This is a genomic window from Bacillus siamensis KCTC 13613, from assembly GCF_000262045.1.
Taxonomy (GTDB): Bacteria; Bacillota; Bacilli; order Bacillales; family Bacillaceae; genus Bacillus; species Bacillus siamensis.
Genome location: NZ_AJVF01000013.1, coordinates 288358 through 345672, shown reverse-complemented (window position 1 = coordinate 345672; position 57315 = coordinate 288358). Strand labels below are relative to the sequence as shown.

Sequence of the window (57315 nt, the reverse complement as noted above, 5' to 3'; positions counted from 1 at the left end):
TTCAATATGTCTGCGCCTGATATAAGCGGGGGATTATGATAATATTGAGATACTTATACGATAAGGAGGATCTGGGATGTTCCTCAAACGTTTAGACGTTATAGGATTTAAATCATTTGCAGAACGGATATCCGTTGACTTTGTAAAAGGCGTCACTGCCGTTGTCGGTCCGAACGGCAGCGGAAAGAGCAACATAACCGAAGCCATCCGCTGGGTGCTCGGCGAACAATCAGCCCGCTCGCTTCGGGGCGGGAAAATGGAAGATATCATTTTTGCCGGAAGTGATTCACGCAAGCGGCTTAACCTTGCGGAAGTCACGTTAACGCTTGATAATGAAGATCATTTTCTCCCGATCGATTATCACGAAGTCAGCGTGACGAGACGGGTTTACCGTTCCGGAGAAAGTGAATTTCTCATCAATAATCAGCATTGCCGCCTGAAAGACATCATTGACTTATTTATGGACTCCGGGCTCGGGAAAGAAGCGTTTTCCATTATCAGCCAGGGGAAAGTCGAAGAGATTTTAAGCAGCAAAGCGGAAGACCGCCGCAGTATTTTTGAAGAAGCTGCCGGCGTGCTGAAATATAAAACACGAAAGAAAAAAGCGGAAAACAAACTGTTTGAGACGCAGGATAACTTAAACAGGGTGGAAGATATTCTTCACGAGCTCGAAGATCAGGTCGAACCGCTGAAAATCCAGGCATCAATCGCCAAAGACTACTTAGAAAAAAAGAAAGAGCTTGAGCACGTCGAAATCGCCCTTACCGCCTTTGATATCGAAGAACTGCATGGCAAATGGTCGGGTTTAAAAGACAAGGTGCAGGCTGCTAAAGAAGAAGAATTGGCGGAATCGTCGGCGATCTCCGCTAAAGAAGCGGCGATAGAAGAGACGAGAGATAAAATCCACGCGCTCGACGAATCCGTCAACGAGCTGCAGCAGGTTCTGCTCGTGACAAGTGAAGAGCTTGAAAAGCTGGAAGGCCGGAAAGAAGTGCTGAAAGAGCGCAAAAAAAACGCCGCGCAAAACCGGGAACAGCTTGAGGAATCGGTCACACATTACACAAAGAAGGAAGCAGAACTGAAATCGGCTATTGAAAAACAGTCTGCCGTCTTTGATAAGCTGCGTGCCGAAGTGAAGCGGTTAAATGCCCAGGTGAAAGAAAAGCAGCAGGCGCTCAGCCTTCATAATGAAAACGTCGAAGAGAAAATCGAACAATTAAAAAGCGATTACTTCGAATTGTTAAACAGTCAGGCGTCGATCCGCAACGAGCTGCAGCTTTTAGATGACCAGATGTCCCAATCTGCCGTCCAGCAGGCGAGACTGACCGCAAACAATGAAAAATATCTTCAGGAACGAAATGATATTTCCGTCCGCAAAGCGGCATGCGAAGAAGAACTGGCCGCAGTTGAAGCTGATATTGACAATCAGGTCGGCCGCTTTCGCGAAGTCCAGACCGCATATGAACAGAAAAAACGCCAGTATGAAAAGAAAGAATCAGCCCTGTATCAGGCGTATCAATTTGTACAGCAGGCCAGATCCAAAAAAGATATGCTTGAAACGATGCAAGGCGATTTTTCAGGGTTTTACCAAGGCGTAAAAGAAGTACTGAAGCAGAAGGAGCAGCTTGGCGGCATCCGCGGCGCTGTTCTCGAACTGATTTCCACTGAACAAAAATATGAAACGGCGATCGAGATTGCACTCGGCGCGGCGGCGCAGCACGTTGTCACAGACGATGAGCAGGCGGCGCGGAAAGCGATTCAATATTTAAAACAGAATTCCTTCGGCCGCGCAACGTTTCTGCCGCTTACGGTCATGAAACCGCGCCAGCTCCAAACCCGTGATGAACAGACGGCTTCGAAGCATCCGTCTTTTCTCGGCGCAGCGAGCGGGCTTGTCACGTATGATGCGGCGTATCGGAATGTCATTGAAAACCTTCTCGGCACAGTGCTGATCACTGAAGATTTAAAAGGTGCGAATGAACTTGCCAAGCTTGTCGGGCACCGCTACCGCATCGTGACGCTTGAAGGCGATGTCGTCAATCCAGGCGGATCAATGACAGGCGGCGCAGTCAAAAAGAAAAACAATTCTCTGCTCGGCAGAAGCCGTGAGCTTGAGACGGTGACTGCGCGGCTCGCCGAAATGGAAGAAAAAACAGCTGTGCTCGAAAAAGAAGTCAAATCGCTGAAACAAGCCATTCAAGAGCTTGAACATACGCTGAACGGTCTCCGTGAAGACGGTGAGGCTTTCAGAACAAAGCAGCAGGACGTAAAAGGCAGGCTGTATGAACTCGAAGTCGCCGAAAAGAACATCAATACCCATCTGGAGCTTTACGATCAGGAGAAAGCATCACTGACGGAAAGCAGCCGGGAAAAAGAGGCGCGAAAATCAGCATTGGAAGAACAGCTGAGTGAGGCATCCGGCCAGCTGAAAGAGCTTGAGGAAGAGATGGACAGGCTGACAAAACAAAAGCAGACCCTATCCTCAACAAAAGAAACGCTCTCTCATGAGCTGACGGAATGTAAAGTGGCCGCGGCGAAAAAAGAACAGGCGTGCTCGAGTGAGGAAGACAACCTCAAAAGGCTGAAAAAAGAGCTTGAAGAAACGCAGCTCGCCCTGAAAGAAACACGGGAAGATTTAAGCCTCCTGACCTCAGAGATGACGTCCAGCACAAGCGGTGAGGAGCAGCTTGAAGAAGCAGCCCATCATAAGCTTCACGATAAAACGAGAACGATCGAATTGATCGCCAGCCGGCGCGATCAGCGTGTGAAACTTCAGAGGGCGCTTGATACGAACGAGCTTGAGCTGAAAGAGATGAAGCGTCTGTACAGGCAAAAAACCGAAATTCTGAAAGATGAAGAGGTAAAACTCGGCCGGATGGAAGTTGAGCTTGATAACCTCTTGCAATATTTACGTGAGGAGTACAGCTTATCCTTTGAAGGGGCAAAAGAACAATATCAGCTCGAACTCGAGCCTGAAGAGGCGAGAAAACGGGTCAAACTGATCAAGCTTTCAATTGAAGAGCTCGGAACGGTCAATCTCGGCAGCATCGATGAATTTGAAAGAGTGAACGAACGGTATCAGTTTTTAACGGAGCAGAAAAATGATCTGACGGATGCGAAAAATACACTGTTCCAAGTCATTGAAGAAATGGATTCAGAAATGACGAAGCGGTTCCATGAAACGTTTATCCAGATCCGTTCTCAATTCAACGACGTGTTCCGTTCCTTGTTCGGAGGAGGGCGCGCTGAACTGAAGCTGACCGATCCGAATGACCTTCTCAACTCAGGGGTGGACATTATTGCCCAGCCTCCGGGCAAAAAACTGCAAAACTTAAATCTTTTGTCAGGGGGAGAACGGGCGCTGACCGCCATTGCCCTTTTATTCTCCATTTTGAAAGTAAGGCCCGTTCCGTTCTGCGTGCTTGATGAAGTGGAAGCCGCGCTTGATGAAGCCAATGTATTCAGGTTTGCTCAATACTTAAAAAAATACAGTGGCGACAGCCAGTTTATCGTCATCACCCACAGAAAAGGCACCATGGAAGAAGCGGATGTCCTCTACGGTGTTACGATGCAGGAATCCGGCGTTTCCCGAATGGTTTCGGTCAAACTGGAAGAAACAAAAGAATTCGTTCAGTAACGAGGAAAGAGGTTGAAAGATGAGCTTTTTTAAAAAATTAAAAGAGAAAATCACGAAACAGACAGATTCCGTCTCTGAAAAATTTAAAGACGGTCTCGAAAAAACAAGAAATTCCTTCTCAAATAAAGTGAACGAGCTCGTCTCCCGCTACCGGAAAGTCGACGAAGATTTCTTCGAAGAGCTTGAGGAAGTGCTGATTAGCGCTGACGTCGGTTTCACAACGGTGATGGAACTGATCGACGAGCTCAAAAAAGAAGTGAAGCTGAAAAACATCCAGGATCCTCAGGAAGTGCAGTCCGTCATTTCTGAAAAGCTCGTCGACATTTATAACAGCGGCGACGAAGAGATTTCTGAACTGAATATTCAGGACGGGCGCTTAAACGTTATTCTGCTTGTCGGCGTAAACGGCGTCGGAAAAACGACAACCATCGGAAAGCTGGCCCACAAGCTGAAGAATGAAGGCAAATCCGTTGTGCTTGCTGCCGGAGACACCTTCAGAGCCGGGGCGATTGAACAGCTTGAAGTGTGGGGGGAGCGTACTGGTGTGCCTGTCATTAAGCAGGCTGCCGGGAGCGACCCTGCGGCAGTTATTTACGATGCCGTACACGCGGCTAAAGCAAGAGGCGCGGATGTGCTGATTTGTGATACGGCCGGCCGCCTTCAGAATAAAGTAAACTTAATGAAAGAGCTTGAAAAAGTCAAACGCGTCATCGAACGCGAAGTGCCTGAGGCTCCGCATGAGGTTCTGCTTGCGCTTGACGCGACGACAGGTCAGAATGCGATGGCGCAGGCGAAAGAATTCTCCAAAGCGACGAATGTGACGGGTATCGCATTAACGAAGCTTGACGGCACCGCAAAAGGCGGTATCGTCCTGGCGATCCGCAATGAGCTTCACATCCCCGTGAAACTGGTCGGCCTCGGAGAAAAGGTTGACGACCTCCAGCGGTTTGATGCAGAATCTTACGTATACGGTCTCTTTTCTGATTTAGTTGAAAAAGCCGAGGATTAATGAATAAAAAACGAGTATAAAACCTTCCATTTTATACTCGTTTTTTTATACGCATTGATACTCGGAATGGAGGGAGCAGTTGTTGGACAAATGGCTGAAAGCTGAATTGGAAAGGAAGATCGGCGCGATAAACCATATGTCGCTGCTGGATGAACAGGGAGGCACTTCAACCGTTCGGAAAATAGTGACCGGCCAAGACGCATTTTTGCTGAAAAGTTCTTTTCAACAGAAGTATCGGGAATGGTTAATGAGAGAAGCCTTCGTTTTACAACAACTGACGGAAACTCGTCGTCTGCCTGTTCCTATTTATTATGGGATGATACAGGAACAGCATGCCAGCCATATCGTCATGTCATTTGAGGATGGAATCACCCTCACTTCTGCTTTAAGAAAAGCAAAAGGGGATACTGAAAAGAAAAAGCTGATCAAGCGTTTCGGCCAGTTTCTGCAACGGCTGCATGAAACCGAAATGGTCCCTGGTTTACAGCTGGAAACAGACTGGCTCGATCTGCAAATCAAACGAGCCGGGGAATATGTCAAAAAAGGACAGGCTGAAGGAAGTGCAGAGCTTTTGAAGGATTTGGACCGGTACAGACCTGTTCCTGTTCAGCAGACAATGATTCACGGTGACTGCACGACTGATAATGTGCTGGTGAAAGACGGAGAGGTCTGTCTGTTTATCGATGCTGCGGGAATATCGGCGGGAGATCCGCGATATGATGAATCATTAGCGATCCGTCATTTTGTCACAAATGAAGCATGGCTCAATGCTTTTTACGAAGGCTATTGCCGCTATCGTGTATCAAAACAAGAATTCGAGTATTTTAACGGCGGTCTATACGAATTTTTTTAAAAACTGATTATGTAAAAAGAGCCTCATGCTTTGACAAGATAAAAACTTGACACACGCTCTGAAACCATGTAAACTATGTTTTTGTAAAGGGATTTGACTTAACAAAGGGGAGAGCTCAAATGTCGCTCGAAAAAACGACGAGAATGAACTATTTGTTTGACTTCTATCAGTCGTTGCTGACGTCAAAACAAAAGAGCTATATGTCGCTTTATTATCTGGACGATTTCTCCCTTGGTGAAATAGCCGAAGAGTATGACGTTTCAAGGCAAGCCGTTTACGATAACATCAAACGGACTGAAGCGATGCTTGAACAATATGAAGAAAAACTGCTCCTTTTTAAAAAGTTTCAGGAGCGTAAAGAAATGTTTACAAAGCTGAAAGAGCTTGCTTCCGGCTTGCAGGAAGAGGAAAAAATGACGGCTCTGATTGAAGCGCTTGAGAAATTAGATTAGGAGGCGGCAAACAATGGCATTTGAAGGATTAGCCGACCGACTGCAAAAGACGATTTCAAAAATCCGCGGAAAAGGAAAAGTCAGCGAACAAGACGTAAAAGAGATGATGCGTGAAGTTCGTCTTGCGCTTCTTGAGGCTGACGTTAACTTTAAAGTCGTAAAGGATTTTGTGAAAAAAGTAAGTGAACGGGCTGTCGGACAGGACGTCATGCAGAGTCTGACACCCGGTCAGCAGGTTATTAAAGTCGTAAAAGAAGAGCTTACCGAGCTGATGGGCGGCGAAGAAAGCAAAATTGCCGTCGCCAAACGCCCGCCGACCGTTATTATGATGGTCGGGCTCCAAGGTGCCGGTAAAACGACAACCACGGGGAAGCTCGCCAACCTGCTGCGCAAAAAACATAACCGCAAACCGCTGCTCGTGGCTGCAGATATTTACCGTCCCGCTGCGATTAAGCAGCTGGAAACACTGGGGAAACAGCTTGATATGCCGGTCTTTTCGCTTGGCGATCAGGTCAGCCCGGTGGAAATTGCCAGACAGGCGATTGAAAAAGCGAAGGAAGAGCATCATGATTATGTGATTTTAGATACCGCCGGACGGCTGCACATCGATCACGAACTGATGGATGAGCTCTCCGGCGTAAAGGAAGTCGCAAACCCTGAAGAAATTTTCCTTGTCGTCGACTCAATGACCGGTCAGGATGCGGTGAACGTCGCCAAAAGCTTTAATGACCAGCTCGGTTTAACGGGCGTCGTTTTAACAAAGCTTGACGGGGATACCCGCGGAGGTGCGGCGCTTTCTATCCGTGCAGTCACTGAAACGCCGATTAAATTCGCCGGAATGGGAGAAAAACTCGACGCTTTAGAAGCGTTCCATCCCGAGCGTATGGCATCCCGGATTCTCGGAATGGGTGACGTGTTAACCCTGATTGAAAAAGCTCAGGCGACAGTTGATGAAGACAAAGCCAAAGAGCTTGAGCAGAAAATGAGAACGATGAGCTTCACATTGGATGATTTTCTTGAGCAGCTCGGCCAGGTCCGAAACATGGGGCCTCTTGACGAACTGCTGCAAATGATGCCCGGCGCAGGCAAAATGAAAGGCTTAAAAAACATCCAAGTCGATGAAAAACAGCTGAATCATGTGGAAGCGATCATTAAATCAATGACTGTTCTTGAAAAAGAACAGCCGGATATCATTAACGCCAGCCGGCGGAAGCGGATTGCCAAAGGAAGCGGAACATCCGTTCAGGAAGTCAACCGTCTTTTAAAGCAGTTTGAGGAAATGAAAAAAATGATGAAGCAGATGACCAACATGTCAAAAGGGAAGAAAAAAGGCTTTAAACTACCTTTTATGTAATCGGTTATACATGATAAAACCGTTGTTAAGAAAAAACACTTTACAAACACTTTTATCATTGTTAATATACTATCTTGTTGAAATATTTTCGGAGGTGCTAGTAAAATGGCAGTAAAAATTCGTTTAAAACGTATGGGAGCAAAAAAATCTCCTTTCTATCGTATTGTTGTAGCAGATTCTCGTTCACCGCGTGACGGCCGTTTCATCGAAACAGTCGGAACATACAACCCGGTTGCAAAGCCGGCTGAAGTGAAAATCAACGAAGAGCTTGCTCTTAAATGGCTGCAAACAGGAGCTAAACCTTCTGATACAGTCCGCAACTTGTTCTCAAGCCAAGGAATTATGGAAAAATTCCACAACGCTAAACAAGGCAAGTAATGACTGATCAGAACTTGGAAGATTTGATTGTCAGCATTGTGGCTCCGCTTGTCGACCATCCGGAAGACATAACGGTCACAAAAGAAGAGACCGATCAAAAGATTGCGCTGCGCTTATCTGTCAATAAGTCAGATACCGGTAAAATTATCGGAAAGCAAGGCCGGACTGCAAGAGCGATTCGAACCGTCGTTTTTGCAGCTGGCGCACAGTCTTCTAAGAAAGTTCAATTTGAAATATTTGACTGAAAGGGAGAGGGCCGGCACCTCCCCTTTTTTTACACGTAAAAAAGGCAAATGAACAGAAATATGTTGGAAGAGTGGGGAGTCTGGTCCTATGCAGATTATTCACAGGGTTACCGTTATGCAGGTTCTGACCGAGCAAAGCAAGGAAAAGCTTTTGGCCTCTTTTGCAGAAAAAAAGCAAACGCTTGAACGAGAATGCAGCCAGCTCTATTTTCAGCTTAGAAAACATGAAAAAGATCAGCAGAATCCCGATGTAGCGGAATCTTTTAAAAAAGCCATTGAGAAAAGACAAGACAAAATCAAAATGATCGATTTCCAAATAAGCCAGACACATTCGCTCCCGCTCGGAAGCGAAGTGAAGGAAAAGGAGATCGATGCGCTGCTTTCAATCAACGTCGGTGATAACTGGCATGAAAAAACAGCGGCAAATACCATCGTCATAAAAGACGGGGTAGTAATTGAAATTCGCCCGAGGTGATAATATGACAAACAGATGGTTTAATGTAGGCAAAATTGTAAATACCCACGGCATTAAAGGCGAAGTGCGGGTCATTTCTAAAACCGACTTTGCCGAAGAACGGTACAAGCCCGGCAATACGCTCTATTTGTTTGCGGAAGGGGCTGCGGAGCCAATCAAAGTAACGGTCAGCACCCACAGGCTTCACAAGCAGTTTCACCTGCTGCAATTCAAAGAAATGCCGAGTCTTAATGAAGTCGAACACCTAAGAAACATGGTGATCAAAGTCCCTGAAGAAGACTTGGGAGAGCTTGAAGAAGATGAATTTTATTTTCATGAAATCATCGGCTGTGAAGTGGTATCAGAGGACGGGGAACTGATCGGCACAGTGAAGGAAATCTTGACGCCCGGGGCTAATGACGTATGGGTAGTTGCAAGAAAAGGGAAAAAAGATGCGCTCATTCCGTATATCGCTTCTGTGGTCAAGGATATTAATATAAATGAGAAGAAAATTAAGATTCATGTAATGGAAGGGTTAATAGACGAATGAAAATCGACTTTTTAACACTGTTTCCCGAGATGTTTCAAGGGGTTCTCGGCTCATCCATCCTGCAAAAAGCACAGGAAAAAGAGGCTGTCCGTTTTGACGTCATCAATTTCCGGGCTTTTTCGGATAATAAACACCAAACGGTTGATGATTACCCGTACGGCGGGGGAGCCGGGATGGTGTTAAAGCCGCAGCCTGTGTTTGATGCCGTTGAAAAGCTGACAGCCGGTACGGATGCCAAGCCGCGCATTATTCTCGTCTGCCCGCAAGGTGAACGTTATACGCAGAAGAAAGCCGAGGAGCTGGCGGAAGAGGAACATCTGATGTTTATTTGCGGACATTATGAAGGGTATGATGAACGGATCCGGGAACACCTTGTCACGGATGAAATCTCCATCGGGGATTTTGTGCTGACAGGTGGAGAGCTCCCTGCCATGATGATTGCCGACAGTGTTGTCAGGCTTTTGCCGGGCGTCCTCGGAAAAGAAGCATCCCACGTGGAGGATTCCTTCAGCACGGGGCTTTTAGAGCATCCGCATTATACAAGGCCTGCAGATTATAAAGGCTTAAAAGTGCCTGAGATGCTTCTGTCCGGCAACCATGCCAAAATAAAAGAATGGCGCAATAAAGAATCAATCAGAAGAACCTTTTTAAGACGTCCGGATCTTCTTGAAAACTATCCTCTCACCGATGAGCAAAGAAAATGGATTTCCGAGTGGGAAAACGAATAGATTCTATTGCGCAGGCAATGAAGATATGATAAGATACTACTTGTGGCTTAAGAAGGCTTATCCTTCAAAAGCTTGAAAACGATGTTCCGCTGTGCCTTGCAGTTGTGGCTAAGAGCATCTGTTGGAAGGAGTTGAAAACGATGCAAAAACTAATTCAAGATATCACAAAAGAACAGCTTCGCACTGATCTTCCTGCGTTCCGTCCTGGTGACACTTTACGTGTACACGTAAAAGTTGTTGAGGGTAACCGTGAGCGTATCCAGATCTTCGAAGGTGTTGTGATCAAGCGTCGTGGTGGTGGAATCAGCGAAACGTTCACAGTTCGTAAGATTTCTTACGGTGTTGGCGTTGAACGTACATTCCCTGTACACACACCAAAAATCGCGAAAATCGAAGTTGTACGTTACGGTAAAGTACGTCGCGCTAAGCTTTACTACCTGCGTGAACTTCGCGGAAAAGCGGCTCGTATTAAAGAAATCAGACGATAATGATAACGAACGAAAAGAGCTTGTTACCCGTAACAGGCTCTTTTTTTATATGACATTTGTAAAAGCGGAACAAGCAACGTAAAATACATAAGAGATCACCGGGACATACAGTTCCGGCAAATAAGGCAGGTGTCGAAGTCACATGACCATTCAATGGTTCCCGGGCCATATGGCTAAAGCGAGACGGGAAGTAACAGAAAAACTGAAGTTAATTGATATCGTCTACGAATTGGTGGATGCGAGAATACCGATGTCATCGAGAAACCCGATGATTGAGGAAATTTTAAAAAATAAGCCGCGCATTATGCTTTTAAATAAAGCCGATAAGGCCGATGCGGCTGTAACGGCCCAATGGAAGGATCACTTTCAGGGACAGGGGATTCCCTCTCTTTCAATAAACTCCGTTAACGGACAGGGGCTGCATCAAATCGTGCCGTCCTCGAAAGAACTGCTGAAAGATAAGTTCGATAAAATGAAAGCAAAAGGCATTAAGCCAAGAGCGATCCGCGCATTAATCATCGGCATTCCGAACGTCGGGAAATCTACGCTCATCAACCGTCTGGCCAAAAAAAACATTGCCAAGACGGGAGACAGGCCCGGCATTACCACTTCCCAGCAGTGGGTAAAGGTAGGCAAGGAATTAGAGCTGCTCGATACACCGGGGATTTTATGGCCTAAATTTGAAGACGAGCTTGTCGGTTTGCGCCTGGCGATCACCGGGGCGATTAAAGATTCCATTATCAACCTGCAGGATGTGGCCATTTTCGGGCTGCGCTTTCTGGAAGAGCATTATCCAGACCGCCTAAAGGAGCGTTACGGACTTCAGGAAATCCCTGAGGATATTGCCGCTCTTTTTGACGCGATCGGTGAAAAACGCGGCTGTTTAATGGGCGGCGGACTGATTGACTACGATAAAACGACAGAAGTCATCATCCGGGACATCCGGACGGAAAAGTTCGGCAGGCTTTCATTTGAAACACCATCAGAATAAAGACGCGCAGCGATGCGGGTCTTTATTTTTTCCGCAGAATACCGATATACATAATGTAAGGGAGAAGAGAACGTGAATACATTAACCGTAAAAAGCGTAAAAGAACGCCTGCAAGAGGTCAAAGATGAAAGAGACCCCTTCATTGCCCAATGTGAAAAAGATCCGAGAAAAAGCGTACAGACGCTTTTAGAGCAATGGCTGAAAAAACACGCGAAGGAAAAAGCCCTTAAAGAGCAGTGGCTGAACATGACGGCATACGAAAGGCTGTCATACAAAAAGGGCTTCCGCCTGATTGCAGGCGTTGACGAAGCGGGAAGAGGGCCGCTTGCCGGACCGGTTGTCGCAGGTGCTGTCATTTTGCCGGCAGAATGCGAGATTCTCGGACTCACGGACTCGAAGAAACTGTCGGAAAAGAAGCTCGGGGAGTATTACGATCGGATTACGGAAGAAGCCACAGCGATAGGAGTAGGCATTGTCCATGCGGATGTCATTGACCGGATCAACATTTATGAGGCCGCGAGACTCGCGATGGTAAAAGCGGTCAATGCTTTATCGGAAACACCTGATTATCTGCTTGCAGATGCCATGACGCTACCGCTGGACATTCCGCAGTCATCTGTTATAAAAGGGGATGCCAAAAGCGTGTCAATTGCCGCCGGAGCCTGCATTGCTAAAGTAACGCGGGACCGTCTCATGGCGGAATACGCCAAAACCTATCCCATGTACGGCTTTGAAAAAAATAAGGGCTACGGAACGAAAGAACATCTTGAAGCTCTTCAGGCATACGGACCGACAACTATTCACCGAAAAACATTCGCTCCCGTTCAATCTTATTGTTAGAAAAGAGGCTTAAGACATGAACATAAGCGGCGAAATCCAAGCGGCTTTCAGACAGCTGACGGCGGAAATCTCTCAGGATCGGCAAGACGGCGGTAAAGACAGCGGCGAAAAAAGACTGCTGTTAGGGAAGGTTCTCCGTTTGCTGGACGATCAAAGCGCGCTTATCCAAATCGGCGGCCGGACGATGCAGGGAAAGCTTGAAACCGCCCTCCGTCCTCAGGCATATTACTGGTTTTCTTATGACAGACAGCCGGCGGAAAAAATAGGCCGGCTTCATGTTGTTGACCAATTTGATGGAAGCCCGAAAACCGTTCAGGAAGCGGCGGGAAGACTGTTAAATGCTCTTTCCGTCAAACCGAACCCGGTATCTCTGCAGATTGCCGAAACGTTTATGCAGCAGAAGCTGCCGATGACGGAAAACAGCCTCAAAGCCTGCATCCGCTGGGCTGAATCGCTTCCGGCCGCCGAGTCGAAAAAGGCGGCAGAAACAATCGTATTTGCGCTGAAACGGGAACTGCCCGCGCACCCTGAAGTCTTGTCAGCTATTCATGCTGTTAAATTTCCGGTTCCGACCCGCCGCCTTCTTTCCGGACTGCTTCAGGCAATCAATCAGGCTCCGCAATCGGCAAAAGAGCTGTCCGCGCTTCAAGAGGCGGTTTCTGACGTGTTAGACGCGGAAACGGATCTTCATGCAGAGCGCCTCTTGAAGAAGCTTGCCGAGACCGCACGCATGCCGATTTCAGAAACCGGGCCGATGGATAAAGGAGAACGGACGGAATTAAAACAATCACCAATTGTCCGAGAGACTAGTGAAAACGTAAAGGCAGCCACAAGCCGCCCTTCTCCTCCGCGTGCCCGGACAGATACGGAGCTGCCTGAAAAAGCGGCAAGACAGCTTATCGAAAAATTAATGACATCAGCCGAAAAGAATGAAAACCGTCCCGTAAAAGAAACGGCGGACATCATCAAGGCTTTCATTTCTCAAGATAAAACATCCAAAACAGCACCTGTTCTCCAAAACGTACATCTGACAGAACAGGAGGCGGCTGTTTTCGAAAAAGCCGTTCAGCTTACTGAACTGAAATATGCGGAAAAACATGACGTATTAAGCCTTTTGCAAAGAATCAAAAAAGGGCTGGGCACCCGTGATGAATTATCATTCATTACAGCGCTTGAAAAAGGCGCGGCTCCGCAGCCGGAGAAACAAGCGCTGAAAACGGCTCTCCAAGCCGTCCGGACGCTTCAAGACGCGCCCCAATCCGTTAAACAAGAGGCAGAACCGCTCATTCATAAATTAAACGGACAGCTGTTTATTGAGCAGCAGAATCCATCTTTTACGCAGATGGTGCTGTCATTTCCGTTGGGAGCGTCCGCGTATGAGAATGACATCACAGTTCTCTTTAAAGGACGGAAGAAGCCTGACGGAAAACTTGATCCGTCACATTGCAGGCTCCTGTTTTTGCTGCATCTTGAAACGCTGCAAGAAACCGTTGTGGACTGTATGATTCAGCAAAATGTAATGACCATTACGGTTGAGACCGATTTTGAGCTTCAGGCGGCCATCGACCCTCTCGTACCGGCTTTAAAAGAGGCTGTAAAAGAAACGGGCTTCAGTCTGTCGGGCGTTACGGCTAAAAAGCGGCGACCGAAAGACCAGAGCGCTCTTGTGGAAGAGTTTATAGAAAAAGACGGCGGACGAAAAGTGGATGTGAAAATATGAAAGAGCAAACGCCGTTAAGAAGAGCTGTCGCCCTGCATTACGACCGGCAGAAAGACCAAGCCCCAAAGGTTGTCGCAACAGGCAGGGGGCATGTCGCAGAAAATATCATAAAAGAAGCTGAGAAGGCGGGGGTTCCCATTCAGGAAGACAGAACCCTTGTCGAATTAATGCGCCATTTGACGGTCGACGATCAGATACCGGAAGCGCTTTATGAGACCGTTGCTGAAATTTTTTCATTTGTTTACCGACTGGATGAAAGCCTGAAAAACGAAAAATAAGGAACATTCATTTCCCGGACTCCGTATAAATTTATATTTTCAATAAAATAAAAGTTAGAATGTTCGGAAGGATATAAAGATTTTGTTTTGAACCCTAGACAATTCTTCCAGTATTATATAGAATGAAAGCGCAGTCTATTTTTAGTTTTGCTACATAAGTTAGGAGGATGGGAAATGAATATCCATGAGTACCAAGGAAAAGAAGTCCTCAGAAAATACGGGGTGTCTGTTCCTGAAGGTAAAGTGGCTTTTACAGCAGAGGAAGCAGTTGAAAAAGCAGAGAGCCTGTCAAGCTCGGTTTATGTCGTAAAGGCGCAAATCCATGCTGGCGGCCGAGGCAAAGCTGGTGGGGTAAAGATTGCAAAAACAATAGATGAAGTGAAGGGGTATGCTGAAGAACTGTTAGGCAAGACGCTCGTCACCCATCAAACGGGTCCGGACGGACAAGTAATAAAACGCTTACTTATTGAAGAAGGCTGCGATATTAAAAAGGAATACTATGTCGGGCTTGTACTTGACCGCGCCACTTCAAGAATCGTTTTAATGGCGTCTGAAGAAGGCGGAACGGAGATTGAAGAAGTAGCGGAAAAAACACCTGAAAAAATTAAAAAAGCGGTTATTGATCCGGCTGTCGGCCTTCAAGGCTATCAGGCAAGGGAAATTGCATTCGCAATTAACATCCCGAAAGAGCTTGTCGGCAAAGCCGCTAAATTTATGCTCGGTTTATATAAAGCATTTGTTGAGAAGGACTGCTCCATCGCCGAGATCAACCCTCTCGTCGTCACGGGAGACGGAAACGTCATGGCGCTCGATGCTAAGCTGAACTTTGACAGCAATGCGTTATACAGACAAAAAGATATTATGGAATACAGAGATTTAGATGAAGAAGACCCGAAAGAAATCGAAGCGTCAAAATACGATCTGAGCTACATTTCCCTTGATGGAAATATCGGCTGTATGGTAAACGGCGCGGGTCTTGCGATGTCTACAATGGATATTATTAAACACTACGGCGGAGAACCTGCAAACTTCCTGGATGTCGGGGGCGGCGCAACCGCAGAAAAAGTTACGGAAGCTTTTAAAATCATTCTTTCCGATCAAAACGTAAAAGGAATTTTCGTAAATATTTTCGGAGGCATCATGAAGTGCGATGTCATCGCCGAGGGCGTTGTTGAAGCGACGAGACAAGTCGGATTGACATTGCCGCTGGTCGTGCGCCTTGAAGGGACAAACGTAGATTTAGGAAAGAAAATCCTGAATGAATCAGGCTTAAACATTACATCTGCGGAATCAATGGCAGACGGCGCGCAGAAAATCGTATCCTTAGTTTAGGAAAGAATGAAAGGCAGGGGACCAGATAATGAGTGTTTTTATCAATAAAGATACGAGAGTTATTGTACAGGGGATTACAGGTTCTACCGCTTTATTTCATACAAAGCAGATGCTGGAATACGGCACGAATATCGTTGGCGGTGTAACACCTGGTAAAGGCGGAACGGAGGCGGAAGGCGTACCGGTATTCAATACGGTCGCAGAAGCGGTTCGTACAACAGGCGCTGATGCGTCAGTCATTTACGTGCCGGCTCCATTTGCGGCGGACGCAATTATGGAAGCGGTTGACGCGGAAATTGATCTTGTCATTTGTATCACTGAGCACATCCCGGTTTTGGACATGGTGAAAGTGAAGCGCTTTATGGAAGGCAAGAAAACGAGATTAATAGGGCCGAACTGCCCGGGTGTTATTACGCCTGAAGAATGCAAAATCGGCATTATGCCGGGATACATTCATAAGAAGGGGCATGTAGGCGTTGTATCCCGTTCGGGAACATTGACATACGAGGCCGTCCATCAGCTTTCAGAAGCCGGCGTAGGCCAATCTACTGCTGTAGGAATCGGCGGTGACCCGGTCAACGGCACGAACTTTATTGACGTGTTAAAAGCGTTCAATGAAGATCCTGAAACACATGCCGTCATCATGATCGGAGAAATCGGCGGCACAGCTGAAGAGGAAGCGGCTGAGTGGGTGAAAGCAAACATGACGAAGCCTGTTGTCGGCTTTATCGGCGGTAAAACCGCTCCTCCGGGAAAACGCATGGGCCATGCGGGCGCCATCATCTCCGGAGGAAAAGGCACGGCAGAAGAAAAAGTCAAAACAATGAACGCCTGCGGGATTGAAGTGGCGGAAACCCCTTCTGTAATGGGCGAAACGCTGATTAAGGTGTTAAAAGAAAAAGGCTTATTTGAAACGTGCAAAACTCACTGAACGAAGCAGGGGCAGCCGTAACGGCTGTTCCTGTTTTTACTGTGAAAAAAAGAGGAGGTTGCCAGATTTGGATCAAGCATCGCGCTGTTTAATGGTCTGCAGTATCAATCAAATTATTTCCCCGTCTCTTCTATTAAAATGGTGGAAAGCTGATCACTCCCTGTCTTTTTTACGGGATCCGCATCCATTAACCGTTTTGTCAGAAGGGAAAACAGCTCCGAAAGCCATTTTTCGAGAAATAGAGCGCAAGGATTCGGAACTCGATGAAGTTCTGTCCGAATACCGCCGCGAAGGCATTACTGTCATTCCGATTTCATCAAGCCGTTATCCTTCATGGCTTAAAACGATTTATGATCCGCCGGCCGTCTTGTTTGTAAAAGGGAATACGCAGCTTCTTGAAAAAGGCCGAAAAATTGGGATTGTGGGCACGCGGAAACCGACGGAAGACGGAATAAAAGCGGTTGGGCATCTTACCGCCGAACTCTCAAAAAAAGGCTGGGTCATCGTAAGCGGGCTTGCATCCGGCATAGACGGATTGTCTCATAAGGCGAGCATCAGGGCAAAAGGGCTTACGATCGGCGTGATAGCCGGCGGATTCCATCACATTTATCCCCGGGAAAATCTCCTGTTAGCAGAATACATGGCTGAACACCACCTCCTACTCTCAGAACATCCTCCTGAAACAAAGCCGAAAAAGTGGCACTTTCCGATGAGAAACCGTATAATCAGCGGATTAAGTGAAGGAATTGTAGTCGTGCAGGGAAAAGAAAAAAGCGGTTCATTAATCACAGCTTATCAGGCCCTCGATCAAGGGAGAGAGGTATTTGCCGTTCCCGGTTCCATATTTAATCCATATTCCGGAGGACCTATAAAACTCATTCAAGAAGGGGCAAAAGCTGTATTGTGCGCAGAGGATATTGACGGAGAGCTGACCGCCCGAGGCGTTCAGTATACGGAACCCTTTTGAAATATCGTTTGACAAACGGTATTGTAATATTTAATAATAGTGAGGATTTAAAGTTGCACATTATTTTCATGTATAAAATGACGTTCATCATAAAGAATGAAATGTTGAAAGCCATAAAAAGGCAGCTCTAAAATGAATTGATACTTGAAAAGAGAGAGAACACCTCTTGAGGGGGATGAAAATGTCTGATTATCTAGTCATCGTGGAATCGCCGGCAAAGGCGAAAACGATTGAACGTTATTTAGGAAAGAAATATAAAGTCAAAGCTTCAATGGGACATGTCCGGGATCTTCCAAAAAGTCAAATGGGAGTTGACATCGAACAGAACTTTGAACCGAAATATATTACGATCCGCGGAAAAGGCCCTGTTTTAAAAGAATTAAAAATAGCGGCAAAGAAAGCAAAAAAAGTCTATCTCGCGGCCGACCCCGACAGAGAAGGGGAAGCGATTGCATGGCATCTCGCGCACAGTCTTGATCTGGATCTCAACTCTGACTGCCGGGTCGTCTTTAATGAAATAACAAAAGACGCCATTAAAGAATCATTTAAACATCCGCGCATGATTAACATGGATCTTGTGGATGCGCAGCAGGCGCGCCGCATACTAGACAGACTCGTCGGATACAAAATCAGCCCGATTCTTTGGAAAAAAGTAAAAAAAGGCCTCAGTGCGGGCCGCGTGCAATCTGTTGCGCTCCGGATCATCATTGACCGGGAAAAGGAAATCAACGACTTTAAACCTGAAGAGTACTGGACGATTACCGGCTCATTTCTAAAAGGAAAAGAGACGTTTGAAGCCGGCTTTTTCGGAAAAAACGGCAAAAAGCTTCCTTTAAAAAGCGAAGAAGACGTAAAAGCCGTTCTTGCTGAGCTGAAAGGCAACAAGTATACAGTAGACAAGGTTACGAAAAAAGAGCGGAAACGAAACCCCGCTCTGCCGTTTACAACGTCCACCCTGCAGCAGGAGGCTGCAAGAAAGCTGAATTTCAGAGCGAAGAAAACGATGATGATCGCTCAGCAATTATATGAAGGAATTGATCTCGGTAAAGAAGGTACAGTCGGACTCATCACGTATATGAGAACGGACTCAACGAGGATTTCCAACACAGCCGTTGAAGAGGCGTCAGCTTTTATTGATCAGGCGTACGGAAAAGAGTACTTAGCGGGAAAACGGAAACCGGCAAAGAAAAATGAAAACGCTCAAGATGCTCACGAAGCGATCCGCCCGACTTCAGTACTCAGAAAACCTGCCGATTTAAAAGCGGTGCTTGGCAGAGACCAGCTCAGATTATACAAGCTGATTTGGGAGCGCTTTGTTGCAAGTCAGATGGCGCCAGCCGTTCTGGATACGATGAGTGTCGATCTCAGCAATAACGGATTGACATTCCGGGCAAACGGAAGTAAAGTCAAATTCGCCGGCTTCATGAAAGTCTATGTAGAGGGTAAAGACGATCAGCTGGAAGAAAAAGACCGTATGCTTCCGGACCTCAAAGAGGGAGACACGGTTTTGTCGAAAGATATTGAGCCCGAGCAGCACTTTACTCAGCCGCCGCCGCGTTACACAGAGGCGCGCTTGGTTAAAACGCTTGAAGAACTCGGTATCGGCCGTCCTTCCACATATGCGCCGACTCTTGACACGATCCAGCGGCGCGGTTACGTGGCATTAGACAATAAACGGTTTGTGCCGACTGAGCTCGGACAGATTGTACTGGATCTCATCATGGAGTTTTTCCCGGAAATCATTAACGTTGAATTCACGGCAAAAATGGAAAGAGACCTTGACCATGTTGAAGACGGTCAGACAGAATGGGTTCAAATCATTGACAGCTTCTATTCCGATTTCGAAAAGCGTGTGAAAAAAGCGGAAGCCGAAATGAAAGAAGTGGAAATTGAACCTGAATACGCCGACGAAGATTGTGAGTTATGCGGCTCTCGGATGGTTTATAAAATGGGCCGGTACGGCAAATTCATGGCGTGCTCCAACTTCCCTGACTGCCGGAATACAAAACCGATTGTTAAACAAATCGGCGTGAAATGTCCTAAGTGTCATGAAGGAAACATTGTCGAACGAAAATCAAAAAAGAAACGCGTCTTTTACGGCTGTGACCGTTATCCTGACTGTGACTTCGTATCTTGGGATAAACCGATTGAACGAAAATGCCCGAAATGTGAAAATATGCTCGTAGAGAAAAAGCTTAAAAAAGGCATACAAGTCCAATGTGTCGAATGCGATTATAAGGAAGAACCACAGAAGTAGCGGTGAGCAGAGCCTTGCTCACCTTCTTTGTGTGGAAGTAACAAACAACAGGAGATGAAAAGAAATGAACCAGCAAACAGTTAATGTAATCGGAGCAGGCCTTGCCGGAAGTGAAGCAGCATGGCAGCTTGCAAAACGAGGAATTCAAGTAAAACTATATGAAATGCGGCCCGTAAAGCAGACGGCAGCCCATCACACTGATAAATTTGCCGAACTGGTATGCAGCAACTCCCTCCGTTCAAATACGCTTGCCAATGCGGTAGGTGTATTAAAGGAAGAAATGCGGGCGCTTGACTCAGCAATCATTCAATCTGCTGATAAATGTTCGGTTCCGGCAGGGGGAGCGCTTGCCGTTGACCGTCATGAATTTGCGCAAAGCGTGACGGATCTCGTGAAAAACCATCCGAACGTAACGGTACTTACTGAGGAAGTAACAGAGATTCCGGAAGGCCCGACAGTTATTGCGACCGGACCGCTTACGTCAGAATCGCTTTCACAGCAGCTGAAAGAACTCACCGGAGAAGAGTACCTGTATTTTTATGACGCGGCGGCGCCGATTGTTGAAAAAGACAGCCTTGATATGGATAAAGTCTACTTAAAATCCCGTTATGACAAGGGAGAAGCGGCATACTTAAACTGCCCGATGACAGAAGAAGAGTTTGACCGTTTCTATGAAGCGCTGACGACGGCTGAGACGGTTCCGTTAAAAGAATTCGAGAAAGAAATTTTCTTTGAAGGCTGCATGCCGATTGAAGTCATGGCGAAAAGAGGCAAGAAAACGATGCTGTTCGGACCGATGAAACCGGTCGGGCTGGAAGATCCTAAAACAGGCAAGCGGCCTTATGCAGTCGTGCAGCTCAGACAGGATGACGCGGCAGGAACGCTATATAATATTGTAGGTTTTCAGACACATTTAAAATGGGGAGACCAAAAAGAAGTGCTTAAACTGATCCCCGGACTTGAAAATGTTGACATCGTCAGATACGGCGTCATGCACAGAAACACATTTATCAACTCGCCTAGCCTCTTGAATCCGACATATCAATTTAAACAGCGGAACGACCTGTTCTTCGCAGGCCAAATGACCGGCGTAGAAGGTTATGTTGAATCTGCTGCTTCAGGCCTTGTGGCGGGAATCAATGCGGCCAAACTTGTGCTCGGTCAGGACCTTGTGACATTCCCTCAGGAGACGGCGATCGGAAGCATGGCTCATTACATTACGACGACGAACCAGAAGAACTTCCAGCCGATGAACGCAAACTTTGGGCTGTTAAAAGAACTGCCCGTTAAAATTAAAAACAAAAAAGAACGAAATGAAGAATACGCTAAACGCGCAATTGAAACTATTCAAACTATTTCGAAAACGATATAGCTTTTCATTGCAACTTCAATGCATTATATGATACCATTTAAAAGCCCTTCGGAGAGGAAGGTCATAATAATGGCGGAGAATGTTAACTTTTTTTTAAAGTTATTCGTTGAATATTTACAAATTGAAAAAAATTATTCACAATATACTATTGTGAATTATGTTAATTCGATTGAAGAATTTGGGATGTTTCTGCATGCTCAAAATATAAATGGATTGAAAGAAGCTGCATATCATGATGTGAGAATATTTTTGACAGAAGCTTATGAAAAAGGCCTGTCAAGAAAAACAATCAGCAAGAAGATTTCAGCTTTGAGAAGCTTCTATAAATTTTTGATGAGGGAAAAGCTTGTTGAAGAGAATCCGTTTCAGCTTGTTCATCTGCCGAAACAAGAAAAACGGATTCCGAAGTTTCTTTATGAAAAAGAACTTGAGGAACTATTCGCTGTTTCAGACAGAAGCAAGCCGTCAGGGATGCGCGATCAGGCCTTGCTTGAGCTTCTATATGCGACCGGAATGAGGGTCAGTGAGTGCTGTACGCTCACTGTCGGCGATCTTGACTTATCTATGGATACGGTGCTCGTTCACGGGAAAGGCAGGAAGCAGCGCTACATCCCGTTCGGCTCATATGCCCGTGATGCGCTGGAGCTGTATATCAATAGCGGAAGGCAGTGCCTGCTTGAAAAAGCAAAAGAGCCTCATGATTTGCTGTTTGTCAATCAAAGAGGCGGTCCGCTTACCGCCAGAGGCATCCGGTATATTTTAAGCGGGCTTGTAAAAAAGGCATCCGGCACTTTACATATACACCCGCATATGCTTCGGCATACGTTTGCGACTCATCTGCTGAATGAAGGGGCTGACTTAAGAAGCGTCCAGGAGCTTTTGGGCCATTCTAATCTGTCTTCCACGCAGATATACACGCATGTATCGAAGGAAATGCTGAGAAACACATATATGTCCCACCATCCGAGAGCTTTTAAAGAAAATTAAAAGGAGGCCCTTCTCATGTCATCTTTTCATGCGACAACGATTTTTGCCGTCCAGCATAAAGGAAAAAGCGCTATGTCAGGAGACGGCCAGGTCACATTCGGTCAGGCTGTAGTCATGAAACATACTGCGAGAAAAGTGAGAAAGCTGTTTAACGGAAAGGTTCTGGCCGGCTTCGCGGGATCTGTTGCAGACGCTTTCACACTTTTTGAAATGTTTGAGGCGAAGCTTGAAGAATACAATGGCAATTTAAAACGTGCGTCGGTTGAGCTTGCGAAAGAATGGCGCAGCGATAAAGTGCTGCGCAAGCTGGAAGCGATGCTGATTGTCATGAACCAGGATACCTTGCTTCTCGTATCGGGAACAGGTGAAGTGATTGAGCCGGATGACGGCGTTTTGGCAATCGGCTCCGGAGGAAACTACGCCCTGTCAGCAGGAAGAGCGCTGAAAACTTATGCCGGAGAAAACCTGTCCGCCAAAGAAATTGCAAAAGCCGCTTTGAAAATCGCAGGCGAGATTTGTGTGTACACAAACGATCAGATCATTTTGGAAGAACTTGAATAGAAAGGACTTGAGGCGCATGGAAAACAAACCGTTAACACCGAGACAAATCGTAGATCGGTTGGATCAATACATTGTAGGACAGCAGGATGCGAAAAAAGCTGTCGCCGTGGCATTAAGAAACCGCTATCGCAGAAGTCTTCTTGATGAAAAACTGAGAGATGAGATCGTTCCCAAAAACATCCTGATGATGGGTCCGACAGGGGTGGGGAAAACAGAAATCGCCAGACGGATCGCCAAGCTTACCGGTGCGCCATTTATAAAAATTGAAGCGACAAAATTTACAGAAGTCGGCTATGTAGGCAGAGATGTCGAATCAATGGTCAGAGACCTTGTTGAGACATCCGTGCGGCTCATTAAAGAAGAAAAAATCAGCGAAGTGAAAGAACAGGCTGAAGAAAATGCAAACAAACGCATTGTGCGGCTTCTCGTTCCGGGAAAGAAAAAACAAGCGGGTGTGAAAAATCCATTTGAAATGCTTTTCGGAGGAAGCCAGCCGTCAAGCGATGATGAAAGCGATCAGCAGGAAGAAGCGAGCCTTGAAGAGAAAAGAAAGCGCATGGCGCATCAGCTCGCATTGGGAGAGCTCGAAGACCATTACGTCTCCGTAGAGGTGGAAGAGCAGCAGCCGTCGATGTTTGACATGCTGCAAGGCTCCGGCATGGAGCAGATGGGCATGAATATGCAGGATGCGCTGAGCAATCTGATGCCTAAAAAGAAGAAACGCCGCAAAATGACGGTCAGAGAGGCAAGAAAGGTTCTGACCAATGAAGAGGCAAGCAAATTAATCGATATGGATGAAGTCAGCCAGGAAGCCGTGTTAAGAGCTGAAGAGGGCGGCATCATCTTTATTGACGAAATAGATAAAATCGCAAAAAACGGAGGGGCTTCTTCCTCGGCCGATGTCTCGAGAGAGGGCGTCCAAAGGGATATCCTTCCGATTGTCGAAGGCTCGACCGTCGTCACGAAATACGGCTCCGTCAAAACCGACCACGTGCTGTTTATAGCCGCCGGGGCATTCCATATGGCCAAACCGTCTGATCTGATTCCGGAGCTGCAGGGGCGCTTTCCGATACGTGTAGAACTGAGCAAGCTGACGGTGGATGATTTTGTGAAAATTCTCGTCGAACCTGATAATGCGCTGTTAAAACAATATCAGGCTTTATTGCAGACAGAAGGTATATCTCTTGAATTTTCTGACGAAGCTATTCGTAAGATCGCCGAAGTGGCTTATCATGTGAATCAGGATACGGACAACATCGGAGCAAGAAGGCTTCACACGATATTGGAACGTCTCTTGGAGGACCTGTCGTTTGAAGCGCCGGACGTGACGATGGAAAAAGTCGCCATCACGCCGCAATACGTTGAAGAAAAGCTCGGATCGATTGCAAATAACAAAGATCTAAGTCAATTTATATTGTGAAAATTTAATAACAGGAATTCTAGGAGGATTATTTAACATGGCTTTACTACAAAAAACACGAATTATTAACAGCATGCTGCAGGCTGCGGCAGGCAAACCCGTAAACTTTAAAGAAATGGCAGAAACGCTTCGCGACGTCATCGATTCTAATATTTTCGTCGTCAGCCGCAGAGGAAAGCTTTTGGGCTACTCTATTAATCAGCAGATCGAAAATGACCGCATGAAAAAAATGCTTGAAGACCGCCAATTCCCGGAAGAGTACACGAAAAACCTTTTCAACGTTCCGGAGACATCTTCAAACCTTGATATCAACAGCGAATATACGGCTTTTCCTGTTGAAAACAGAGACCTGTTCCAAGCGGGCTTAACGACGATTGTGCCGATTATCGGCGGAGGAGAGCGCCTGGGCACATTGATTCTGTCCCGTCTGCAGGACCAATTTGAAGATGATGATCTCATTCTTGCTGAATACGGAGCAACTGTTGTAGGAATGGAGATTTTAAGAGAAAAAGCAGAAGAGATCGAAGAAGAAGCGCGAAGCAAAGCAGTTGTTCAAATGGCGATCAGTTCTTTGTCTTACAGTGAACTTGAAGCAATTGAGCATATCTTTGAAGAGCTTGACGGAAACGAAGGCTTGCTTGTGGCAAGTAAGATTGCCGACCGTGTAGGCATTACCCGTTCAGTCATCGTTAACGCGCTGAGAAAGCTCGAAAGCGCCGGCGTTATTGAATCCAGATCACTTGGAATGAAGGGGACTTACATTAAAGTTCTGAACAATAAATTCCTTATTGAATTGGAAAACCTAAAATCTCATTAATCCAAAAGCAGGATCCCTAAAAGTGGGGATCCTGCTTTTTTTTATGGACAATAGGTGAAAAGTTGGAGTTTAAAGTTGATTATTGGAATCTGATCTGAGATAATCCATCTTGCTGTGTGAGAAAAAGGGGAAGATACAGAAATTCAGCTATTTTCAGTCTTATATTAACCAAAAGCTTGTAGTCCAAATACTCTAGGACTTAATACCTATGTGCAAAATAGATACAAATGAGCACTTTTTTTTAGCCTAACTTCATAGACTTTAAGCCTGTTATTTCTTACAATAAGCATATGGTTTTACAATTCTCGACAAGGATTTTTAGGAGAAAAATATCTGAAATGGAGGTAAGTGGATTTGGACTTATTTTCTGGAACTATACAAAATCTTGAGAATGCCTTGGGGAGAGCGGACATTAAGCAAAAAGTCTTAACTAATAATATCGCCAATATAGATACACCGAACTATAAGGCAAAAAAAGTCTCTTTCCGAAATTTGTTAGATCAGGAAACATCCAATCTTGAGGCTGTAAAAACCGACTATCGACACGTTGACTTTACGGATTCGGGGGACGATTATTCCATCGTGTCCAGCGGTGACACATCGTACCAGCAAAACGGAAACAATGTCGATATCGACAAAGAAATGACAGATTTAGCCGAAAACCAAATTAATTATCAGGCTTTGGTTGAAAGAATGAGCGGCAAATTCAATTCCCTGAAAACAGTCTTGACAGGAGGAAAATAATGAGTGGCTTTCAAAGCTTAAATATTTCTGGGTCTGCTTTAACTGCACAGCGTGTCCGGATGGACGTCGTATCGTCCAACCTGGCCAATATGGACACAACGAGAGCGAAGCAGGTCAATGGCGAGTGGGTGCCTTACAGAAGAAAGCTGGTTTCTCTCCAATCCGGAGGCGAATCATTTTCGTCCCTTTTAAATTCCAAGATGAACGGAATCGGAAACGCCGGAAATGGCGTAAAGGTATCTTCGATTACGGAAGACCCATCCGCTTTTAATCTTGTTTACGATCCGGAAAATCCCGATGCGAATAAAGACGGATATGTACAAAAACCTAATGTAGATCCATTAAAGGAAATGGTGGATCTTGTCAGCAGCACGAGATCATATGAAGCAAACGTGACGGCATTGAACGCCTCCAAAGGCATGCTTTTAAAGGCTTTAGAAATCGGAAAGTAAGGTGATGTAAGTGGTTAACGCTATTACTCCTTTTCAGCTTCAACAAACCCAAAACACTCAAAACGTAACGAATCAATTAAATCAAGCTCAAAAAACTGATTCTTCAAATCAAACAAGCTTTTCGGAGCTTTTAAAAAACTCGATTGATTCGTTAAATGAGTCGCAAGTGCAATCTGACCAAATAACGAACAAACTGGCTGCAGGAAAGGATGTAAACCTTGACGAGGTCATGATCGCTGCTCAAAAAGCAAATATTTCTCTGACGGCCGCTACCGAATTCCGCAATAAAGCTGTGGAAGCCTATCAGGAAATCATGAGAATGCAGATGTAGTGGTCAGATGAAAGAGAATGACTGGAATGACCGGGGGTTAACATGAATCGTACTCTAACGCAAATGAAAACCAAAACGGCAGCGTTTTGGAATAACAGATCAAAAACACAGAAGATACTCATGGTAAGCGGCTTGGCCGCATTTATTATTTTACTCATCGTCGTTATTATTTTTACTTCGTCTGAAAAGATGGTGCCTCTTTATAAAGATTTGTCCGCGGAAGAAGCGGGGAAGATTAAAGAAGAGCTCGATACGAAAAAGGTGTCTTCTGAACTTGCTGACGGCGGCACGGTCATTAAGGTTCCTGAGAGCCAAGTGGATTCGCTTAAAGTGCAGCTTGCCGCGGAAGGCCTGCCGAAAACGGGTTCAATTGATTATTCATTTTTCGGACAGAATGCGGGCTTCGGCCTGACAGATAATGAGTTTGACGTTTTAAAGGTTGAGGCGACTCAGACTGAATTGTCAAACCTGATAAATGAAATGGACGGTATTAAAAGCTCGAAGGTCATGATCAATATGCCGAAAGAAGCCGTGTTTGTCGGTGAAGGTCAGCCGGAAGCATCCGCATCGATCGTTTTGCAGATTAAACCGGGCTACTCGCTTGATCAAAGCCAGATCAACGGGCTGTACCATCTCGTTTCTAAAAGCGTCCCGAACTTAAAAGAAGATAATATCGTCATAATGGATCAAAATTCTACATATTATGACAAAAGCGACAGCGGCGCAGGGTCCGTTTCTGACAGTTATGCTTCTCAGCAAGGGATTAAGTCGCAGGTCGAAAAGGATATTCAAAAACATGTCCAATCACTGCTCGGCACAATGATGGGGCAGGATAAAGTCGTGGTTTCGGTTACGGCAGATATTGACTTCACGAAAGAAAAACGCACTGAAGACATAGTCGAGCCTGTCGATAAAGATAACATGGAAGGCATAGCGGTAAGCGCCGAAAAAGTTGCGGAAACGTATAAAGGCGACGGCGCGGCCAACGGCGGAACAGCCGGAACGGGCAGCAATGACACCGCGAACACTAAATATGCAGGAGCAAATGACGGTTCAAACAGCGGAGACTACGAAAAAAGCAGCAATAAAATCAACTATGAAGTCAACCGCATTCATAAAGAAATCGCAGAAAGCCCGTATAAAGTGCGTGATTTAGGCATTCAGGTCATGGTGGAACCGCCGAATCCGAAAAATGCCGCCTCATTATCAGCGCAGAGACAGGCTGATATACAGAAGATTTTAGGAACGGTTGTCAGAACGTCCCTTGATAAAAATGAAACGCAAAATCAAAACCTGACGGCCAATGATATTAACAATAAAATCGTTGTCTCCGTACAGCCGTTTGACGGAAAAACAAGCCTGAACACAAATTCGGCACAATCTTCAGGTCTCCCGATCTGGGTATACATTACAGGCGGGGTGCTGCTTGCAGCCATTATTCTGCTTATTATTCTCCTCATCAGAAAGAAACGCTCTCAAGAGGATGAGTATGAAGAATACGAATATGAAACGGCGCCGGAGCCGGTTCGATTGCCTGATATCAACGAAGAGAAAAATGAAACGGAAGAAACAGTCAGACGAAAACAGCTTGAAAAAATGGCTAAAGAAAAACCGGAAGACTTTGCAAAATTGCTTCGAAGCTGGCTGGACGAGGATTAGGGGGAATGGAAAATGGCGAAACGTGATCAGAACAAGCTTACAGGAAAACAAAAAGCAGCCATCCTCATGATTTCCTTAGGTCTTGATGTATCAGCCTCTGTGTACAAGCATTTGTCTGAAGAAGAAATTGAAAGATTGACTCTCGAGATTTCGGGAGTCAGAAGCGTCGATCATCAGAGAAAAGATGAAATCATTGAAGAATTTCATAATATCGCAATCGCTCAGGATTATATTTCTCAAGGCGGTTTAAATTACGCCCGCCAAGTGCTTGAAAAAGCGCTCGGAGAAGACAAAGCGGTAAGCATTTTAAACAGGCTGACCTCTTCATTGCAGGTAAAGCCGTTTGACTTCGCAAGAAAAGCGGAGCCCGAACAGATTTTGAATTTCATTCAGCAAGAACATCCGCAAACGATGGCGCTGATTTTATCCTACCTTGACCCGGTGCAGGCCGGACAGATTTTGTCTGAGCTGAACCCGGACGTTCAGGCTGAGGTGGCGAGAAGGATTGCGGTTATGGACAGGACGTCTCCTGAAATCATAAATGAAGTGGAGCGGGTTCTTGAACAAAAGCTGTCCTCCTCCTTTACGCAGGATTATACGCAGACAGGCGGCATAGAAGCGGTTGTTGAAGTGTTAAATGGTGTAGACAGAGGAACGGAAAAAACGATCCTTGATTCATTAGAAATACAAGATCCTGAATTGGCGGATGAAATCAAAAAACGGATGTTTGTCTTTGAAGATATTGTCACCCTTGATAACCGTGCGATTCAGCGCGTGATCAGGGATGTTGAAAATGACGACCTCCTGCTGTCATTGAAGGTTGCGAGCGAGGAAGTCAAAGAGATCGTCTTCAGCAATATGTCACAGCGTATGGTTGAAACGTTTAAAGAAGAAATGGAAATTATGGGGCCTGTGCGTTTGCGTGATGTGGAAGAGGCGCAATCAAGAATCGTGGGCGTCGTCCGCAAGCTTGAAGAAGCCGGTGAAATTGTAATCGCGCGAGGCGGAGGAGACGATATTATTGTCTAATATCATTAAACAGCAATCATCATTTTCTCCTGAACAGAAACGGCGCAAGCTTTCCTTGCAAGAAGTCAGGAAAACGCATCCCCAGCTCGACCTGGAGGAAGAAAATCCTGAAGCTCTCATGGCTTTTGCCAAAGCAGAAGCCGACAGGGTATCTGAAGAAGCGAAAAAACAGCTGGATTACACCCTCCGGCAGATTGAGGAAGAGAAAAGCCGCTGGGCGGATGAAAAACAAAGACTGATGGAAGATGCAAAGGCAGAAGGATATAACGAAGGCATGGCATTGGGAAAAGCCGAGGCTCAGGCCGAATACGCAGACCTCATCAGCCGGGCCAATGCCGTTATGGAAATGGCCAGACAGTCAGTCGAGGAAAAGCTGGAAAGCGCTGAGGAAGAAATCATTGAGCTTTCCGTTGCACTCGCTAAAAAAGTTTGGCGGCAAAAAAGTGATGATAAAGAAGCTTTTCTTCTGTTAGTCAAACAGGTAATAGCCGAAGTGAAAGATTATGATGACATTTCCATTTATGTGGACCCGGAATATTATGAGACGGTTCATCAGCATATGGATGAAATTCAGCAGCTGTTATACAAAGAATGCAGGTTAAGCTTGTATGCCGATGAAAAAGCTGCAAAGGGAATGTGCTCCATAGAAACACCGTTCGGACGGGTTGATGCAGGAATAGACACCCAGCTGATGCAATTAAAGCAAAAGCTTTTAACGGCGCTTGAGGCGGGAGCGGAGCAATGAAGACACAGTATTTAATAGACTCGATTGAAACAGCGGATCCGTACAAACGCTACGGTAAGGTTAAACGTGTCATCGGGCTGATGATTGAATCAAAAGGGCCCGAAAGCTCGATCGGAGATGTTTGTCTCATTTATCCGAAAGGTCATTCAAAAAAAGCGATTAAAGCTGAGGTTGTAGGCTTCCAGGATGAAAACATACTGTTAATGCCTTATCTGGAAGCGGCAAGCATTGCGCCGGGCAGCATTGTGGAGGCTACCGGCGAGTCTCTCCGTATCAAAGTAGGCGCAGGTTTAATCGGACAGGTTGTTGATGCGTTCGGTGAGCCTCTTGACGGCAGGGCGCTTCCGAAAGGATTGTCTCCCGTTTCGACGGAACAGCCGCCGCCAAACCCGATGAAACGGCCGCCGATACGGGAAAAGATGGGTGTCGGTGTCAGGTCGATTGACAGTCTGCTGACAGTAGGAAAAGGGCAGAGAATCGGAATTTTTGCCGGAAGCGGAGTCGGAAAAAGCACTTTGATGGGAATGATCGCAAAGCAGACCGAAGCCGATCTAAACATCATCGCACTCGTCGGTGAACGGGGGCGCGAGGTGCGGGAATTCATTGAGAAGGATTTAGGCGAAGAAGGCTTGAAACGCTCGATTGTCGTAGTCGCGACTTCTGATCAGCCTGCATTAATGCGTTTGAAAGCGGCATATACAGCGACCGCCATTGCGGAATATTTCCGTGATAAAGGCCGGAATGTCATGTTCATGATGGACTCCGTCACGAGGGTTGCGATGGCTCAGCGTGAAATCGGGCTGGCAGCGGGGGAACCGCCGACGACAAAAGGATATACACCTTCCGTGTTCGCTATTCTGCCTCGTTTACTGGAAAGAACGGGTGCGAATGAACAAGGGACGATAACCGCTTTTTATACGGTTCTCGTTGACGGAGACGACATGAATGAACCGATTGCCGATACGGTGCGCGGAATATTAGACGGGCATATCGTTCTCGATCGGGCGCTTGCCAACAAAGGGCAGTTCCCGGCGGTGAATATCCTGAAGAGCATCAGCAGGGTTATGTCTAATATTTCAGACGCCGCGCATATAGAGGCGGCCAACAAATTCCGCGATCTTCTGTCAACTTATCAAAACTCTGAAGACCTCATTAATATCGGAGCTTACAAAAGAGGGTCATCGAGAGAAATTGATGAAGCGATTCAGTTTTATCCGCAGCTCATTCAATTTTTAAAACAAGGAACGGAAGAACCTGCTCAATTGGAAGACAGTATTGCGGTATTGACGAGTATGACAGGAAAAGAGGAATAAACATCGTGGCGTACCAATTCAGATTTCAAAAGCTGCTGGAATTAAAAGAGAATGAAAAAGACCAAACATTGTCTGAATACAGACAATCGGTTTCTGAATTTGAAACAGTGGCTGAAAAACTATATGAAAATATGAGCAAAAAAGAATCGCTCGAAAAAGACAAAGAATCAAAGCTGAAATGCGGGATGAGCGTTCAGGAAATGAGACATTATCAACAATTTGTCTCCAATCTTGAGAACACTATCTATCATTATCAAAAACTTGTCATTATGAAACGAAATGAAATGAATGAGAAGCAGGAACAGCTCACCGAAAAAAACATTGAAGTAAAGAAATTTGAAAAAATGCGGGAAAAACAATTTAATATGTTTGCTCTTGAAGACAAAGCTGCAGAAATGAGGGAAATGGACGATATTTCAATCAAGCAGTTTATGATTCAGGGGCATTAGGAGCGAATAAAATGGCCGATAAAGAAAAGGGATCTGGAAAGTTCGGTTCAATCCTGCTTTTTATCATTATCCCGCTGATTTTTCTGATCATCGTTGCAAGCATCGTCCTTTGGGCTGCCGGCGTAGATGTGATGAAGCCGATTCAGGAAACAGCCGCAAAAACGCCTGTTTTAAAAGAATTGGTTCCCGAAACGAAAGAAACGAAAAGCGCAGCGGAAAAGCAGAAGGAAGACCGAACGGCTTCTCTTGAAAAGACCATAAAGGAACAAAAAAGTGAAATCAACATTTTAAATAAAGATTTGGACACAAGCAAATCCGAAATCGACAATCTGAACCAGAAAATCCGTTCATTGAAACAGGAAGCTGAACAGCAGCAGAAAACGGAACAGCAGCAGAAAACGGATGAAACGAAAAAAGACGCTTCGGGTTCAGCGGGAAAAGATAAAATGATCAACATCTATAAAAGTATGGACAGCGGTAAAGCGGCAAGCATTATCGTAAAGCTGAAAGAAAAAGAAGCCCTCGATATTTTAAACGGACTAAGTAAAAAGCAGCTTGCTGAAATCTTGACGAAAATGACTCCTGAACAAGCGGCTAAATATACAGAAAAACTATCCGCTGACGGAAATAAGGAGTGATGTAAGTTGAAGCTGCTTGAAATAACGGGGAATCGCACGCAGACTGCGCAAAACAGCAATGTGAAGATGAATGTAAACAGCTTAGGCCTATTTCAGAACCGGCTTCTGTCGGAAATCACTTCTCAACAGAAGCCCGGAGATGAGGCGAAAACAAGTGATGCAGAGCTGAATGATGCTCTCTCGAAAATCGGTGATTGGCTGAAAGCCGGCCCGGAAGATAAAGAACTTCAGCTGAAACAGCTGCTTGAGGCGGTCAAAGCCCTTGAAGGAAAGCAAACGGCTGAAACAGCTCTTCCTTTATTGAAGCAGCTTGCTGAATCTGTTGAAGACATGTTAGCCGGCAAACGGCATGGGGTGAAGCCTGAAAAGATTGAGCCGGGTTCGCCCGCTAATGACGGGGATTCCGGGCGAGACGCGCTTGAAACAGGCCTCCTTTTCATTCAAGAAGCCGCAGCCCAGCTATTTGCGCATCAAGAGAATCAGCCGGACAGCGCACAGGCAAAGGCGGTTTATCAGGAAGGCGACCGTTTATTAGCAGCGTTGAAAAAACAAGGCGTACCGGACCGCGTAATTCAAGACCTGCGGCAGACGCTGTTTCCGAAAAATGAATCTGCATCTAAGCTTTATTCTATGTCGGCCGCTGAGCTGAAGAGCTTTCAAAGCGTCGCTGAGCAGCTTGCGGGCCTTTCTCAAAAAGGAACAAAGGAATGGAATATGGCTGAAACTGAGCTGAAAGCTTTTGTGTTATCTCAATCATCTGAATCATCTCAAGAGTCTGCCGGGAAAACGGAACAGCAAAACGGCGGCACGATTTCTCACGTGAAAGCATCTGACAGCAAATTGTCCGCGCATATACTGTTTTCGGGAACGAGAAGTCTTGCCGGCATTCAGCAAGCGTCCGCAGGAGCCGAACAGCCGCCGGCAGAAAATAAACCGTTAACAGACCAGGTCATCAGCGGCTGGAAACAGATGAAATACACGCCTTTCGGGAAAACGACCGGAAGCTTTACGATTCGTCTTAATCCTGAGAACCTCGGCTTTGTCACGATTAAGGTGACAAACGAAAACGGGATGTTTCAAAGCAAAATAATCGCATCAAGCCAGTCTGCGAAAGAGCTGCTGGAACAGCATCTTCCTCAGCTGAAACAGTCGCTTCCGAATATGTCGGTCCAAATCGACCGTTTTACCGTCCCGCTTCAAAGCGGGGATCAGCAGCCGGTTTACGGTCAGACAGCCGATCACAATAAACAGCAGCAGCAGGGACAGAGAGAGCAGAAAAACCAGCAGCAGTCAGGCGATTTCGGAGATATGCTGGAGGAGCTTTCTCTCAATGAAATGGAGGAAGAATAGTTGACATCAGTAAACTCGGATTATGTTGCAGCGGGCACTTCTAATACGAAGAGCACCGCCGCCGTAAACAGCAGCACGAATTTAGGGAAAGACGAATTTCTGAAGATCTTAATGACACAGGTTCAAAACCAGGATCCGCTCAATCCGGTTGATGACAAAGAGTTCATCAGCCAGATGGCGACATTTTCTTCATTGGAGCAAATGATGAATATGAATACGACGATGACTAAATTTGTCGAAAATCAAGATCCGTTTACGATGTATGTGAACTGGATCGGCAAAAATGTCACATTCAGCGACAGCGACGGGAAGGATCAGACAAGCCCAGTCAATTCAGTCAAGCATTCAAACGGCAATTACGTGCTCGTGCTTGAAAATGGCAAAGAGGTCAGTCCGTGGAATGTCACGGCAGTCAGCGAAACATCTAAATAAAAAGAAAACCCAGGGGGAATTTAACATGTTACGTTCATTATATTCCGGTATCAGCGGCATGAAAAACTTTCAGACAAAACTAGACGTAATCGGCAATAACATCGCCAACGTCAACACAGTGGGATTTAAGAAAAGCCGCGTTACGTTTAAAGATTTGATCAGCCAGACAGTCGCCGGCGGTTCAAACGTGACCAATTCAAAACAAATCGGCTTGGGTGCCGCGACTTCTTCCATTGATGTCGTTCATTCAACCGGCGCCCCGCAGGCTACACAGAATAAAACCGACCTAGCCATTGACGGTGACGGCTACTTTCAGATTAATACAGGTGCGGGAATCGTTTACACACGTGCGGGGAATTTCGGAAAGGACAATAAAGGCAACCTTGTTACGACTGACGGCTACTACCTTGAAAAAATCGGCGGGGGCAAAATCAATATTCCGACTGACGCGAAAGATTACAGTATCGGTGCAGACGGAACCGTTACATACACTGATGCAGGGGATGCGGTTCATGATGCCGGACAAATCGGTCTGGTCACGTTCCCTAACAGCGCCGGTCTGGAAAAAATCGGAGGAAACCTTTACAGACAATCATTAAGTTCAGGAGCTGCAAGTGCTGTCACCGCTCCGGGCGAAAACGGCTCAGGTAAGCTTTTGGCAGGCTATCTTGAAATGTCAAACGTTGATCTGACAGATGAATTTACCGAAATGATCGTTGCTCAGCGCGGTTTCCAATCAAACTCAAAAATCATTACGACTTCAGATGAAATCCTTCAGGAGCTGGTTAATCTGAAACGGTAAGGAGGGAGGGGAGGCGGTAAGGCCGCTTCTCCGGATTGAATGATTCAAGTCACCCGTTTAAATGGCCAGCCTTTTACGCTGAACGCGCTGTTTATCGAACAGATTGAGTGCTTCCCCGACACGACGATTACGCTGTCCAACGGCAAAAAGTTCGTAGTGAAAGAACCGGAAGAAGCAGTTCTTAAAAAAGTCATTTCGTTTTACCATAGCATACAAATATTTTCACTGGATCAGGGAATAGAGGAAGAAGAATGAAAAAAAAATTAGTCATTATTATGCTGATTATTTTAATTGTCGTTGCCGGCCTCGGAACGGCAGCATATTTTGTCGTCAGCGGACATTCAGACAAAGACAAAAAGCCTACAATCGATGAAGTCGTTGCAGCCACTGTGTCTGTCGACGATATCACGACGAACTTAAAGTCCGACAGCATCATCCGCATCGGCATCAAGCTTGAAACCGACTCGGAAAAAGCGAAGGAAGAACTTGAAAAACGCGATTTTCAGGTGAAAGACAACATCATTTCCATTTTAGCCGATACAAGCGCCGGAGAGATTGAGGGAGATAAAGGAAGAGAAGCGTTTAAACAATCCTTAAAAGAAAAAGTAAACAGCTATCTCCAAGAAGGAAAAGTTCAGAAAGTGTACATTACCTCCTTTAATCTGCAATAAAAACAAATTTGACAGAATACGGAGGTGAAGAAAATGTCTGGAGAAGTTCTCTCTCAAAATGAAATAGACGCACTGCTTTCAGCCATTTCGACGGGTGAGGCGGATGCGGAAGAGCTGAAAAAGGAAGTTAAAGAGAAAAAAGTAAAGGTATATGATTTTAAACGGGCGCTCAGGTTTTCGAAAGATCAGATACGGAGTTTAACCCGGATACATGATAACTTTGCGAGGCTTCTCACAACTCACTTTTCCGCCAAGCTCAGAACATATATCCATATATCTGTCAGCTCAGTTGACCAGGTGCCGTATGAAGAATTTATCCGTTCCATACCGAACATGACGATCCTGAATTTGTTCGATGTTCATCCGATGGAAGGAAGGATCATGATGGAGGTTAATCCCACCATCGCATACGCCATGCTAGACCGCGTCATGGGAGGCATCGGCATCACCCATAACAAAGCTGACAATCTTACGGAAATAGAAACGAACATTATTTCTAATTTATTTGAAAATGCACTGGGCAACTACAAAGAAGCTTGGCAATCCATTGCTGATATTGATCCTGAAATGACTGAATTTGAAGTGAATCCTCAGTTTGTACAGATGGTTTCGCCAAATGAAACCGTCGTGGTCATTTCTCTCAATACGCAGATCGGTGAAATCAGCGGTGTCATTAATCTTTGTATTCCCCATGTCGTACTTGAGCCGATAATCCCTAAGCTTTCCGTACATTATTGGATGCAATCAGATCGGAATGAAGCGAAGCCCGAAGAAACGAAGTCGCTTGAAAAGCGCATCATGACGGCACAAATTCCCGTAGTAGCTCTCTTGGGAGCTTCTGAACTGACAATAGAAGAATTTTTAAGTTTGGAAGCCGGGGACTGTATAACTCTGGACAAATCAGTGACTGATCCTCTTACTGTATTGGTCGGAAACAAACCGAAGTTTTTAGGGCAGGCCGGCCGGGTGAATCGAAGACAGGCAGTGCAAATTTTAGATCACGACATAAGAGGTGAACAAGATGAACAATAGATTATCTCAAGATGAAATCGATGCTCTTCTTAATGGCACAGGAAGTCAAGAGGATACAGAACAGCCTCAAAAGGCGACCTTGTCTGAACTTGAGCGCGATACGATCGGAGAAATCGGGAATATTTCATTCGGCAGCTCAGCTACGGCGCTGTCCACTCTTTTAAATCAAAAAGTGGACATTACGACACCGAGTGTGACCGTCATTTCAAAAAGCAAAATCAGTGATGAATTTCCTCATCCGTATGTTGCCATTGAAGTGAACTACACAGAAGGATTTGACGGCAGCAATTTGCTCGTCGTAGAACAAAGCGACGCAGCCATCATCGCGGATTTGATGATTGGCGGAGACGGCCAAGGCGCCGATCCGTCCCTCGGGGAAATCCACCTGAGCGCCGTGCAGGAAGCAATGAATCAAATGATGGGCTCGGCTGCTACATCAATGTCGACCGTATTCAGTAAAAAGATCGACATTTCTCCGCCGCGGGTTGAACTTCTGGATGTGACGGAAGAAAAAGGGACGGACAGAATACCCGAGGATGACCTGCTCGTAAAAGTTTCATTCCGCCTGAAAGTCGGTGAATTAATCGATTCGAGCATTATGCAGCTTTATCCGCTTACGTTTGCGAAAGATCTGATCGCGGAGCTGATGAATACAGATCAGCCTGTGGCAGAAGCCGCGGAAGCCGTATCACAGCCGCAGGAAACATACGAAACGCCGCAGCCGGAACCGGCCGTTCAGCAGGAACCTCAGGCAAAACCCGAGCTTCCGAAGAGACAGGGAACCGCTAAAAAAGCTGCTCCCGTTCAAGTCGCTCCGGTGGAATTCCAGGCGTTTGACCAAAATGCAGCGGCGGCGCACGGTTCAAGAAACAACCTTGATATGCTGATGGATATCCCGCTTTCCGTTACGGTCGAGCTCGGCAGAACGAAGAGAAGCGTCAAAGAAATCCTTGAACTTTCTGCGGGAAGCATTATTGAGCTTGACAAGCTGGCGGGTGAACCCGTTGACATCCTGGTCAATCAGCGGATCGTAGCAAAGGGCGAGGTCGTTGTTATAGAAGAAAACTTCGGCGTGAGAGTTACTGACATTTTAAGTCAGGCAGACCGCCTTAACAATTTAAAATAAGCGAACATAGAGGAGAGAAACAGATTATGGCACACAGAATTTTAATTGTAGACGATGCAGCATTTATGAGAATGATGATCAAGGATATTTTGGTGAAGAACGGTTTTGACGTTGTAGCAGAAGCTTCAGACGGAGCACAGGCAGTCGAAAAATTCAAAGAGCATTCGCCCGACCTTGTGACAATGGATATTACAATGCCTGAAATGGACGGGATTACCGCATTAAAGGAAATTAAACAAATCGATCCGCAGGCGAAAATCATCATGTGTTCGGCAATGGGCCAGCAGTCAATGGTCATTGACGCGATCCAAGCCGGTGCAAAAGACTTTATCGTGAAGCCGTTCCAAGCGGACCGCGTGCTTGAAGCCATTAATAAAACATTAAGCTAAAGGGTGTACGACTGTTGAAAAAGAGTCATGGTTTACTAGCTTTGATTTGTTGTTTCGTTTTACTCAATGTACATCCGTTTCCTGCTTTTGCGGCGGAGTCTGATAATTCCACCGTCAACGAATGGTTTGACAAACAATCAACAAACAAAACAGAGAAAAAAAACGATACATCGAAACAAACGGCTGATCAAGAGATAGGGGATGCTTCTGCATCTTCTGTCTCCGCTTTTGATTTTGTAAAGATGATTGGGGCGTTATTATTTGTCATTCTGCTGATCTATGGATTTGTCAAACTGATGAATAAAAGAAACCGTCTGCTGAAGCCGTTTCAATATGTAGAAAATATCGGCGGAACGTCAGTCGGCCAAAACCGTTCCGTGCAGCTGATTAAAGTGGGAAACAGCGTACTTGTAGTCGGTGTCGGCGAGACGATACAGCTTTTAAAAGAAATTGAAGATGAAAAAGAGCGAGAGGCGATTCTGAGCCAATACGAAGAGGCGATGTCCTCAAAAGTGGAATGGACCAAACTCGTAAATCCGCGTAAGGATGGAGAAAAAAAGCCGCAAACGATGCTTCCGTCGTTTTCAAAAGCGCTGAAAGAACAGCTGAGCGAGCTGAAACAAAGCCGTTCTGAAGGAAAAAAGAAAGGCCCGTATCATCATGAATGAATTTATTAATCTTTTTAATTCAAGCAGTCCGACCGAAGTCAGCTCTACTGTTAAGTTACTGCTGCTTTTGACCGTCTTTTCAGTGGCGCCGGGTATTTTGATTTTGATGACCTGCTTTACGAGAATCGTCATCGTCCTGTCTTTTGTGAGAACCTCACTGGCGACGCAGAACATGCCTCCGAATCAGGTATTAATCGGTCTTGCGCTGTTCTTGACGTTTTTTATTATGGCTCCTACTTTTTCAGAGATTAATAAGGATGCCTTAACGCCGCTGATGAACAACAAAATCAGTCTCGATGAAGCATATACAAAAGCCGAGAAGCCGATTAAAGAATACATGAGCAAGCATACAAGGCAAAAGGATCTGGCGCTGTTTATGAACTACGCCAAAATGAAAAAGCCCGAATCGATTCAGGATATTCCTTTGACGACGATGGTGCCCGCTTATGCGATCTCGGAACTCAAGACCGCTTTTCAAATGGGCTTTATGATCTTTATTCCGTTTTTAATTATCGATATGGTCGTGGCGAGCGTCTTAATGTCAATGGGAATGATGATGCTTCCGCCGGTTATGATCTCTCTGCCCTTTAAAATATTGCTTTTCGTTTTGGTCGATGGATGGTATTTAATCGTGAAATCTTTGCTTGACAGCTTTTAGGGTAGGTGCTAATTGTGAGTTCAGAATTTGTAATTTCCATGGCGGAAAAAGCCGTATACGTAACACTGATGATCTGCGGGCCGCTGCTTGCGATCGCGCTGATCGTCGGTTTGCTCGTCAGTATCTTTCAAGCGACAACTCAAATCCAGGAACAGACGCTTGCGTTCATTCCGAAAATCGTGGCGGTAATGCTCGGACTGATCTTTTTCGGTCCTTGGATGCTGTCGACGATTCTTTCGTTTACAACTGATCTGTTCTCTCATCTGAACCGATTTGCAGGGTAGAATCAAATGAATTCCATCATTGATTTATTTCCCGCTTTTTTATTGGTTTTTATTAGAATTTCTGCTTTTTTTGTAACGGTGCCGATATTCGGGCACCGGAACCTGCCGGCGGTTCACCGAATCGGGTTTGCTTTCTTTCTTTCGGTGATCTGCTTCAGTACGCTGAAACATGCGCCGTCAGTTGACATAGGGGAACAGTATATGCTGCTTGTCATAAAAGAGGCCGTTGTAGGCTTGAGCCTCGGGCTGATTGCTTTCATGATGCTGGCAGCCATTCAGATCGCGGGTTCCTTTATTGATTTTCAGATGGGTTTTTCCATCGCGAATGTCATTGATCCGCAATCAGGAACGCAAAGCCCGCTGATCGGCCAATTCGTTTATACACTGGCACTGTTATTTATGCTCAGCGTAAACGCCCATTATCTATTATTGGACGGGATTTATTACAGCTTTCAGTATATTCCGCTTGATCAGGCATTTCCGTCGTTTGGAAATGAGCACTTTGGACTTTTTATCGCAAAAAGCTTCAATGCCATGTTTATTATCGCTTTTCAAATGTCTGCGCCGGTTGTGGCCAGTCTGTTTTTAGTTGATTTGGCGCTTGGCATTGTGGCGAGAACGGTGCCGCAGCTGAACGTTTTCGTTGTCGGGCTTCCTCTGAAAATAGCCGTGAGTTTTATTATGCTGATCGTTTGTATGGCGGTGATGTTTGTCCTCGTCCGCAATATCTTCAGCCTTACCGTTGAAACAATGCGAAATTTATTGGCATTGGTCGGTGTGACGTGATGAGACTCAGACTGAATCTGCAATTCTTTGCCGGTGAAAAAACGGAGAAAGCCACCCCGAAAAAACGAAAAGATACAAGAAAGAAAGGTCAGGTCCCGAAAAGTACGGATGTGAATACAGCCGTTTCTTTACTGATTATCTTTCTTTCGCTGATCGCGCTCGGCCCTTACATGCGGGACAGGCTGCTGTCCTTTATTAAAACGTTTTATACGAAATCGATAGCGTTAGATCTGTCAGCGTCTAACGTGCATGAGCTTTTTGTGGATACAGTGAAAGATATCAGCCTCATCCTCGCGCCGATTATGCTGGTCGCGCTTGTGGCAGGTGTCGTGAGCAACTACATGCAGGTGGGTTTTCTGTTTTCTGCAGAAGTTCTCAAACCTGACCTGAACAAGCTCAGCCCGCTGAAAGGATTTAAGCGGATATACAGCATGAGGGCGATTGTTGAACTGGTTAAATCGATTTTGAAGATTGCCGTAGTCGGTTTTGCCGCCTTTATGGTGCTCTGGCTGCATTATGGCGATATTCTCCGCCTTCCGCTTTTAACGCCTGCGGAAGTGCTCACATTCGTATCTAAGCTCACTCTTTGGATGGGGCTTGCGGGCTCAGGGGCTTTAATGCTGCTGGCCGGGCTCGATTACTTATATCAGCGTTTTGACTATGAGAAAAACATCAGAATGTCAAAGCAGGATATAAAAGATGAATACAAAAAATCGGAGGGCGACCCGATTATCAAGTCCAAAATTAAGCAGAAGCAGCGGGAAATGGCGATGAGGCGAATGATGCAGGAAGTGCCGAAAGCTGACGTCATCATTACCAACCCGACCCACTATGCGATCGCTCTAAAATATGATGAAAAGAAAATGGATGCCCCTTATATTGTTGCCAAAGGGGTCGATCATCTCGCATTAAAAATCAGGCAGATCGCCAAAGAACATGATGTCATGACGATTGAAAACAGGCCGCTCGCGCGTGCGTTATATGATCAGGTTGACATCGACCAGGCCGTGCCGGAAGAGTTTTTCAAAGTCATTGCGGAAATTTTGGCTTATGTCTATAAAACAAAACAAAAAGTATAGTGAATTTCAGATTCAAAAGGAGAGAAAAACAGCATGTCAACAAGAGATTTATCGGTTTTAATAAGTGTTGTCCTCATTGTGGCAATGCTGGTGATTCCATTCCCTCCATGGTTGTTAAGTATATTGATCATCATTAATATCTCTCTTGCGTTGATCGTGCTTCTCACCACAATGAATATGCAAGAACCGCTGCAATTTTCGATATTCCCGTCATTGCTGCTGTTATTGACGCTGTTTCGGCTTGCGCTCAATGTGTCGACGACTCGTTCGATTCTTTCTCACGGAGAAGGGGGAAAGGTTGTTGAGACATTCGGGAATTTCGTTGTCGGCGGAAATGTGCTGGTAGGGCTTGTTGTCTTCATTATCTTGATTATTATTCAGTTTATCGTCATTACAAAAGGCGCCGAGCGGGTATCGGAAGTGGCGGCGAGATTTACGCTCGATGCGATGCCCGGAAAACAAATGAGTATTGACGCGGATTTAAACGCCGGCATGATTACGGAGCAGGACGCGAAACACAGACGTGAAAAAGTCGCCCGGGAAGCGGATTTTTACGGCGCGATGGATGGTGCGAGCAAATTTGTCAAAGGGGATGCGATCGCGGGTATCATCATCGTGATGATCAATATTATTTTCGGGATCGTAATCGGCATGCTGCAGCAGGGGATGAGCATACAAGAAGCTGCTTCTCACTTTACAATGCTGACGGTCGGTGACGGTATCGTTTCTCAAATGCCGGCTTTGCTTATTTCAACGGCTACGGGGATTGTCGTGACGAGAGCGGCATCTGAAGGGAACCTCGGTCATGATATTACAGGCCAGCTGTTCGCTTATCCGAAGCTCTTATATGTAGCCGCGGGAACTGTTCTTTTGCTTGGTCTTCTCACGCCGATCGGGATTCTGCTGACGGGGCCGATTGCCGGTCTGCTTGCATTCGGCGCTTATAAGCTGTCCAAAACGGATAAGCCGAGCGAAGAAGAGGAAGAAATTCTTGAAGAAGAGGCTCAGGCGGATGAACTGAAAAGCCCGGAAAGCGTTGTGCAGCTTTTACATATTGATCCGATTGAATTTGAGTTCGGATACGGATTGGTGCCGCTCGCAGACGCGGGGCAGGGCGGTGATCTTCTTGACCGCATCGTCATGATCAGACGCCAGCTGGCGCTTGAATTAGGGCTTGTCATTCCGGTTGTGCGCATCAGGGATAATATCGCGCTTCAGCCGAATGAATACAGATTGAAAATTAAAGGCAATGAAGTCGCTAAAGGAGAGCTCCTGCTTGATCATTACTTAGCGATGTCACCGACACCTGAAGATGACGTGATTGAAGGAATTGAAACGATTGAACCGTCATTCGGGCTTCCCGCAAAATGGATCAGCGAAGCTGCGAAAGATGAAGCGGACATGCTGGGGTATACAGTTGTTGATCCGGCGTCAGTCGTATCTACGCATATTACGGAAAAAATTAAGCAGTATGCCCATGAACTGGTCGGCAGACAGGAAACAAAGCAGCTGATCGATCATCTGAAGGAAAATTATCCCGTGCTTGTTGAGGAAGTCACGCCAAATCCTCTTTCTGTCGGCGATATTCAAAAGGTGCTTGCTAAATTGCTGAGAGAAAAAGTTTCAATCAGAAACTTGGTGACCATTTTTGAAACACTTGCCGATTACGGAAGATTAACGACCGATTCAGATCTTTTGACGGAATACGCGAGACAGTCGCTTGCCAAACAAATCACGGCCCAATATGCGAGAGAGCATGAAACGCTGAAAGTCATCACATGCTCAGGCCGGGTCGAAAAAGCAATTGCAGACGGCGTGCAGCAGACTGAACAGGGCAATTACCTGTCGCTTGATCCTGAGGTTTCAGACAGTATCATCCGTTCTGTCGCTAAAGAGGCCGAGCAGCTTTCCATCCGGCAGGAGACGGCGATTCTTCTCTGTTCGCCTGCTGTCAGAATGTATGTAAAACAGCTGTTAGAACGCTATTTCCCTGATCTTCCGGTTCTTTCTTATAATGAGCTGGAAGCAAACGTTGAAGTACAGAGCATTGGAGTGGTGGATATTTAATGAAAATAAAAAAATTTACAGCCGCTTCAATGCAGGATGCCGCGAAGCAAATTAAAAAGGAACTCGGCAACGATGCCGTCATTTTACATTCCAAACAAGTAAAGAAGCGAAAATGGCTGGGGCTGCGGTCGCAGCCGGCTGTTGAAGTGGTCGCCGTTTTAGATCGTGACGTCAGGGAAACGAGAAAAACGCCGCCGGCTCCCGGTGAAGATATGAAAAAGACGGAAACGGCGAAAAAAGCCGAGCCTGTTCAGCCGCCGCATCTTCCGGATCATGGTACATCCGGTGATCTGGCGCGTTATAAAGAAGTGCTCCCCGAACCAATAAAAAAAGCCGAGAGACTACTGAAGCAAGCAGGTCTTCCTGATCATACGCAAAACGCCGTTTTGAGTGAATTGCTACGTTCTTCGATTGCCGCCGGTGATTTAACTGAAGACAATGTCAGCCTGAAACTGCAGGATTTGTTAGTGAAAAAACTCCCCTCAGCAGACAGGTGGCAGGAAGGGATTCAATCAAAATACGTCGTGCTTTTCGGTTCAACCGGGGCCGGCAAAACGACCACACTTGCAAAACTTGCTGCCGCATCAACGCTGACAGAGCACAAAAAAATTGCATTTATGACGACGGATACTTACCGGATTGCCGCAGTCGAACAGCTGAAGACATATGCGGAACTGCTTCAGGCTCCTCTTGAAGTATGTTATTCAAAGGAAGACTGTCTGAAAGCGCAGGAAAAATTCGCTGAATATGACCATGTTTTCATTGATACAGCCGGAAGAAACTTTAAAGAAGAGCAGTATATTACGGAATTGCAAGAGATGATTCCGTTTGAAGCAGGCTTACAATCCTTTCTCGTATTATCTTCATCTGCAAAATATGAAGATATGAAACAGGTGCTGAAACAATTTTCCGGTGTGCCGGTCAATCAATTCATTTTTACGAAAACGGATGAAACCGCCTCACTTGGCTCCGTGTTTCAAGTGCTTTCTGAATCGAGAATCGGGGCCGCCTATTTGACAAATGGACAGGATGTGCCTGAAGACATCCTGTCGGCTTCACCAGAACAATTTGTCAGGATGCTTTTGACATGAAACCCGATCAGGCAGAGTCATTAAGAAGAAAAATGAGACAGCGGCAAATGGCCAAGCCGGAGTTTTATGAAAAAAAAGCGAAGACATTAGCCGTCATCAGCGGCAAAGGCGGCGTCGGAAAATCTAATTTAACATTAAACATGGCTGTTGCCCTGCAGGAAAAAGGAAAAAAAGCACTCATCATTGATCTTGACATCGGGATGGGCAACATTGATGTGCTGATCGGTGCGTCATCTCCCCGCACTATTATTGATGTGATGGAGAATCGGTACGCGTTGGCTCAATCACTGTCCTCTGGTCCGAAAGGCCTTCGGTACATATCCGGAGGAACGGGGCTTGAGGCGATCTATCAAGCTGACAGAGAGAAGTGGTCGGCTTTTATGAATGGTCTTTCCGCTGTATTAAGCGATTTTGATTACGTTCTGTTTGATATGGGAGCGGGACTTTCAAAAGAACAGCTGCCGTTTATTTTATCGGCTGAAGACATTCTCGCCGTGACAACGCCTGAGCCGACGGCAATTATGGATGCCTACAGCGCGATCAAACATCTCACCCTCGCGGATGAGCGGCTGACCGTAAACATTGCCGTCAATCGCGCCCGGGCCCAAAAACAGGCGCTGGACACATACAGCCGCCTTTCTTACGCGATTCACACGTTTTTAGGCGCGGAGGTGCGTTTCGCCGGCTCCATCCCGGATGATCCGCTGGTAAGTCAAGCTGTCATTGACCAGGTGCCTTTTTTAATAAAAAGTCCTCAAGCAAAAGCCAGCAGGTCCGTCCGTCTTCTGACGGATGTCTTGTTTCAAACGGAAGAAAACAAACCAAGAGAAGAGAAACCGGCATTTATTGAGAGATTATCTTCTTTTTTAATGAGGAGGACTTTACAGTGATTCGTGTGCTTGTCGTTGATGACTCAGCTTTTATGAGAAAAATGATTACCGATTTTCTGGCTGCGGAAGTGCAGATAGAAGTCATCGGGACAGCCAGAAACGGAGAAGAGGCGCTGAAAAAAATAGAGCTTCTCAAGCCGGATGTTGTCACGCTTGATATTGAAATGCCGGTCATGAACGGAACGGATACATTGCGGAAAATCATCAGCATATACAAACTTCCCGTAATCATGGTATCAAGTCAGACGCAGCAAGGAAAAGACCGAACGATCAACTGCCTGGAAATGGGTGCCTTTGATTTTATCACCAAGCCTTCCGGAGCGATTTCACTTGATCTTTATAAAATTAAAGAACAGCTGATTGAAAGGGTGATTGCCGCGGGACTGTCCTTCGCAAAAGAGACTGAGCCGGCGGTGAAAGAGCCCTTCACCCCGGAACGTCCGGCTGCTGTGGGATTTGAGAGGCCGAAAGCAAAATCTGCTAAGCAGGCCGTATTCATTGCGACCTCTACAGGCGGACCGCGGGCTTTGCAAAAGGTGATTCCGAAGCTTCCGAAGGATTTACAGGCGCCTGTATTTGTCGTGCAGCACATGCCTGAAGGCTTCACCGCTTCACTTGCAGACAGACTCAACCATTTGTCAGATATTCAGGTTAAAGAAGCGGAAAACGGTGAAGAGGCGAAAGACGGATGGGTGTACATCGCGCCCGGCGGAAAAAATATGACGGTTGCCGAGGAAGGCGGAAGGCTCCGCATCATTCTTGACGTTCATGATACGGAAAGCCGGCATAAACCGTCGGCCGATTATTTGTTTCGTTCGGCAAGCCGATTGTCCGATTATGAAAAGGTAGCCGTTATTATGACCGGTATGGGCAGCGACGGAACCGAAGGCGTGAAAGAAATGCTCAGAACAGGCGGCGTTAAAACGATTGCGGAATCCGACGAATCCTGTGTTGTGTTCGGGATGCCGAAGTCAGCAATAAAAGCGGGCCTCATTCATGAGATTAAACATGTGGAAGAAATCGCGGCATCCATCACCGGATGTGTGAAAAAAGAGAGGGTGTGAATCAATTGGATATGAATCAATATTTAGATGTCTTTATTGATGAAAGTAAAGAGCACTTACAGACATGTAACGAAAAGCTGCTGCTGTTGGAAAAAGATCCGTCAGACCTTCAGATTGTGCATGACATCTTCAGAGCTGCCCATACGCTGAAAGGCATGAGCGCAACGATGGGATATACTGATCTGGCGCATTTAACTCACTTGATGGAAAATGTGCTGGACGCCATCCGCAACGGAGAGATGCCGGTCACATCAGATTGGCTGGATGTGCTGTTTGAAGCGCTGGATCATCTTGAAGAGATGGTGCAGTCCATTATTGACGGAGGAGACGGCAAACGTGATATTTCTGAAGTGAGCGCAAAACTCGATGTAAACGCGGTGCATGAGACTGCCGCTTCAGCTGAAACAGCAGAACCGCCGGCTTCAACGAAACAAGCTTCAGTTGAATGGAATTATGATGAGTTCGAACGGACTGTCATCGAAGAGGCAGAAGAGCAAGGATTCAGCCGCTATGAAATAACGGTTTCCCTGAATGAAAACTGCATGCTCAAAGCCGTTCGCGTGTACATGATATTTGAAAAGCTGAATGAAGCGGGTGAAGTCGCAAAAACGATACCAGCTGCGGAAGTGCTTGAGACGGAAGATTTCGGAACGGATTTTCAGGTGTGCTTCTTGACAAAGCAGTCTGCTGAGGAAATTAAAGACCTCATCAGCGGCATTTCAGAAGTGGAGAACGTCGAAGTTTCTGCCGGTGCGCCGTTAAAAACGGCCGAAAAACCGCAAGCAGCTGAACCGGTGAAGGACGTTCCGGTTAAAAAGGCTGAAAAGCAGCCGAACCCGCAAATGAAAACGGAAGAACAGCCGAAGCATCACAGCGGCTCGAAAACGATTCGTGTCAACATTGAAAGACTGGATTCTTCAATGAACCTTTTTGAAGAGCTTGTCATTGACCGCGGACGTCTTGAGCAGATCGCCAAAGAGCTTGATCACAATGAATTGACTGAAACCGTTGAACGCCTGACCAGAATCTCAGGAGACCTTCAATCTATTATTTTGAATATGCGGATGGTTCCGGTAGAAACCGTCTTTAACCGTTTCCCGAGAATGATCCGCCAGCTTCAAAAGGAACTAAATAAGAAAATTGAATTGTCCATCATCGGCGCTGAAACAGAGCTTGACCGCACGGTGATTGATGAAATCGGCGATCCGCTTGTCCATTTAATCAGAAACAGCATCGATCACGGCATCGAAGCGCCTGAAGTGCGGGTGAATAAAGGAAAACCGGAATCTGGCCATGTCGTGCTTAAAGCATATCACAGCGGAAACCATGTCTTTATTGAGGTTGAAGATGACGGGGCCGGCCTGAACAGAAAGAAAATTCTCGAAAAAGCGCTCGAACGGAATGTCATCACCGAACGTGATGCCGAAACGCTTGAAGATAATGAGATTTACGAGCTTATTTTTGCTCCGGGCTTCTCGACTGCCGATCAAATTTCTGATATTTCAGGCCGGGGTGTCGGCCTGGACGTTGTGAAAAACAAACTTGAATCACTCGGCGGCTCGGTCAGTGTCAAATCCGCGGAAGGCCAGGGTTCTCTTTTCAGTATTCAGCTTCCGCTGACACTTTCAATTATCTCCGTTCTTCTCATTAAACTTGAAGAAGAGACATTTGCGATACCGATCTCTTCTATTATAGAGACGGCTGTGATCGAAAAGAAAGATATCCTGCAGACGCATGACAGAGAAGTGATTGATTTCAGAGGACAGATTGTTCCGATTGTCTACCTGAAAAAAGAATTCGGCATTACGGATTCAAAACAGGATGCGGATCAGTTCCATGTGATCGTCGTGAAAAAGGGCGATAAATCTACTGCTTTTGTCGTGGACTCTTTTATCGGCCAGCAGGAAGTCGTACTGAAATCACTCGGAGACTATTTAACGAACGTCTTTGCGATTTCCGGCGCTACGATTCTCGGAAACGGAGAAGTGGCGCTGATTATTGATTGCAATGCGCTGATCTACTAAAACGACACGAGGAGGTGCCCTTATGACTGCTGAAATCAAAACAGGTGAAAAAATGATTGTGTTTATGATAAACGGGAAAGAATACGCTATCTCAGTTTCCCAAGTGAAATCAATTGAAAAGTGGCAAAAACCGACGAGAGTCCCGGGTGTGGAACCTTATATCCGCGGTGTTATCAATCTGCGCGGGGTGATTACGCCGGTTCTTGATTTAAGAAAACGTCTGAACCAGCCTGAACAGGACATCACAGAAGAGACGCGGATTATCATTATTTCTTACCGCGACGCCGATGTCGGGTGGGTTGTGGATGAGGCTAATGACGTCATCACCGTGCATGAAAATGAAATTGAATCCGCGCCTGAAAGCCAGACAAAGGAAGCGGATGTGTGGATTAAACAGATCGTCAAGCAAGATAACAGGCTCCTCAATATTATCGATGCGCATGCGGTGCTGGATAAAGGTGCTTCTGCATCTGCATCCGGAGAGCCGAATGCTTAAAGGGGATAAGACAACATGAGTAAGTTTGAAGCGATCAAAGAAGAGCAGATGGATATTTTGCGGGAAGTCGGAAATATCGGGGCGGGTCACTCAGCCTCTGCCATGGCTCAGCTGCTGAACAGAAAGATAGATATGGAAGTGCCGTTTGCGACCTTATTGACATTTGATGAGCTCGCTGATTTTTTCGGAGGTGCCGAAACGCCGGTCGCCAGTATCTTTTTAAGAATGGAAGGCGACATGACCGGTTCTATCTTTCTCATCATGCCTTTTGATCAAGCGGAACAGTTTATCAGAGAGCTGATCGGAAATCCGGATTTTGATATTGACCAGTTGGGTGAGGATCATTTGAGTTCTTCTGCTTTACATGAGTTCGGCAATATTTTAGCAGGTTCCTATTTAACGGCATTGGCTGATTTGACGAAGCTCGAGATTTATCCGAGTGTGCCGGAAATCTCACTGGATATGTTCGGTGCGGTTATCAGTGAAGGACTGATGGAGCTCAGCCAAGTCGGGGAACATGCCATTGTCGTGGATACTTCTATTTTTGACCAAGGCAGCCAGCAGGAGCTCAAAGCCCATATGTTTATGCTTCCGGACTATGATTCTTTTGAAAAGCTCTTCGTCTCATTGGGTGCGGCTTTATGAGCCGTGCGGAAGCCGCAGTTGTTAAAGTGGGGATTGCGGATGTTCAAATCGCGCGTTATCCGGATAAAATCCGGACTTCGGGACTCGGTTCATGCGTGGGACTGGTTTTATACGATAAAGACAAACAAACGGCGGGACTCGTTCACGTGATGCTGCCGGACTCCGGTTTATCGAAAACAGCGGAACTGAACCGCGCAAAATATGCAGACACCGCCGTAAAGACGACGATTGACATGCTTTTGAAAGCCGGATGCCGCAAGTTTGCCCTGAAGGCAAAGCTCGCAGGGGGAGCGGAGATGTTTAAGTTTAAAATGACAAACGATCTGATGAAAATCGGCCCAAGGAACGTAGCGGCCATTAAAGAACAGCTTTCATTGTATAACATTCCGGTCATCAGTGAAGATACCGGCGGCTCAAGCGGCCGGACGATTGAATTTGAGCCAAAGTCCTGCATGCTGCACATCCGAACTGTTAAACAAGGTGAAACAACGATTTAATTAAGGTATGAGGTAGGGGGATAACAATGCAATCCTTGAATTATGAAGATCAGGTGCTTTGGTCGCGCTGGAAAGAGTGGAAAGATCCTAAAGCCGGTGATGATTTAATGCGCCGTTACATGCCGCTGGTCACATATCATGTCGGCAGAATTTCCGTCGGACTGCCGAAGTCGGTGCATAAAGACGATCTAATGAGCCTTGGTATGCTTGGTTTATATGATGCCCTAGAAAAATTTGACCCCGGCCGGGATTTAAAATTTGATACCTATGCCTCGTTTAGAATTCGCGGTGCAATCATCGACGGGCTGCGTAAAGAAGATTGGCTGCCCAGAACTTCACGGGAGAAGACAAAAAAAGTCGAAGCGGCGATCGAAAAACTTGAACAGCGCTACCTTCGGAATGTGACGCCTTCAGAGATCGCAGAAGAACTGGGGATGACGGAGCAGGACGTAGTATCAACGATGAATGAAGGGTTTTTTGCCAATCTCTTATCAATTGATGAAAAGCTTCACGACCAGGATGACGGTGAGAATATTCAAGTCATGATCAGAGATGACAAAAATGTGCCGCCGGAAGAAAAAATCATGAAGGACGAGCTGATCGCCCAGCTTGCGGGCAAAATTCACGAGCTCTCTGAAAAAGAACAGCTTGTCGTCAGCTTATTTTATAAAGAAGAACTGACACTGACCGAAATCGGACAAGTCCTGAATCTTTCGACCTCCCGGATTTCGCAGATTCATTCAAAGGCGCTGTTTAAATTAAAGCATCTGCTTGAAAAAGTAATTCAATAATGAACTCATGGTTAGCGAGTGAAAAACATGTCAACACTATTATGGCTTTTGAGCTTTGTGCTTCACGGCATACTGCTTTATGCTGTCATTATTCTGTATACGAGGTTTTCAGCCCTCAAGGAGACGGAGCGTCAGCAGAAGAAGATTCTTGAAGAGACGGAAAACACCCTTGCTGCGTTTCTGCTTGAGTTAAAAGAAGAAAATGAAAGACTCGAAGATGCCAAAAACCGGGCTGATCAAGCGCCGGACGCAGAAGACACGGAATCCCGGCCCGTCAAACCGCAAAAAGAGCCTGATATTCCGGATCACATGGAAAAACTCATCAGTGCAACGGAACAGGCCGAAAGTGAGGAAAACAGCGGCACGCATTCGTTTGAAGAACGCGTTGCAGAATTATATGAACAGGGGCTCACTCCCGCGGAAATTGCCAAACGGATGAAGAGCGGTAAGACAGAAATCGAGCTGTTTTTAAAATTTCGCGGCAAAGCTGTAAAGGATTCTTGATTGTCGCATAAAGCTGTGTTATATTATGTCTTGGTGTTAAATACACACGCTTAACGATTTATGCAGAGGGTGCTGCAGGCGGCAGTTCTGTACAAAAATGACTTAAGCGGAGGAAAAAAAACCATTATATTAGGAGGAAATAACATGTCAGTCATTTCTATGAAGCAATTGCTTGAAGCTGGTGTTCACTTCGGTCACCAAACACGCCGTTGGAACCCAAAAATGAAGCGTTACATTTTCACGGAGCGTAACGGAATCTACATCATTGACCTTCAAAAAACAGTCAAAAAAGTAGAGGAAGCTTACAACTTCACTAAAAATCTTGCTGCTGAAGGCGGAAAAATCCTTTTCGTCGGAACAAAAAAACAAGCTCAAGATTCTGTTAAAGAAGAAGCTCAGCGCTCTGGCATGTACTTTGTCAACCAACGCTGGTTGGGCGGTACATTAACAAACTTTGAAACAATCCAAAAACGTATTAAACGTCTTAAAGACATTGAAAAAATGCAAGAAAACGGTACGTTTGAAGTACTTCCGAAAAAAGAAGTTGTTCAATTGAAAAAAGAATTAGAGCGTCTTGAAAAATTCCTCGGCGGAATTAAAGACATGAAGGATCTTCCTGATGCATTATTCATCATCGATCCTCGCAAAGAGCGCATCGCTGTTGCGGAAGCTCGCAAATTGAACATTCCTATCATCGGAATCGTAGATACAAACTGTGATCCTGATGAAATTGATGTCGTAATCCCTGCAAACGATGACGCAATCCGCGCTGTCAAACTTCTTACTTCTAAAATGGCAGATGCAATCTTAGAAGCGAAGCAAGGCGAAGAAGAAGCGGAAGCTGCTGAAGAGACTGCACCTGAAACAGAAACGACAACTGCGTAACCTAATCAAAAGGTGATAAGAGGGACTGCCTTTTATCACCTTTTTTCAAGAAAAATGTATCTATACATATCTTGTTTACACATATAAGGAGGAATTTAAATGGCTATTACTGCACAGCAGGTAAAAGAACTGCGTCAAAAAACAGGCGCTGGTATGATGGACTGCAAAAAAGCGTTGACTGAAACTGACGGAGATATGGACAAAGCAATCGACCTTCTGAGAGAAAAAGGAATTGCGAAAGCAGCTAAAAAAGCTGACCGTATCGCTGCTGAAGGTTCTACTCTTATTAAAACTGACGGCAACAAAGGCGTTATCTTAGAAGTAAACTCTGAAACTGACTTCGTTGCAAAAAACGAAGGCTTCAAAGAGCTTCTGAACACGCTTGCTGACCATCTTCTTGCAAACGCTCCTGCTGATCTTGAAGAAGCAATGGGACAAAAGATGGAAAACGGCTCTACTGTTGAAGAATACATCACAAGCAACGTTGCTAAAATCGGAGAGAAAATCACTCTTCGCCGTTTTGCTGTTCTTACAAAAGAAGACAGCGAAGCGTTCGGTGCTTACCTTCACATGGGCGGCCGCATCGGCGTATTATCTGTTCTTAGCGGAACAACTGACGAAGATCTTGCAAAAGACATCGCAATGCATGTTGCGGCGGTAAATCCTCGTTACATTTCACGCGACCAAGTGTCTGAAGAAGAAGCAAACCACGAGCGTCAGATCCTGACTCAGCAAGCTCTTCAAGAAGGCAAACCGGAAAACATCGTAGCTAAAATGGTTGAAGGCCGTCTGAACAAATTCTTCGAAGAAATTTGCTTATTAGACCAAGCTTTCGTTAAAAACCCAGACGAAAAAGTGAAACAAGTTGTGGCTGCGAAAAACGCATCTGTTAAAACTTACGTCCGCTACGAAGTTGGAGAAGGTATTGAAAAACGCCAAGAAAACTTTGCTGAAGAAGTTATGAACCAAGTGAAAAAATAATGGCGGAAAGCCTCGGCGAATCTTTCGCGGCTTTTCAGGCAGTATAGGGGACACTACTTGTGTTCCCTATTTTTAAAACTATATTTACAAACTTTTTTTTCTCTTGCATAATAGGAAACGGCAATGTTTACACTTGGAGGTTATTATGGAAAAACCAAAATACAATCGTATCGTTTTAAAGCTTAGCGGAGAAGCGTTGGCAGGAGAACAGGGAAACGGAATTAATCCGACTGTCATCCAATCCATAGCTAAACAGGTAAAAGAAATCGCTGAGCTTGACGTCGAAGTGGCCGTAGTCGTAGGCGGCGGCAACTTATGGCGCGGAAAAACAGGAAGTGACTTAGGAATGGACCGTGCGACTGCCGATTATATGGGCATGCTTGCCACTGTCATGAACTCACTTGCCCTGCAGGACAGTCTTGAAACTCTCGGAATCCAGTCCAGAGTGCAGACATCAATTGAAATGCGTCAGGTCGCTGAGCCTTACATCAGAAGAAAAGCCATCCGCCACCTGGAGAAAAAACGCGTTGTGATTTTTGCCGCGGGAACAGGAAACCCTTATTTCTCTACGGACACAACCGCAGCGCTGCGTGCCGCTGAAATCGAAGCGGATGTGATCTTAATGGCGAAAAATAATGTCGACGGTGTGTATAATGCTGATCCGAGAAAAGATGAGTCAGCCGTTAAATACGAACAATTATCTTATCTCGATGTGTTAAAAGACGGGCTGGAAGTCATGGATTCTACGGCTTCTTCACTATGTATGGATAATGATATTCCGCTGATCGTCTTTTCTATTATGGAAGAAGGAAATATTAAGCGTGCCGTAATCGGCGAATCAATCGGAACGATCGTAAGGGGGAAATAACGTTGTCAAACGAAGTATTAACACAAACAAAAGAACGCATGGAAAAAGCGGTTGCCGCTTATTCAAGGGAATTGGCGTCAGTCCGCGCGGGACGTGCCAACCCGTCTCTATTGGATAAAGTGACAGTAGAATACTACGGTGCCCAAACACCTTTAAACCAGCTGTCTTCCATCAATGTGCCTGAAGCGCGTATGCTTGTTGTCACACCGTATGACAAAACAGCAATCGGCGATATTGAAAAAGCGATCCTGAAAGCTGATCTTGGCGTAACTCCGACAAGTGACGGCACAATTATCCGCATCGCGATCCCGGCTCTGACGGAAGAAAGACGTAAAGAACTTGTCAAAGTCGTGAAAAAATATGCGGAAGAAGCGAAAGTAGCAGTCCGTAATGTCCGCCGTGACAGCAATGATGAACTCAAGAAGCTTGAGAAGAACGGAGACATTACAGAAGACGAGCTTCGTGCTTCCAGTGAAGACGTTCAAAAACTGACAGACGAATATGTGTCGAAAATTGACAGCGTCACAAAAGACAAAGAAAAAGAAATCATGGAAGTTTAATGAAAAACTATGTACAATAGATAATGTGAAAAGACCCTCTCATGTTTACAGGGGGTTTTTTTGTTAATACTGTTGATTACATTGATCATCAGCAATGCAACCTTTTTGGGTGACGGAGGAATCTCATGCTCAACATACTCAAAAATTGGAAGAATCAGCAGAATGCGGCTTCCAACTTAGAACGGTATACAAAAGAAGACATACTGAAGGGTGAAATTCCCGCACACATCGCCATTATTATGGACGGAAACGGGCGCTGGGCGAAGAAACGCTCACTTCCGCGGATTGCCGGACATCATGAAGGAATGAAAGTGGTAAAAAGGGTGACAAAGCTCGCAAATCAGCTCGGCGTCAAAGTTTTGACGCTTTATGCGTTTTCCACGGAGAACTGGAAGCGCCCGAAGATGGAAGTCGACTTTTTAATGAAGCTTCCGGAAGAGTTCCTGAATACGTACCTTCCTGAATTGATAGAGGAAAATGTACAGGTGAAAATTATCGGAGATGAATCTGCGCTCCCTTCTCATACGTACAGGGCGATTGAGAAGGCCGTAAAAGATACAGAACAAAATGACGGGCTGATTCTCAATTTCGCTTTGAACTACGGCGGGCGCACGGAAATCGTCAATGCGGCAAAAGCATTGGCCGAACAGGTGAAAAGCGGCACGCTGAATATCGAAGACATTGATGAAGCGCTCTTTTCCGGGCATTTAATGACGGAATCACTTCAGGATCCGGAGCTCCTTATCAGAACGAGCGGAGAAATCAGACTGAGCAATTTTATGCTTTGGCAGGTGGCTTACAGTGAATTTGTTTTTACAGATGTCCTGTGGCCCGATTTTAAAGAAGATCACTTTCTGCAGGCAGTGGGAGAATTTCAGCAGCGGGGCCGGAGGTTTGGCGGAATTTAGAGGATGGTGGAAATGAAACAAAGATTGTTAACGGGTGTTCTGGCAGCGGCACTATTTTTATTTTTGGTTATTTTCGGAGGATTGCCGTTCACCGTATTTGTTTACGTGATGGGAAGTATAGCGCTTTTTGAGCTTTTGCGGATGAAAAAGCTCAGATTTTTTTCTTTTCCGGGGCTGATCAGCCTCTTGCTGTTATGGCTGTATATGATGCCGGATGAGTATCATTTTTTTGACGCGAAAATGGAAGTGACGATTTTCGCCGTACTGATACTGCTCAGCTATACGGTGCTTGTGAAAAACACCTTTACGTTTGACGAAGTCGGGTTCATCGTCCTCGCGACGGTATATATCGGACTGTGTTTTCATTATTTTATTGAAATCAGAAACATTGAAACAAACGGGCTTTTGTATATCTTTTATGCCTGCGTTGTCATATGGTCAACAGACTCGGGCGCATATTTCGTCGGAAAGTCGCTCGGGAAGCGGAAGCTGTGGCCTGAAATCAGTCCCAACAAAACGGTGGAAGGGTTTCTTGGCGGTATTGCGATCGCTCTTATTTTTACGGCTGTTTTCCAGCTGTTTGCGCATCTTCCGATTTCATACCCGATTCTTTTGGTCATCACACTTGTTCTGTCTGTTTTCGGACAGATCGGGGATTTGGTTGAATCGGCGCTTAAGCGGCACTATGATGTGAAGGATTCGGGAAAAATCCTTCCCGGGCACGGCGGCATTTTAGATCGATTTGACAGCTTTTTGTTTGTCATGCCGTTCTTATACTTTCTGCTTGCGCTTTTTTCATGAGAAAGGCTAATATGAAAACAAGACCGATCTGGACGCATAGAATGGGAGTGGCATTTTGAAGAATATTTGTCTTTTAGGAGCAACAGGATCAATAGGAGAGCAGACGTTAGACGTATTGCGCATGCATCAAGATCAATTCCGTCTCGTCTCGATGACTTTCGGTAAAAATGCCGAGAAAGCGATACCGTTGATCAGAACGTTTCAGCCGAAATATGTAGCAGTCGGCGACATGGATACATATCAAAAAGTGAAAGAGGTGTCTTTTTCTCATGAATGTCAAATCGGCATCGGAGAAGAAGGCCTGATTGAAGCGGCAGTCATGGATGAAGTGGATATCGTGGTCAATGCGCTGCTCGGAAGCGTCGGTTTAATTCCGACTTTGAAAGCGATTGAACAGAAAAAAACAATTGCGCTTGCAAATAAGGAAACTCTCGTCACTGCCGGGCATATAGTGAAAGGACACGCAAAACAATACGGCGTTCCTCTTCTTCCGGTCGACAGCGAACATTCCGCTATTTTTCAGGCGCTGCAAGGCGAACAGAGCAAAAATATCGAGCGTCTGATCATTACCGCATCCGGCGGCAGTTTCAGAGATAAAACGCGGCAGGAGCTTGAGTCTGTAACGATTGCCGATGCCCTTAATCACCCGAACTGGTCGATGGGCGCAAAGATTACGATTGACTCGGCTACAATGATGAATAAAGGGCTTGAAGTCATTGAAGCGCATTGGCTGTTCGACATTCCGTATGAACAGATTGAAGTTGTTTTACATAAGGAGAGCATCATTCATTCGATGGTTGAATTTCACGACAGAAGCGTCATCGCCCAGCTCGGAAATCCGGACATGAGGGTGCCGATTCAATACGCGCTGACATATCCGGACCGGCTGCCTCTGCCTGAAACAAAAAGGCTTGAACTATGGGAGATCGGAAGCCTCCATTTTGCGAAAGCTGACTTTGAAAGGTTCCGGTGCTTACAATTTGCC

General features: G+C 45.8%; 63 protein-coding genes (1 of these 63 only partly in view). All 63 read left to right on the top strand.

Annotated features, from left to right (window positions below; genetic code table 11):
* Positions 1–76: 76 nt before the first annotated feature.
* Positions 77–3637 carry a chromosome segregation protein SMC gene (gene smc, locus Y79_RS0101735; RefSeq protein ID WP_016936145.1) on the top strand — a complete coding sequence of 1187 codons (3561 nt, stop codon included), beginning with the start codon at positions 77–79 and terminating at the stop codon, positions 3635–3637.
* Positions 3638–3656: 19 nt separating this feature from the next.
* Positions 3657–4646: a signal recognition particle-docking protein FtsY gene (ftsY, locus tag Y79_RS0101730; RefSeq protein WP_016936144.1), complete on the top strand. Its 990-nt coding sequence runs from the start codon at positions 3657–3659 to the stop codon at positions 4644–4646.
* An 82-nt stretch (positions 4647–4728) separates the two neighbouring features.
* Positions 4729–5499: a phosphotransferase family protein gene (locus Y79_RS0101725; RefSeq protein ID WP_016936143.1), complete on the top strand. Its 771-nt coding sequence runs from the start codon at positions 4729–4731 to the stop codon at positions 5497–5499.
* 119 nt (positions 5500–5618) lie between these two features.
* Complete coding sequence (locus Y79_RS0101720; protein ID WP_003154299.1) at positions 5619–5951, top strand: putative DNA-binding protein; 333 nt, start codon at positions 5619–5621, stop codon at positions 5949–5951.
* A 13-nt stretch (positions 5952–5964) separates the two neighbouring features.
* On the top strand, positions 5965–7305 hold the full coding sequence (gene ffh / locus Y79_RS0101715) for a signal recognition particle protein (RefSeq protein WP_016936142.1): 1341 nt from the start codon (positions 5965–5967) through the stop codon (positions 7303–7305).
* Positions 7306–7410: 105 nt separating this feature from the next.
* Positions 7411–7683, top strand: a complete 273-nt coding sequence (gene rpsP, locus Y79_RS0101710) for a 30S ribosomal protein S16 (RefSeq protein ID WP_003154296.1) — start codon at positions 7411–7413, stop codon at positions 7681–7683.
* A complete protein-coding gene (locus tag Y79_RS0101705) occupies positions 7683–7928 on the top strand; it encodes a KH domain-containing protein (RefSeq protein WP_007611392.1) in 246 nt (81 codons plus the stop codon). Before rpsP ends, Y79_RS0101705 begins: the two co-directional genes overlap by 1 nt.
* Positions 7929–8016: 88 nt before the next feature.
* Entirely contained in the window at positions 8017–8403 is a 387-nt protein-coding gene (locus Y79_RS0101700) for a YlqD family protein (protein WP_016936141.1), read from the top strand.
* A gap of 4 nt (positions 8404–8407) precedes the next feature.
* The gene (gene rimM / locus Y79_RS0101695; protein ID WP_016936140.1) at positions 8408–8932 is read left to right on the top strand and encodes a ribosome maturation factor RimM; all 525 of its coding nucleotides are present in this window, start codon (positions 8408–8410) and stop codon (positions 8930–8932) included.
* Complete coding sequence (trmD, locus tag Y79_RS0101690; protein ID WP_016936139.1) at positions 8929–9660, top strand: tRNA (guanosine(37)-N1)-methyltransferase TrmD; 732 nt, start codon at positions 8929–8931, stop codon at positions 9658–9660. Before rimM ends, trmD begins: the two co-directional genes overlap by 4 nt.
* A 140-nt stretch (positions 9661–9800) precedes the next feature.
* Complete coding sequence (gene rplS, locus Y79_RS0101685; RefSeq protein WP_003154288.1) at positions 9801–10148, top strand: 50S ribosomal protein L19; 348 nt, start codon at positions 9801–9803, stop codon at positions 10146–10148.
* 142 nt (positions 10149–10290) lie between these two features.
* On the top strand, positions 10291–11139 hold the full coding sequence (gene ylqF, locus Y79_RS0101680) for a ribosome biogenesis GTPase YlqF (protein ID WP_016936138.1): 849 nt from the start codon (positions 10291–10293) through the stop codon (positions 11137–11139).
* A 72-nt stretch (positions 11140–11211) separates the two neighbouring features.
* Positions 11212–11979: a ribonuclease HII gene (locus Y79_RS0101675; protein WP_016936137.1), complete on the top strand. Its 768-nt coding sequence runs from the start codon at positions 11212–11214 to the stop codon at positions 11977–11979.
* 16 nt (positions 11980–11995) lie between these two features.
* A complete protein-coding gene (locus Y79_RS0101670) occupies positions 11996–13699 on the top strand; it encodes a hypothetical protein (RefSeq protein WP_016936136.1) in 1704 nt (567 codons plus the stop codon).
* A complete protein-coding gene (locus Y79_RS0101665; RefSeq protein WP_016936135.1) occupies positions 13696–13977 on the top strand; it encodes a FlhB-like flagellar biosynthesis protein in 282 nt (93 codons plus the stop codon). The genes Y79_RS0101670 and Y79_RS0101665 overlap by 4 nt, the downstream gene beginning before the upstream one ends.
* 174 nt (positions 13978–14151) lie before the next feature.
* Positions 14152–15309: an ADP-forming succinate--CoA ligase subunit beta gene (gene sucC / locus Y79_RS0101660; protein ID WP_016936134.1), complete on the top strand. Its 1158-nt coding sequence runs from the start codon at positions 14152–14154 to the stop codon at positions 15307–15309.
* Between the two features lie 28 nt (positions 15310–15337).
* Positions 15338–16240 (top strand): succinate--CoA ligase subunit alpha, encoded by a 903-nt coding sequence (gene sucD / locus Y79_RS0101655; RefSeq protein ID WP_016936133.1) that lies wholly within the window; start codon positions 15338–15340, stop codon positions 16238–16240.
* Positions 16241–16307: 67 nt separating this feature from the next.
* Entirely contained in the window at positions 16308–17207 is a 900-nt protein-coding gene (gene dprA, locus Y79_RS0101650) for a DNA-processing protein DprA (RefSeq protein ID WP_016936132.1), read from the top strand.
* A gap of 181 nt (positions 17208–17388) precedes the next feature.
* On the top strand, positions 17389–19464 hold the full coding sequence (gene topA / locus Y79_RS0101645) for a type I DNA topoisomerase (RefSeq protein ID WP_016936131.1): 2076 nt from the start codon (positions 17389–17391) through the stop codon (positions 19462–19464).
* A 64-nt stretch (positions 19465–19528) separates the two neighbouring features.
* Entirely contained in the window at positions 19529–20836 is a 1308-nt protein-coding gene (trmFO, locus tag Y79_RS0101640; RefSeq protein ID WP_016936130.1) for an FADH(2)-oxidizing methylenetetrahydrofolate--tRNA-(uracil(54)-C(5))-methyltransferase TrmFO, read from the top strand.
* Positions 20837–20905: 69 nt separating this feature from the next.
* Complete coding sequence (xerC, locus tag Y79_RS0101635; RefSeq protein WP_016936129.1) at positions 20906–21823, top strand: tyrosine recombinase XerC; 918 nt, start codon at positions 20906–20908, stop codon at positions 21821–21823.
* A 15-nt stretch (positions 21824–21838) separates the two neighbouring features.
* Positions 21839–22384 (top strand): ATP-dependent protease subunit HslV, encoded by a 546-nt coding sequence (gene hslV, locus Y79_RS0101630; protein ID WP_016936128.1) that lies wholly within the window; start codon positions 21839–21841, stop codon positions 22382–22384.
* A 16-nt stretch (positions 22385–22400) separates the two neighbouring features.
* Positions 22401–23804, top strand: a complete 1404-nt coding sequence (gene hslU, locus Y79_RS0101625) for an HslU--HslV peptidase ATPase subunit (protein ID WP_016936127.1) — start codon at positions 22401–22403, stop codon at positions 23802–23804.
* A gap of 37 nt (positions 23805–23841) precedes the next feature.
* A complete protein-coding gene (codY, locus tag Y79_RS0101620; protein ID WP_013352252.1) occupies positions 23842–24621 on the top strand; it encodes a GTP-sensing pleiotropic transcriptional regulator CodY in 780 nt (259 codons plus the stop codon).
* 354 nt (positions 24622–24975) lie between these two features.
* Positions 24976–25365 carry a flagellar basal body rod protein FlgB gene (flgB, locus tag Y79_RS0101615; protein WP_016936126.1) on the top strand — a complete coding sequence of 130 codons (390 nt, stop codon included), beginning with the start codon at positions 24976–24978 and terminating at the stop codon, positions 25363–25365.
* Positions 25365–25817 carry a flagellar basal body rod protein FlgC gene (flgC, locus tag Y79_RS0101610; protein ID WP_016936125.1) on the top strand — a complete coding sequence of 151 codons (453 nt, stop codon included), beginning with the start codon at positions 25365–25367 and terminating at the stop codon, positions 25815–25817. The genes flgB and flgC overlap by 1 nt, the downstream gene beginning before the upstream one ends.
* 10 nt (positions 25818–25827) lie before the next feature.
* Positions 25828–26148, top strand: coding sequence for a flagellar hook-basal body complex protein FliE (gene fliE / locus Y79_RS0101605; protein WP_016936124.1), 321 nt, complete (start codon positions 25828–25830; stop codon positions 26146–26148).
* Between the two features lie 42 nt (positions 26149–26190).
* Positions 26191–27807, top strand: coding sequence for a flagellar basal-body MS-ring/collar protein FliF (gene fliF / locus Y79_RS0101600; RefSeq protein WP_029575205.1), 1617 nt, complete (start codon positions 26191–26193; stop codon positions 27805–27807).
* Positions 27808–27819: 12 nt separating this feature from the next.
* Positions 27820–28836 (top strand): flagellar motor switch protein FliG, encoded by a 1017-nt coding sequence (gene fliG, locus Y79_RS0101595; protein WP_003154256.1) that lies wholly within the window; start codon positions 27820–27822, stop codon positions 28834–28836.
* Complete coding sequence (gene fliH, locus Y79_RS0101590) at positions 28829–29581, top strand: flagellar assembly protein FliH (protein ID WP_016936122.1); 753 nt, start codon at positions 28829–28831, stop codon at positions 29579–29581. The genes fliG and fliH overlap by 8 nt, the downstream gene beginning before the upstream one ends.
* Positions 29578–30894 (top strand): flagellar protein export ATPase FliI, encoded by a 1317-nt coding sequence (gene fliI / locus Y79_RS0101585; protein ID WP_016936121.1) that lies wholly within the window; start codon positions 29578–29580, stop codon positions 30892–30894. Before fliH ends, fliI begins: the two co-directional genes overlap by 4 nt.
* Positions 30895–30899: 5 nt before the next feature.
* Positions 30900–31343, top strand: coding sequence for a flagellar export protein FliJ (fliJ, locus tag Y79_RS0101580; protein WP_016936120.1), 444 nt, complete (start codon positions 30900–30902; stop codon positions 31341–31343).
* An 11-nt stretch (positions 31344–31354) separates the two neighbouring features.
* Positions 31355–31981, top strand: coding sequence for a MotE family protein (locus Y79_RS0101575; RefSeq protein WP_016936119.1), 627 nt, complete (start codon positions 31355–31357; stop codon positions 31979–31981).
* Between the two features lie 6 nt (positions 31982–31987).
* A complete protein-coding gene (locus Y79_RS0101570; protein ID WP_016936118.1) occupies positions 31988–33331 on the top strand; it encodes a flagellar hook-length control protein FliK in 1344 nt (447 codons plus the stop codon).
* Complete coding sequence (gene flgD / locus Y79_RS0101565) at positions 33332–33763, top strand: flagellar hook assembly protein FlgD (protein WP_016936117.1); 432 nt, start codon at positions 33332–33334, stop codon at positions 33761–33763.
* A gap of 25 nt (positions 33764–33788) precedes the next feature.
* Entirely contained in the window at positions 33789–34565 is a 777-nt protein-coding gene (gene flgG / locus Y79_RS0101560) for a flagellar basal body rod protein FlgG (protein WP_016936116.1), read from the top strand.
* Between the two features lie 39 nt (positions 34566–34604).
* Positions 34605–34820: a swarming motility protein SwrD gene (swrD, locus tag Y79_RS0101555; protein ID WP_003154243.1), complete on the top strand. Its 216-nt coding sequence runs from the start codon at positions 34605–34607 to the stop codon at positions 34818–34820.
* Entirely contained in the window at positions 34817–35236 is a 420-nt protein-coding gene (gene fliL, locus Y79_RS0101550; RefSeq protein ID WP_016936115.1) for a flagellar basal body-associated protein FliL, read from the top strand. The genes swrD and fliL overlap by 4 nt, the downstream gene beginning before the upstream one ends.
* A gap of 33 nt (positions 35237–35269) precedes the next feature.
* Positions 35270–36268, top strand: a complete 999-nt coding sequence (gene fliM, locus Y79_RS0101545; RefSeq protein WP_016936114.1) for a flagellar motor switch protein FliM — start codon at positions 35270–35272, stop codon at positions 36266–36268.
* A complete protein-coding gene (gene fliY / locus Y79_RS0101540) occupies positions 36258–37394 on the top strand; it encodes a flagellar motor switch phosphatase FliY (protein ID WP_016936113.1) in 1137 nt (378 codons plus the stop codon). Before fliM ends, fliY begins: the two co-directional genes overlap by 11 nt.
* Before the next feature lie 26 nt (positions 37395–37420).
* Positions 37421–37783, top strand: coding sequence for a chemotaxis protein CheY (gene cheY, locus Y79_RS0101535; protein ID WP_003154238.1), 363 nt, complete (start codon positions 37421–37423; stop codon positions 37781–37783).
* A gap of 14 nt (positions 37784–37797) precedes the next feature.
* Positions 37798–38451, top strand: a complete 654-nt coding sequence (fliZ, locus tag Y79_RS0101530) for a flagella biosynthesis regulatory protein FliZ (RefSeq protein WP_016936112.1) — start codon at positions 37798–37800, stop codon at positions 38449–38451.
* Positions 38444–39109, top strand: coding sequence for a flagellar type III secretion system pore protein FliP (gene fliP / locus Y79_RS0101525; protein ID WP_016936111.1), 666 nt, complete (start codon positions 38444–38446; stop codon positions 39107–39109). Before fliZ ends, fliP begins: the two co-directional genes overlap by 8 nt.
* 14 nt (positions 39110–39123) lie before the next feature.
* The gene (gene fliQ / locus Y79_RS0101520; RefSeq protein WP_013352270.1) at positions 39124–39393 is read left to right on the top strand and encodes a flagellar biosynthesis protein FliQ; all 270 of its coding nucleotides are present in this window, start codon (positions 39124–39126) and stop codon (positions 39391–39393) included.
* A gap of 6 nt (positions 39394–39399) precedes the next feature.
* Positions 39400–40179 carry a flagellar biosynthetic protein FliR gene (gene fliR, locus Y79_RS0101515; protein ID WP_016936110.1) on the top strand — a complete coding sequence of 260 codons (780 nt, stop codon included), beginning with the start codon at positions 39400–39402 and terminating at the stop codon, positions 40177–40179.
* Positions 40179–41258: a flagellar biosynthesis protein FlhB gene (gene flhB, locus Y79_RS0101510; RefSeq protein ID WP_016936109.1), complete on the top strand. Its 1080-nt coding sequence runs from the start codon at positions 40179–40181 to the stop codon at positions 41256–41258. Before fliR ends, flhB begins: the two co-directional genes overlap by 1 nt.
* Before the next feature lie 33 nt (positions 41259–41291).
* Positions 41292–43325: a flagellar biosynthesis protein FlhA gene (flhA, locus tag Y79_RS0101505; protein WP_016936108.1), complete on the top strand. Its 2034-nt coding sequence runs from the start codon at positions 41292–41294 to the stop codon at positions 43323–43325.
* On the top strand, positions 43325–44416 hold the full coding sequence (locus Y79_RS0101500; protein WP_016936107.1) for a flagellar biosynthesis protein FlhF: 1092 nt from the start codon (positions 43325–43327) through the stop codon (positions 44414–44416). Before flhA ends, Y79_RS0101500 begins: the two co-directional genes overlap by 1 nt.
* A complete protein-coding gene (locus Y79_RS0101495; protein ID WP_016936106.1) occupies positions 44413–45306 on the top strand; it encodes a MinD/ParA family protein in 894 nt (297 codons plus the stop codon). Before Y79_RS0101500 ends, Y79_RS0101495 begins: the two co-directional genes overlap by 4 nt.
* Positions 45303–46370, top strand: coding sequence for a protein-glutamate methylesterase/protein-glutamine glutaminase (locus Y79_RS0101490; protein ID WP_016936105.1), 1068 nt, complete (start codon positions 45303–45305; stop codon positions 46368–46370). Before Y79_RS0101495 ends, Y79_RS0101490 begins: the two co-directional genes overlap by 4 nt.
* Positions 46371–46375: 5 nt before the next feature.
* Positions 46376–48394 (top strand): chemotaxis protein CheA, encoded by a 2019-nt coding sequence (gene cheA / locus Y79_RS0101485; RefSeq protein WP_016936104.1) that lies wholly within the window; start codon positions 46376–46378, stop codon positions 48392–48394.
* A 22-nt stretch (positions 48395–48416) separates the two neighbouring features.
* On the top strand, positions 48417–48890 hold the full coding sequence (gene cheW / locus Y79_RS0101480) for a chemotaxis protein CheW (protein WP_016936103.1): 474 nt from the start codon (positions 48417–48419) through the stop codon (positions 48888–48890).
* Positions 48891–48905: 15 nt separating this feature from the next.
* The gene (cheC, locus tag Y79_RS0101475; RefSeq protein ID WP_016936102.1) at positions 48906–49535 is read left to right on the top strand and encodes a CheY-P phosphatase CheC; all 630 of its coding nucleotides are present in this window, start codon (positions 48906–48908) and stop codon (positions 49533–49535) included.
* Positions 49532–50032 (top strand): chemoreceptor glutamine deamidase CheD, encoded by a 501-nt coding sequence (cheD, locus tag Y79_RS0101470; protein ID WP_016936101.1) that lies wholly within the window; start codon positions 49532–49534, stop codon positions 50030–50032. Before cheC ends, cheD begins: the two co-directional genes overlap by 4 nt.
* Positions 50033–50058: 26 nt before the next feature.
* Complete coding sequence (sigD, locus tag Y79_RS0101465) at positions 50059–50823, top strand: RNA polymerase sigma-28 factor SigD (protein WP_003154217.1); 765 nt, start codon at positions 50059–50061, stop codon at positions 50821–50823.
* Positions 50824–50850: 27 nt separating this feature from the next.
* A complete protein-coding gene (locus Y79_RS0101460) occupies positions 50851–51327 on the top strand; it encodes a DUF6115 domain-containing protein (protein WP_016936100.1) in 477 nt (158 codons plus the stop codon).
* Between the two features lie 144 nt (positions 51328–51471).
* Positions 51472–52212 carry a 30S ribosomal protein S2 gene (rpsB, locus tag Y79_RS0101455; protein WP_016936099.1) on the top strand — a complete coding sequence of 247 codons (741 nt, stop codon included), beginning with the start codon at positions 51472–51474 and terminating at the stop codon, positions 52210–52212.
* Positions 52213–52311: 99 nt separating this feature from the next.
* Positions 52312–53193, top strand: a complete 882-nt coding sequence (gene tsf, locus Y79_RS0101450) for a translation elongation factor Ts (RefSeq protein WP_003154214.1) — start codon at positions 52312–52314, stop codon at positions 53191–53193.
* A gap of 145 nt (positions 53194–53338) precedes the next feature.
* Complete coding sequence (pyrH, locus tag Y79_RS0101445; RefSeq protein ID WP_016936098.1) at positions 53339–54061, top strand: UMP kinase; 723 nt, start codon at positions 53339–53341, stop codon at positions 54059–54061.
* Positions 54062–54063: 2 nt separating this feature from the next.
* Positions 54064–54621 (top strand): ribosome recycling factor, encoded by a 558-nt coding sequence (gene frr, locus Y79_RS0101440; protein ID WP_016936097.1) that lies wholly within the window; start codon positions 54064–54066, stop codon positions 54619–54621.
* 125 nt (positions 54622–54746) lie between these two features.
* Entirely contained in the window at positions 54747–55529 is a 783-nt protein-coding gene (locus tag Y79_RS0101435) for an isoprenyl transferase (RefSeq protein ID WP_016936096.1), read from the top strand.
* 3 nt (positions 55530–55532) lie between these two features.
* On the top strand, positions 55533–56330 hold the full coding sequence (locus tag Y79_RS0101430; RefSeq protein WP_016936095.1) for a phosphatidate cytidylyltransferase: 798 nt from the start codon (positions 55533–55535) through the stop codon (positions 56328–56330).
* 55 nt (positions 56331–56385) lie between these two features.
* A protein-coding gene (dxr, locus tag Y79_RS0101425) for a 1-deoxy-D-xylulose-5-phosphate reductoisomerase (protein WP_029575203.1) crosses the window boundary here: on the top strand, positions 56386–57315 show its 5' portion. Its footprint extends 222 nt past the window's final position; 930 of the gene's 1152 nt are visible here — the first part of the coding sequence; the start codon lies at positions 56386–56388; its stop codon lies off the right edge, out of view.

Bases quoted from the DNA above. Each gene is read 5' to 3' on its own strand.
- trmFO (WP_016936130.1), top strand. From the start codon at position 19,529: ATGAACCAGCAAACAGTTAATGTAATCGGAGCAGGCCTTGCCGGAAGT.
- sucC (WP_016936134.1), top strand. From the start codon at position 14,152: ATGAATATCCATGAGTACCAAGGAAAAGAAGTCCTCAGAAAATACGGG.
- flhB (WP_016936109.1), top strand. From the start codon at position 40,179: ATGAGACTCAGACTGAATCTGCAATTCTTTGCCGGTGAAAAAACGGAG.
- flhA (WP_016936108.1), top strand. From the start codon at position 41,292: ATGTCAACAAGAGATTTATCGGTTTTAATAAGTGTTGTCCTCATTGTG.
- smc (WP_016936145.1), top strand. From the start codon at position 77: ATGTTCCTCAAACGTTTAGACGTTATAGGATTTAAATCATTTGCAGAA.
- fliG (WP_003154256.1), top strand. From the start codon at position 27,820: ATGGCGAAACGTGATCAGAACAAGCTTACAGGAAAACAAAAAGCAGCC.
- Y79_RS0101430 (WP_016936095.1), top strand. From the start codon at position 55,533: ATGGTGGAAATGAAACAAAGATTGTTAACGGGTGTTCTGGCAGCGGCA.
- cheD (WP_016936101.1), top strand. From the start codon at position 49,532: ATGAGCCGTGCGGAAGCCGCAGTTGTTAAAGTGGGGATTGCGGATGTT.
- fliP (WP_016936111.1), top strand. From the start codon at position 38,444: ATGAATGAATTTATTAATCTTTTTAATTCAAGCAGTCCGACCGAAGTC.
- swrD (WP_003154243.1), top strand. From the start codon at position 34,605: ATGATTCAAGTCACCCGTTTAAATGGCCAGCCTTTTACGCTGAACGCG.
- fliM (WP_016936114.1), top strand. From the start codon at position 35,270: ATGTCTGGAGAAGTTCTCTCTCAAAATGAAATAGACGCACTGCTTTCA.
- fliL (WP_016936115.1), top strand. From the start codon at position 34,817: ATGAAAAAAAAATTAGTCATTATTATGCTGATTATTTTAATTGTCGTT.
- Y79_RS0101495 (WP_016936106.1), top strand. From the start codon at position 44,413: ATGAAACCCGATCAGGCAGAGTCATTAAGAAGAAAAATGAGACAGCGG.
- fliR (WP_016936110.1), top strand. From the start codon at position 39,400: ATGAATTCCATCATTGATTTATTTCCCGCTTTTTTATTGGTTTTTATT.
- Y79_RS0101700 (WP_016936141.1), top strand. From the start codon at position 8,017: ATGCAGATTATTCACAGGGTTACCGTTATGCAGGTTCTGACCGAGCAA.
- fliI (WP_016936121.1), top strand. From the start codon at position 29,578: ATGAAGACACAGTATTTAATAGACTCGATTGAAACAGCGGATCCGTAC.
- cheW (WP_016936103.1), top strand. From the start codon at position 48,417: ATGACTGCTGAAATCAAAACAGGTGAAAAAATGATTGTGTTTATGATA.
- Y79_RS0101720 (WP_003154299.1), top strand. From the start codon at position 5,619: ATGTCGCTCGAAAAAACGACGAGAATGAACTATTTGTTTGACTTCTAT.
- Y79_RS0101435 (WP_016936096.1), top strand. From the start codon at position 54,747: ATGCTCAACATACTCAAAAATTGGAAGAATCAGCAGAATGCGGCTTCC.
- ylqF (WP_016936138.1), top strand. From the start codon at position 10,291: ATGACCATTCAATGGTTCCCGGGCCATATGGCTAAAGCGAGACGGGAA.
- topA (WP_016936131.1), top strand. From the start codon at position 17,389: ATGTCTGATTATCTAGTCATCGTGGAATCGCCGGCAAAGGCGAAAACG.
- hslV (WP_016936128.1), top strand. From the start codon at position 21,839: ATGTCATCTTTTCATGCGACAACGATTTTTGCCGTCCAGCATAAAGGA.
- flgG (WP_016936116.1), top strand. From the start codon at position 33,789: ATGTTACGTTCATTATATTCCGGTATCAGCGGCATGAAAAACTTTCAG.
- Y79_RS0101670 (WP_016936136.1), top strand. From the start codon at position 11,996: ATGAACATAAGCGGCGAAATCCAAGCGGCTTTCAGACAGCTGACGGCG.
- trmD (WP_016936139.1), top strand. From the start codon at position 8,929: ATGAAAATCGACTTTTTAACACTGTTTCCCGAGATGTTTCAAGGGGTT.
- Y79_RS0101705 (WP_007611392.1), top strand. From the start codon at position 7,683: ATGACTGATCAGAACTTGGAAGATTTGATTGTCAGCATTGTGGCTCCG.
- hslU (WP_016936127.1), top strand. From the start codon at position 22,401: ATGGAAAACAAACCGTTAACACCGAGACAAATCGTAGATCGGTTGGAT.
- Y79_RS0101460 (WP_016936100.1), top strand. From the start codon at position 50,851: ATGTCAACACTATTATGGCTTTTGAGCTTTGTGCTTCACGGCATACTG.
- flgC (WP_016936125.1), top strand. From the start codon at position 25,365: ATGAGTGGCTTTCAAAGCTTAAATATTTCTGGGTCTGCTTTAACTGCA.
- cheY (WP_003154238.1), top strand. From the start codon at position 37,421: ATGGCACACAGAATTTTAATTGTAGACGATGCAGCATTTATGAGAATG.
- Y79_RS0101575 (WP_016936119.1), top strand. From the start codon at position 31,355: ATGGCCGATAAAGAAAAGGGATCTGGAAAGTTCGGTTCAATCCTGCTT.
- Y79_RS0101665 (WP_016936135.1), top strand. From the start codon at position 13,696: ATGAAAGAGCAAACGCCGTTAAGAAGAGCTGTCGCCCTGCATTACGAC.
- cheC (WP_016936102.1), top strand. From the start codon at position 48,906: ATGAGTAAGTTTGAAGCGATCAAAGAAGAGCAGATGGATATTTTGCGG.
- rpsP (WP_003154296.1), top strand. From the start codon at position 7,411: ATGGCAGTAAAAATTCGTTTAAAACGTATGGGAGCAAAAAAATCTCCT.
- codY (WP_013352252.1), top strand. From the start codon at position 23,842: ATGGCTTTACTACAAAAAACACGAATTATTAACAGCATGCTGCAGGCT.
- ffh (WP_016936142.1), top strand. From the start codon at position 5,965: ATGGCATTTGAAGGATTAGCCGACCGACTGCAAAAGACGATTTCAAAA.
- xerC (WP_016936129.1), top strand. From the start codon at position 20,906: ATGGCGGAGAATGTTAACTTTTTTTTAAAGTTATTCGTTGAATATTTA.
- Y79_RS0101500 (WP_016936107.1), top strand. From the start codon at position 43,325: ATGAAAATAAAAAAATTTACAGCCGCTTCAATGCAGGATGCCGCGAAG.
- rplS (WP_003154288.1), top strand. From the start codon at position 9,801: ATGCAAAAACTAATTCAAGATATCACAAAAGAACAGCTTCGCACTGAT.
- rimM (WP_016936140.1), top strand. From the start codon at position 8,408: ATGACAAACAGATGGTTTAATGTAGGCAAAATTGTAAATACCCACGGC.
- ftsY (WP_016936144.1), top strand. From the start codon at position 3,657: ATGAGCTTTTTTAAAAAATTAAAAGAGAAAATCACGAAACAGACAGAT.
- sigD (WP_003154217.1), top strand. From the start codon at position 50,059: ATGCAATCCTTGAATTATGAAGATCAGGTGCTTTGGTCGCGCTGGAAA.
- fliF (WP_029575205.1), top strand. From the start codon at position 26,191: ATGAATCGTACTCTAACGCAAATGAAAACCAAAACGGCAGCGTTTTGG.
- rpsB (WP_016936099.1), top strand. From the start codon at position 51,472: ATGTCAGTCATTTCTATGAAGCAATTGCTTGAAGCTGGTGTTCACTTC.
- fliY (WP_016936113.1), top strand. From the start codon at position 36,258: ATGAACAATAGATTATCTCAAGATGAAATCGATGCTCTTCTTAATGGC.
- pyrH (WP_016936098.1), top strand. From the start codon at position 53,339: ATGGAAAAACCAAAATACAATCGTATCGTTTTAAAGCTTAGCGGAGAA.
- sucD (WP_016936133.1), top strand. From the start codon at position 15,338: ATGAGTGTTTTTATCAATAAAGATACGAGAGTTATTGTACAGGGGATT.
- tsf (WP_003154214.1), top strand. From the start codon at position 52,312: ATGGCTATTACTGCACAGCAGGTAAAAGAACTGCGTCAAAAAACAGGC.